Here is a 57,671-nt window from a genome sequence, read left to right on the forward strand (position 1 = left end):
GCCCAGCGCATTGCCATCGAGGATCTTGACGCGATAATCGCGCAGCAACGGCGTGCGGGTGGCCGCGAGCGAGGTGATCACCCGACCCGCCTGCTCGGCGCTATAGCCCACCAGCGCGGCCGAGATCTCCGGCTCCAGTCCATTGAGCTTGTCGTACACCGCTCTGCGCGTGACGGGGATTTCCTCGCGCGCCCCTTGATAGGCCGCATGGATCGACGGTTGCTGGCGGGTGACCACCTGCATCATCAGATCGAACAGCGTCGAGAACAACAGATGACGGGTGTACTGGCTTTGCGCCGTCTGCTCAAACCAGGCGTTGAGCTGGTCCGGATGGAAGCTGCGCTCCAACACCGCGCGCGCCATGGTGGGGATGGGGAAATGCTCGGCAAAGCGCTCAAGCAGTGGATTCAGCAACATCGTCAACAGCCCGCTGGTTACAAAAGGGCGCGATTTTACCGAGGACGCGCGACTCGCGCTGCTCGGGCGATTCAGCTGCGTCGAGGGCGGGCGACCGGCAGGAGTCGTTGCGTTCACTTTTTGTGACCTTCACAGCCCTGGGGTGGGGCACTCCAGTCGCTGCTTCGGGTACGTTCAAGATTGGGTGGAAAAGAAGATTCGGCGCCATTTGATGCGCGCGCGTCAGCGTCAGGGCTTTGGCTGGACGAGGTGGAGTAGCACGTGGCTGTACGAAGCACTCGGACTCTTCAACGGGTATCGGGTGGCACCACGGACACCGAAAGCACTCCCAGCGCAATCGGTCGCATAACCCTTGGTGTGAAGGCAGCAGGAAAGCCCGGTGCCGGAAAACGGCACGCCGGGTTTGACGTGGCGGGGGCTGGAAACGTGATCACGGGAGCCGGACTGAGGGCCAGTGCGAAAGTGCTGGAGGTACCACCGGACCCTACCGTCGGCGCGCCAGTCCCCGACCCTACTGATGAGGGAGGGCTGGTATCCTGTGGCTATGATTCGGCTAGTGAGGCACCGCCAAACGAAAGGGGCGGCAACAGATAGGCCGTGTCTACGGGTGCAGGATGCCTGCTCTCTACTCTACCCTGTCCTTTCTTGAGGGCTCTGCCGGACCGCTTTACCCATCCTACCTTGCTAGTTCCTTGTTTCTCGAGTGTCAGGATTCTTTACAACCTGACGGAGGCAAGCCAAGCCAATATGAGACAAATTATTTTAACTAATTGTTTTTATTTAGCTAAAAATCAATATTCATCATTGGCACAATATCTGCTTAAATGATTATCGAGATCTGGCGCTTCGGACCTACAGATCGACCAAACTGATTCAACTCACGATGATTTACAGGTCAAAACATCATGAACACAAATTTTAAGAAGCTTCTTGTCCCTGCCGCCGTCGCGCTAAGCATCGGCGTCAATGCACCTGTACATGCGGGCGCCATCGCGATGGCCGATCTCGCAATCATTGCTTTTGGGCTTGTCGACGCTGTTAGCGGTGATCCGCTTACTAATGTGGCGACTATCCTTACCGATAGCCGCACAGGTATTGCTTCGTCAAATTATAATGGTATCGAGGGCACAGGAATCGGATTGGGTTCAATAGCGTCATTTACTCCTGGCGCAACTGTTGACGTCAAAAAACGTTGCGCGGGTGCTGACTGCGCGACCATCGACACCATTTATGGTGGAAGTGCGGAAAACAACACGCTCACCCATCTGACCACCCCGCCTGTGGGGAATTTTGCTCTCGGTGACATGTTTATTTCGGGTAACATCCTCGGCGCAAGTGGGGCACAAGGCCTAACAAGAGCAGACGCCTCGGCAGATTACGCGACGAATAGTGGGGGGTCGAGTGCGACGATTATTAACGCGGCCACGGCATCAATCTTGTTGGCAGTGTCGGCGGATGTCCAGGCAAAGCTGGCGGTAAGCTATAATGTGTTCGTCACTGCGTTCTTGGATGCATTTCTTCCCGGTGAGTCGGGCCAAGCTGGAGCCGGTACCACCTTTTCGGTGACAGTGACGAGTAATGGCACAAATGGTGACTCCCTATTTTCAACGCTTGTTTTTAATCCAACGGAGCTGAATACTGGCTATACCGCCACAAACTCTACTGAAAACAGTACGTTTTCTCAAGTTGGCACCTTGCTTTCGGACACCAGAACTCTGAAAGCTGGGAAGCAATACCAACTGACAATTAGCCAGTCGAGCAATGCGTTAGTTCAACTGGTTCCTGAGCCAACATCAATGATGCTGTTAGGAGCAGGCTTGTTGGGCATGGGGGCGACCGTGCGCCGTCGGGTGGCAAAGTCTGCTTAGCCTGCAACGGTTGTTGGGGGGAGTGCGAGCGAACCCCAACACTGCAATGCCCGCAACCCACGAACCGTTCTAAACCCGCGCCCGCCCCGTCCCACTCGGCCGGGGCGGTGTTTTACTCATCCGCTGGTGCCGTTGGGGGTTCGTTCCTCAACGCATCAAACCCACCGTTGAGTCTCGGCAACCAAATTTTCGTCCACCTCGTTGGGACGTTGCCTTTTTCAACCGCATGCGCCCGCTGGGTTTCGCTCCTCGCCTCCACCAACGAAACCGGGCTCATACCGCCCCGGCGCAATAATCCCATCCGGATCCAGCACCGACTTCAGGCGGCTGACGGTCGCCCAGAAGGGATCGTCCGCGTGCGGCGCCAACAGCCCCATGCCACGCAGGGACGCCCGGTAGATGGGATACCCCAGCCGGTACAACTCGGCGACGCCCGCGTCGTAACAGGCCAGCGCCCGGGCGGTCTCGTCCGTGTCCTCGGCGTCGTAGTCGATGGTGTAGACGGCGGCGAGCGCGCGCTCGTTGATCATGTTGACCGTGACGTGACAATCGAAGCCATGGTCGGCGAAGAGCGTGTCCATCCGGCGCGTCAATTCGGCGAGATCCTGGGCGCGAAAGGGTAGGATCGGCGCCATCCAAAGGATTCCAACCTGCTCCCCCGCCAGATCGGTGTCATCGCCCAGATCGGCCGGCCAGCCGCCCTGCTTGCGCCAGAAGGCGCCGCGCAGGAAGAAACCGGTCGGCCGACCACTGTGCATGTTCGACAGGGCCTGGGCCGCGCGGATCTTCTTGCCGAGGCCGGGGAAGAGCCCCAAACGATCGAGGAACGCGGCGGCGCGGCGCGCGAGCGCGAGGGTGGTCGGCGGCAGAAAGATCGCCCTAGCCCCGATGCCGCGCAGCGCGCCGTTCAGCAGGCGTCGGTGCAGGCGGACCTGAGCGCGGGTGCCGTAGAAGGCGCCGGACATGGCCCAGGCGCCGATGCCGGCCGCGCGGCGCAGTTCGGCGCGCAGTTCGGGCGTGAGCCGGGCTGCGCCGGGGAGCCGATCGCGCGGAAAGGGCCGGTCGCTGGAGAGCGCGCGCAGGTCGTTGCCGATATGGGGGACGCTGTGCAGGATGCGATGCAGACGCAACCGCTGGAGCCTGGGCAGCGCGCGCAGCAGGTCGTCATCCTCCTGGAACAGCACCAGATAGGGACAGAAGGCCTCTGGAATCGGCACGAGCCAGAGCCCGATCTGGGTGACGATGCCAAAGTTGGACTGGGTGAAGAGTCCATCCATGAAGGGGCCGACGCCGTAGGGATAGAGATGGGTGGTCTTGGCGCCCTCGTAATGGCCGAAGCCAGTGCGCAGCAACTCGCCGGTGCCGAGCACGACCTCCATGCCGGAGACGGTTTGCAGGCGATTGCCATAGGGGGTATGGCCGAACCCGCGTTCGACGATATTGCCGATGAAACTGGAGTGGGGGCCGGCGCCGGTGCAGTCGCACCAGAAGGGGATCTTGCGCTCCGCCAAGGCGTCCGATAGCTGGCGCTGGGTGACGCCGGGCTCGATCACGGCATAGCCGAGTTCGGCGTCGATCTCGAGGATGCGGTTCATGCGGCGCAGATCCAGGATGACCTGACCCTCGCGCACCGGGCAGGCGTCGCCATAGCCCCAGTTCTGTCCGGTGCTGAGCGGGTAGAGCGGCGTTCGATAACGGCGCGCGATGCGCACAATCTCGACGACCTCATCCTGCGTGGTTGGTTTCAGCACCGCCCGCGCCCGCCGACTGCTGTTGGAGCAAGTGCGGGCGTAATGATCGAGCGACTCCTCGGCCGTTGACACCGAGGCATCGCCAAGCAACTGCCGCCATTCGGCCGCTGCGCTGTTCCAGTCTGGACCACCTGGCATGGGTTGACTCACGGCTTCAATCCCCTCTCTCTCTGCTTTCAGGGAGGCGCTTCCCTGAGTGTTTTCAGTAGTTTTCTGATTTTTAGGGAGGTGGCAGGCCGGGTAGAGGCGATTTCGTTTGGGTTTGCGTCATCTGGCACAAACCAGCGAAAAAAGCTGCTCCTTAATTCTACTTTGTTAGATTAGAATATTTCTGATGTATTTGATCTATAAAGGTTAATCTAGATCGCTCGCCTGTTCATTGGGGTCGTAATGCGTGCAAAAGAGGCGTTTGCGCCACCGGGAGCAGACGGATTGCCTGGTCACACAGAGTGACCTTCGCTAAATCAGGCGCATAAAGGTAACAAAGTAGTATTAAGCGCCTATCCTCCCAGCGGATCTAAGAGGCTGTCTGAAAACCTCAAGGGGCGACTTTAGTCGCCCTTGGCACTGGCGGGAGGGCGAATGAATTCGCCCCTTCAGCTCGGGCGATTGCAATATTCAGACAGCCTCTAAGAACTAGGAAACTTCGGTACACAGTTCACCCGAACTCTCGAGGCCGCGATCTATTCGCCAGAGACGCTCATGAATGAGCGACTTGCGGGCAGCGAGATGGGCAATATCCCTCTCCACAAATATTCCACAAATGTTTGGAAGCCGACGAACGGTACTTTGTTATAGTCCGATCTCCTATTTCGTAGCAGGTGCATCCTGATGACGATAAAATTCATAGTAGCTTGTAATCAAAAGGAAATCGACGACGCACTCTGGCTGCGACACCAGGTCTATGTCAAGGAGGAAGGGCTTTACGGAGGCAGCGCCTTGCCAGCAGAACAGATCGTTGACCGGTTCGACTTCGTCCCAACAGTCGCACACATCCTTGCTTACGAGGGGAGCGAGCCCGTGGCGGGGATCCGGCTGAATCGCGACACGAGCATGGGTCTCCCTCCGGATGAGCACTTCGATTTCAGCCTGTTTCGCTCGCAGTCGAAGGGTCCGTCGGATGATCGGCAGGCACTAGAGCCGCTTGTCGCCTCCGGCGGCATGCTGGCAATCCGCCGGGGCTGGCGACAGCGACGGGGGGTTATTGACTCTATCTATAGGGTTGCAGCCGGAGTTTTTTTTGAGTGGGGCGTCACACACATCACTGCGACGGTGAACCATGCAACGGTGTCCATCTACCGTCGTGCGGGATTCGAAACGCTGGCAAATAAGATCTGGATCAATCAAATCGGCGACCACGTTGTCCCAATGCTGGCGAAGGCCGAGGATTGTTATCGATGGGCGTTTAGCGACCATCGTGTCTCCTGCAAACCTGTTTGGCGGGAAGGCAGAAAGTTGAGCTGTAACGTCTGCCCCCGCCTTACGATCAATCTCTCTGGTCATTTCCGCAGCACTCGATCCACTCATCAAACCATGCCATTCCCCATTCCCCAGCACGCATCATCCCTAAGTCGTTTTCGATCCGCCGAAGCAGCGGCTGGCGTAGCCGATTTTCGACGCACTGGGACGCGAGGAAGTCGCTGAGGAAACGTTCAGGCAGGCAAGTAGTGACGGTGCCGCACACGTAAAGTTTGGTTGATGTGGGCAATGGTATGACCCGTCAGACAGCTAAACGTGGACGCACAAGTCCTCTGCGATAGCATCCAGTAGATCCCGTAACGGTTGGTTCAGATGTTCGAACAGCATGGCGCGCGAAATATAAAAGGGCGCGCGCGCGCCCCGATACTCGACTGGCTCGCCGACTTGCTCGAAGAAGATACCGCCAAAATGCAGATGACGTGCCAGGCTGGGCTCCATCATGGCATAGACGCCGTCCATCCCCTCGGCAAGACCAACCGTTGCAGCTGCCAGATACAGTCCGAGAGCGATATGGGGAAAGCGGCGGCGGTCTTCCTGTGTCCACTGGAATAAATCGGCACTGACGCCGTCTGCAGTGTTCTGCTCGCCCTGCCGACGTCGGAACTCTTTGCGCAGGGCCAGTCGTGAGATCTCGCCAAACCGTCCTTTCTGCATCTTCAGCGGGCTCTGGTCTGAATTGAACAATGCTGGGTCATAGTGGGCGGTCAAGGGCAGGCATGGCTCAGGGCTGTCAGGTCGGGTCTTGACCAGCCGGACGGTGCCCGCATCCAGCTCCAGTTCCGATTGCTTGTGTTTGCGAAGGAGTAGGCAATGGATCGAGTCGCCGTCGAACCCATCATATTCTCGCCTGTCGGGAAACTGCGCGGGATCTTCCCAGCCGAGATCCCGGCAATAGACTTCGTAGCGAAGGGCGAACACCCGATCACGCAGCTCGTCCGTTGTGGCTGCGATGATCTTGAAGAATTCCCTGTAAGGTGTCACAAGGTCGGTCTGAGGCATGGAGGCTGGCCCCTACTCTTTGGATGGTCGCGATTGGTGTAAGTCGATTATATCTCGATCTGTCTTGGTAAATATCTATCTGGCGTTCGCGCATTTGTATCTATTGAGACGTACTGTTTTTGACTAACAAAAACAAGTCCCTTGGGATTTCAGGTAAATGCAGATTGCTTGCGTCAAGGCCAGGAGCGCCCTGAGCAGCGCATATCGTGCAAGGGCGCGGGATTCGGTGGACTTCGCTCTTGGAGTCGGGGTCAGGTCTTGTAAGCACCCATTTGATCGTTCCCGCGCCCGTGGCCGTGAAACCCACCGACCCGCCGCGCCAACGCGCTTCCCCGGCGGATTTAAAAGCTCCTTCCGACATTGAGAGCCTGTTCGGCCGGGTGTTTTTCTGAATTGCCAGCGGCCTGGTTCGGTGGGTTTCGCCGCACTTGACCTACCCGACGTCGGCCTTCGATGGAGACCACCGCGCGTCAGTCGTCTTTCGATCGTCAGTCGCCCCTCGATCCAGGCGTAAAGAATCCTGACGCCTGGGTGGCCCGCTGGGCCGTGCCGCTGATGTTAGAATACGAGCCGTGCTCAAACGCCCGGAAACGCTGAATCGCTCAGGCGGCACGGCGGCGGATATGGATGTCATTCTCGACCAGTTGGCCGCCGTGCTGCGGCGGGTGCCAATCTGGTATCTGTGGCGTCCGCAGTTACGTGACGCCAATGACGACATGGTGCTGGAGGCTGCGGCAAATGCGGCGGCGACGCATCTGGTGACCTTCAATATCCGCGACTTCGGGGAAGCGCCGAGCCGATTTGGGATCCTGCTTTGCCGCCCAGCCGAACTCGCGAGGAATCTGCGTGATGGGCAAGAGTAACTACGCATTGAGTACGCCAGCGAGTATTCTGGCGGCGGCCCGTCGTGCTGCTAAGCGCGACGGCGTGAGCTTGAACCAGTTCATCAACACGGCCTTGGCTGAGAAGGTGGCCGCGTTGGAGACTGAGGAGGTGTTCACGCGCCGGGCCGCGCGGGCCGATCGAGCGCGCTTCCTGGATGTATTGGAACGCCTGGGTAGCGAACCGCCACGGGCAGGAGATGAACTGGACATCGACTCATGCAGATAAAGCAAGAACTAGCACAAGAACTAGTGTCAGGTCTTGAAATCAGGTATTTGCCCGCTTCCCCGCCCGTGCTCGCGAAAGCCAGTTGTCCGCGATCCTAGCGCTTAACCGGTGGATCTGAAAAACTTTCTGACATCGCGAGTCGGTCGGGCCAGGCCTTGGCCCGAGCGCCCGGCGTTGCATCGGTGGGTTTCACTGCGTACCTGACGGGCCGGTGGCTTTTTGAGCCAACTGTAAAGAAGCCTGACACCCTGGCGGTCCCCTGGAGCGCTTGATGACGGCGGACGTCGGCCTTGAACGGCGCCGTGCGGAGGCGACGCAGGCGCGAGCTGTCTTCTCAACTTTCATTATCCGATCATGGGGTTTCTATGGTTTTAGACGCCCTAGCCTATGGCGCATCTGCCATGAAGGTAAGCACACCGAGTCGCGTCAGATCCCGGTCCGGTGTTGGGCGCGGAAACGGCGCATCTTTTCAGGGAGGATACGGAGCGTGGTCTCATAGCCGGCGCGGTGGAGTTCCAGTTTGGTCGCCGTCGTCAACCCGAATTCCAATGGCGTGACGCTCTTGGTGTCGATGATGACGGTGGCGTTCCAGAAGGCGTCCTGGATGAACTCGCGCGAGAGGCTGGTCATGAAGGCCCGCATCAGCATTTGCAGATAGTCCGGGAGCGCGATCCAGCGCCGTTGTGCGGGTTGGCACCCGCTCGCAGTGGCGCGCAGCCGGAAGCAGCAGCTCGGTGTGCCATCCTGCGCCCAGTCACGTCGCAAGGCATCCTCTGACAAGATGCTGCCGTCAACCATCAGGTGGGGGCCATGCTCCTTATAGGCGAACAGGAGCGGAATGCCCATGGAATAGCGGATCGCGCGCGAGACGCGCATCTCCGGGCATTGCTCGCAATCAAAGACCACGGGGGCGCCGTTACGCACATCGGTGGCGACGACATGCAGGTCGAGGGACAGATCCTCGAAACGGGCGCCCTCAAGCTGTTGATCCATCCATCGCTCGAAGCCTTCGCCGGATGAGAGTCCGCCGTGGAAGAGGAGCTGGTAAAGGCTGAAATCGCGGAAGCGTCTGAAATCGACGCCGAGCGCGAGTGCTTTCATGGACGCAGCCGACCAGCCGGCGGCGCGCAGCCCGGCGACGATGCTTCCGCCCGAGACGCCGACGATGTGATCGCCGACCGCGCCGAGTTCATCAAGTGCCTGGATGACCCCGACGTGTGCGGGTAAGCGTGTTCCACCTCCGGCGAGAATGGGGACAATCTTGCCGATGCCTGCGGATTTCGTCGCATGAGGCGACAGGGATGCGTCTGTCGGCAAAACTTGGGCGTCTGACATGGGGCGGTAGTCATGAATTCTGGGTGAGTTAGGAAGTGCCCATCAATTGCTTTGGCGTCGATCATCGTTTCGGCCAGTCGTCTTCCGTAGGGTGGACAAGCGCAGCGCAGTCCACCAACGCCGACGCGGGATTCGGTGGACTTCGCGCTCGCTCGTCCACCCTACCGGCCCAACTGATGACCAAGGCCATTGCTTTTCGATGCGCGCGATGCCGCCCGAAATCCCCCTAGCCCCCCTTTGCGAAAGGGGGGATTCTTGTTGGACGCGTTCTTTATGAGTCGAAGGGAGGTGGTACGTGCTCCATGGCGTTTGGCCGGCCTCCAGGGGCACCCGGCCGCTTCGGGACGGTCGTGTCGCCGATTATCCGCGGGGAGCGATCGGTTCGCTCCCATCGCCGGCCCTGGCCATCACAATAACTTCACCATGGCGGCAATCGCCGCGACCTGAGCGAGCATGATCGGCAATAGCCAGCGCAGCAGGTGGGATTTGATGCGTTCGATCTGGGTCGAAAGATCCGCGCGTACTTGCTCGATCTCTTTCTGTAGCCGTAATTCGGCCTCGCGCACATGACCCTGGGTCGCCAGGTTGGAGAGATTCGGATAACGCTCTTCGAGTTGCTCGAAGGCTTCCGCAATGACTTTGGCTCTGGCCCGCTCATCCGGGGCCGTGGCCAAGGCTTCATAGAGGGCGACAGATGATGACATGAGGGCATCCTTTATGATGCATGGTTGACGTCAGTTTAGCGTGAAACCGAGCCACAGCCAGCGTTGGTTGCGCTCGGGCCCTAGAGCGCGGACTTTGCCCATCCTGCAGATCCGGGTCTACTTGGGTCAGGTCATTTCCGGAAATCGCCTAGCGCCCTTCGATAGCCTGATCCATCACCTGATAAGCCCGTTCCAGCTCCAAGAGACGGGGACTCTGCGGATCCAGCGCCCGTGCCCGCGCGAGATACCTCCTGGTTCGGTCCATGTACCCAGAATCCCATCCTATTTTGTGCACATAGAGCAGCAGGGCCTGAGCCGTTGCGAGACTGAAGAGCAGTGCCCCGATGTTCTGATCCGAGAGATGCTGGAATCCACGAATGGCCTTTTCCAGCTCGCCGCGCTCAAGGGCGTTGAGTGCATCCCTATACGCTGCCCGTTGCGCCGCGTCAGCGATGGCGTCTTCAGAGACGGTGTCGCGGACGGGTTGACCGCGGAAGCGTGCGAGCCACTTCTGGAGGGAGTTCGGCGCTCGATCAACGAGAAGGGGTAGATATTGCAGCTTCTGAACCGGTGTCAGCGGTGGACGAGTCACCGCTAAGTAAGTGGCCGGTATCAAGAACAGCGTAAGAAGCGTTGAAAACGTCAGCCCCCAGACGATCGAGGTGGCTACAGGTCCCCACATCAACGACTCGCCCGCCAAGCCGGTCGCAAGAGAGAACAGACCTGCAATGGTTGTCACGGATGTGATGAGAATCGGAACGACGCGCCGTCGGGCTGCCGATACAATGGAGCGAGAAACGCTGAGCCCATTCTTGTTGTATCTGTTTGCCGTGCTAATTAGGACAATGGCGTCGTTGGCCGATATGCCAGCAAGTGCAACAATACCGTAGAGCGTGTAGAGGCTCAGAGGATTTCCGCTGACGATGAGACCCATGACAACACCGATGAACGCCATGGGTACGGCAGAGAGCACAAGGAAGGGCTGCTGATAGCTCACAAACTGAGTGCCAAGAATCAAATAGATCAATCCTAAGCCGACAACAAAGAGTCCTAGGATCGCACCCAGGCTCTCTTGAATGTCATCATTCTGGCCGGAGAGATCGAGGTCAATCCCTGGGAAGCGCGCCGCGTTCTTCGCCCAGAATGCCTCGATCGCCTTGGTTGCGGTGATCGTATCGGTTGTCGCGCTGTCAATGTCGGCCTCGATCGTGATCGCACGTCGAAAATCGAAATGTCGGATGTTACTAATGGTGTGCCCCGATTCTGAGTCCACGAGATTCCCAAGCGCAATCTCGGTTCCGTCAGGAAGTCCCACGGGATAATCTAAGAACGACTGCGTATCCAGCATTGCACGGGGCTGAGTGCGCACGCGAACCACTAAGCGCTCCCCCTGATTTTGCATGCTGGCAACAACCTCACCATCGGCATAGAGGCGCACAATTCGCACGACGTCAGCGGGACTCAGGCCGGCCCGAACAATGGCGTCAGGATTAAGATGCAGCTTCAACTCCATGCGCCCGAGCGTATCGTCGTCGGCGATATCGATCACCCCGGCTGTTGTGGTCAAGAAGCCTTTCAACGCGCGCGCAGCGGCTCGAATCGCCGTGATGTCATTGCCGCGCACCTTCACGCTGATCGGCTTCTGCGTTGGTGGGCCAAGTTTGCGAGTCAGGAAAACGATTTCGAGCGGTCCGGCAATCCCCTGAAGGGCGTCTCGGAGTTCGTCGATGATCACATTGACATCCCGACGGTCCGGTCCTGCGGGCTTGAGGCTAACAAAGACCTGTCCCTTTTCTTCGCCATAGAGCGGCTCTTGTGCCGTAACGCGCTGGCCTGCATACCGAATAATGGCCTCTGCCTCATCGAGGTGGAGATGGGCGCGCACACGGGCCTCGATCTCGCCAAGCACCTCGAGCGTCTTCTCCGCTTTAGTTCCGGGTGGCATTTCCACGCCGACGTAGAAGAGTCGGTAGAGGTCAGTCGCAAAATAATCCACGCGCACTGCGCCGGAAACCACCACAAGAACAGCACCGGCGAGCAGTGCGACGCCAACCCCGAAGGCCGTTCGCCTCCAGCGAAGCACCTTCACCAAGAGCCGGGCGTAATACCTGCGAAACACGTGGATCCAGCGAGTTCTGACCCCTTGAAGGCGCCCCGGCCCACGCGGATTGACTCGGGCCTTGATCATGTGACTAGGCAGGATCCAAAAGGCCTCAACAAGACTGATCAGAAGCGCGAGTGTGACCACCGCCGGCACGTACTTCATGTAGTCCCCAAGGACACCTGGAATGAGCATCAGCGGTAAGAAAGCGGCAATCGTGGTGAGCACCGCCGCGACGACTGGCACAGCGACTTCTCGCAGTCCAGCCATGGCGGCCTCGACCGCCTCGTATCCCTCAAGCAACTTCTGATAGATGGCCTCGACTACAACGACCGCATCATCGACCAACATTCCCAAGCTGATGACGATCGCAAGTAGCGTTGTTGAGTTGAGCGTCTGACCAAAAAGCGCGAGGGAGAGGAAAACGCCAGCGAGCGCGAATGGGATGCCCAAGCTCGTGAGAATCGCGACCCTGAATCCTAGAAAGACACCAACGGAAATGACGACCAGAATGAGGCCGACGAGTGCGTTGTTCTCCATCACTTCGATGGCGTGTCGTGTCTGTAACGTCTGATCCTCAATCAACGTCAAACGAATGCCCTGAGTCGCTAGAACAGGGTTTTGCTCGGTCATGTAGGCTCGAATGTCACTCAGTAGTTTGAGATTGTTGGTCGAATCGGACTTGAAGATTGACAGCATGACGGCGGGCTGTCCCTCGAAACGCACGATTTCCTCCGCCTCTTGGCGGCTTCTGACAATATCAGTGACAGAGCGGAGGGGCAGCTCGCCAATCGCGGTCACGACCGGAATACCCTCTAAATACTGTGGGTCTTCGCTCGTCCCCTCCAGTCGAACGAACCACTTCTGATTGCCAACTTGAACGCTGCCCGCCGCGAGGTTGCGAAAGTAGGCATTGACAGTCTCAGCCAGCGCGACGGGGGAGAGCCCCAAGCCGACGAGACGCTCGGGAGAGAAGTCGACATGCAGCTCGGGATCGTATTCGCCGATGGTGTCGACCCGGTCGACACCTGAAATACGTTGAATATCCTTGCGAACATTGACAGCAGTTCGGCGCAAGACCTCATCGTCAGCAAGCCCAATGACAGAGAGCGTTGCAGTCGGAAAAAGATTCGCGCTGCTAAACTCGATGATTTCTGGCTCAGTCGCCTCCTGCGGCATTTCTCGTTGCTGAGTCTGCACTTCACGTCGGAGATCATCCATGCGTTTCGCAAAGATCTCCGGCGAGATGTCCATGAAGCGAAGCATGATGATCGAAACACCTTGGCGGCTCGTGCTGTTGACGAACTTGATGTCATCGACCTTTTGGATCCCGTCTTCCAACAGATCCGTAATCCGCTGTTCCACGTCTTCCGCTGACGCGCCGGCCCAGGTGGTCGTGATCGCTACCCAGTTGAAATTGACGCTTGGATCTTGCTCTCGCGGAAGGTTCAGGTATGCGATGGACCCGAGCACGAGCACCAGCCCGAACGTCAGGTTCGTCAAGACATGGTTTCGTATCAGCTTCTTGAACATCGATCGACCTGCCTTCAGGGAAGACGCACGGCATCGCCATCGCGAAGCTGGTAGCGACCATCCACGATGACCTTCGTCTCTGGGGGCAAGTCCACCGCTGCGGGATGCCCCATGCGCGCATCTGGCAGAGCAATAAATTTGGCCTTGTCTTCGTCAACCACAAAGAGGCCCAATGTTGTGCCGCGCTGGACGATCAAATCCGCAGGCACCTCGCCTCGACCGAGAATCCAACGCAGTCGGCCCGTTTCGCCAGCCAAAGCACTCCGGTTCTCTGCAAACGCGAGACGAACCTCGTACGTGCGCAAACGTGTCTCCATGAGCGGTAATACCGTCCTCAACTTCACCGGATAGCGGGCATTGCGGCTCACGAAGTCAATTGACTGCGCACTTTTCAGGCTGTCCAGATCTTGCTCTTGAACTTTGGCGCTGATCTCGATGTTTTGGTCGTCAAGCAAACGCAGGATGGGAGTGCCCGGCACCACGTAGTCACCGACACTCGCGATCCGCTCCACGATCACCGCGTCGATGGGGCTTTGGATCTCGCACTTGCCCGCGTCATAGGCAGCCGCTTGAAGGTCGGCACTCAGTCGATCGACATCGGCCTTCAGCGTACGCGCCTCGGCTTCCCGCCTGTCGTTTTCCTCCTGTGAAATGCTGCGCTTCTGAGATAGCTGCCGCGCGTTTTCGAACTGACGCTGAGCGAAGGCGTAGCTGGACCGTCCAGCTTCCAGGGCTGCCTGCATTCGGGAAACCTTGATTCGATAAGGCTCGCACTCCACGCGTGCGACGACTTGCCCTCGCTTTACGCGGTCTCCAACCCTTGCCTCAATGGCCGCAATGACTCCCGCGATCTCCGCGTCGAGATGCGTGTCGTTAAGCGTCACCGCGACAGCTGGCGCATCGCGCTCTGGGTAGACTTGGATGCTACTCAGCGTGGCCAAACTGATCGGAACTGGTCCGCCACCAGCGTCCTGCGCCAAAACAGGGAGGGCAACGGCGCCCGAAAGCAGGATCGTCACCAAGCGCCATCGTTTGCTCATCATCATCATTGACATCCCCGAAGCGAACCTTCGCTGCTACTGCCACATGCTCGTACTCACCCATGGGTGATCGAGGCAAAACGATTGCCGGCCTTGGTCATCAGCTGGACCGGTAGGGTGGACGAGCGAGAGCGAAGTCCACCGAATCCCGCGCCGTTGTTGGTGGACTGCGCTGCGATTGTCCACCCTACCGAAGACGACTGGCCCGAAGGATGATCGACGCCCGATTGCCAGAATTAACTTTCACGGCCTCCGCCGGCCAGCCAGAAGCGCGCGAGTCGACGATGCTGTCGCCGTAGGTGTACACGATGTGGCGGCTGACTGTGCCCAGCGCATCGAGTGGCTGGACGTCTGTCGGAGTGATCGCTTAGGGACATCGTGCGTCAATTGTGTCGCTCTGCTGCCTAGGGCATCATAGCTGAGGTTGCCTCGTAACGGGTTTCGCCAAGTCAAGGTTGTCGATGTGGCCGATCGTCACGATCGAACGTTCCTGCCATAAGGAGATGTGATCCGATGCAAGCTTCGAACGCGGTTTCTTCTCGCTTTTGCGTGGCCGCAATGCTGATTGCTGCGCTGATCGGCGGCTGCGGTCAGTCACTCACCCCCGAGGAGTATTTGTCACGCGGCGAAGCAGCCTTGGCGCGTGGCGAACTGCGCGCGGCTGTGATCGCGTTCAAGAACGTTTTGCAGGAGCAGCCAGGCAACGCAGAGGCGCGTGCCCTGCTGGGGCAGGCCTCGCTTGGGCTCGGTGATCCAGTGGTCGCCGAGCAGGATCTGGAGCGCGCCCGCGAAATGGGCGCGGATGATGCGCGCATTCAGCCTTGGTTGGCGAGGTCTTGGCTCCAGCAGGGCAAGTACGATCAAGTGGTTGCTCTGAAGGTTTCGGGCGAGGTGTCCGCTGAGCGTCGCGCCGCACTCTTGGCCGTCAAGAGCGAGGCGCGTCTCGCTCAGCGGGACCTGCCGGGCGCTGAACGGGAAGCGGATGCGGCTTTGCGCGCGGATCCGAATGCCGTCCCCGCCTTGCAAGCCATGGCGCGCCTGAAGGCAGTCCGAGGCGAACTCGACGCGGCGATCATGCTCGTTAAGCAGGCGTTGGAGCGCGACGTGTCCAATGCCGAAGCGGAGAATCTGCTCGGCGAGATCGAGCGCTCCGCCGGTCGTCTCGATGAGGCGGAAGCCGCCTATACGCGGGCGATGCAGGATCCGGTGCAGGGACCGAGGAGCCAGTTGAACCGTGCCACATTGCGGATTCAGGCCAATCGACTCGATGAGGCGCAGAGCGACATTGATGCGTTGAAGAAGCGCGTTAAGGACAACCTCTTGGTTGACTATGCCGAGGCGCAGCTCCTCTATGCTCGCAAAGACTACGCCAAGGCGATCGAACGTCTGGACGTCTTGCTTGGGGCCAATCCCAGGTACATCCCTGCCGTGCGCCTGGCTGGCGCAACGCGTCTCGCGCTGAGGGAGCCGGCCGTCGCGCGTATTCATTTGCAGCGCGCGGTCTCGGCCTTGCCGGACGACGTCGAGGCGCGCCGCATGCTGATCATGGCCTTGCTCCAGGTGGGCGAGGCGGCCGAGGCGGAGCGTTTGGCCAGGGAGCGCATCGAATCGGCCCCCGAAGATACGGCAACGACGGATCTGTTGGCGAGCGCACTGATGATGCAGGGCAAGCGCGACGAGGGCGTGTCTTTTCTGCGCCGCGTCAGCGCCGTTCAGTCCGATTCGGCGGCGGCCAACGTGCGTCTTGGGACGGCTCTACTGGGGCAGGGTGACGTTGAGGAAGGATTGAAGACCCTGCGGGAGGCGCTCAAGCAGGATCCGGAGCTGCGAGGCGCGGCCGAGCAATTGGTGTTTGGCTATGTCAGCAGCGGCGATCTTGATCAGGCGTTGAAGGCCGCGCGCGAATATGCCGACCGCGATCCTGGCTCAGCGCGCGCCCAGGCGCTATTGGGCGCAGTCTATCTGCAGCGCGAGCAGGTCGCGGAGGCGTCACAGGCATTCGAAAAGGCGCTGGAGTTGGAGCCCGGCAATCTTGCCGCCAGTACGGGTTTGGCGACATTGGCACTGCGAAAGGATGATTTGACGGCGGCACGTGGCTATTTCGCCAAGAGCCTGGAGGCCCATCCCGAGGATGATCGTCTGCGTCTGCTGCTGGCTAGGCTGGCCATGGCGCAGAAGGATACGGCTGCGGCCAAGGGTTATCTCGACGAAGCCGTTGAGCGCAATCCCGACGCCTTGCTGCCACGGCTCTATCTCGCGGCCTACTATCAACGGATCGGCGATTCCGCTGAGTCTCTGAACCTGCTTTCCGAAACGCGTCGCGATTTCCCGAACAATCCCGCGTTGCTGGGTCTGACAGCCGATGCGCAGTTGACGCTCCGCCAATTCGATGCGGCCAAGTCGACGTTGGAAGACCTACTGATCGATGCCCCGAACGATCCGCGAGTGCGGGTTGCCTTGGCGAGTGCCTATGCGAGCCTGGGTGAGTCCGCCTCGGCCAAAGTCGAACTCAAGAAGGCGCTCGAGCTGGATGCGAACCTGATCCCAGCGGTCAATCTGCAGGCGCGTCTGGCCATCGCCGAGAAGGATCTGGACGGGGCCGAGCAGGCGTTGGGCGAGCTAACCCGCTTGCTGGGACCCAACCATGCGGATGTCTTGCTGATCGAGGGGCAGCTGGCTCAGATCAAAGGGGATCTGTCGGCGGCAAACGGGACATTCCAGCGCTTGCTCGCATCGGGGGGCGATGCACTGGATCTGGACTCGGATCCGGGTCTGCGCAATGCCGCCGAGCAACTGGTTTTGGGCTATGTGCGCAGTGGTGATCCAGAGGGTGCCCTGAAGGCGGCCTTGGAGCTGCGCGAGCGCCAGCCCGAGTCGGCTCGCGTCCATGACCTCGTGGGCGCGCTCTATTTGCGAGCCAAACAACTCGATTCGGCCGCCCAGTCGTTCCAGCGTGCGCTGGAGTTGGAGCCGGGCGATGTCGCGGCGATCGGAGGTTTGGCGGCCATCGCCATCGATGGAAACGAGCTTGATCGGGCTGAACAGTTATATGAGGAGGGTCTCAAGAAGCATCCGAACGATATCGCTTTGTTCACTGGCTTGGCGCGGGTGGCCTTGCTGAGGAACGATGGCGTGGCGGCGGAAAGGTATCTCGTCCGGTCGGAGCAGGCCAACCCGCGTGCCCTTGAGCCTAGGCTCTTCCTCGCCGCGTTCCATCTGCGTCAAGGCAATCCGGCGCGTGCCCTGGATGTGCTCACAGAGGCAAGCCAGCTGTCTCCAGACGCTGTTCAGCTGTTGGCCTTGCGTGCCGAGGCGGAACTGAGCTTGCGCCGCTTCGAGGCGGCGCGCGACACGCTGATCAGGTTGGATCGAGTCAGACCCGACCAGCCGCGTGTCTTGATCGCCCTCGCAAGAGCGGATGCCGCACTTGGACGTCTGGACGACGCCGAGCAGTCGCTGAGGCGAGCGATCAAGATCGACTCAGGGTCGGTCCAGGCCTTGAGCAGTTTGGCGGCATTGGCGATCGCTAGGAAGTCCTACGATGACGCGGCGGCTCGGATCGGGGAGCTAGAGCGGGTCCTCGGCGCCGAGAGCGCGAACGTGCTTGTCTTACGTGGCGCTCTGGCGGAAAGTCAGGGCGATATGGAGGCTGCGCTGGCGAGCTATCAGCGCCTGTTCGACCAGTCGCCGAGTATGCAGAGTGCCCTGTTGCTAGCGCGAGCGCATGCTAAGACCAATGATCTGGACGGGGCGAGTCATCTGCTCAATGATTGGCTCGGACAGCATCCTGATGATGCTCAAGTTCGGTTCGAGCTGGCGCAATTGCAGATGAGAATGCAGCGTCCCGAACAGGCGATCACGGAGTTTCGGGCTGTGCTGGTGAAGAAGCCCGACAACTCGATTGCGCTGAACAATCTGGCGTGGCTGCTTCAGGAGCGCGAGCCGGTGCAAGCGCTTGAGTATGCAAGGCGCGCGCACGAATTGGCTCCGAAATCCGCAGACATCGCCGATACCCTGGCGGTGCTGTTGATGCGCAACGGTGACCTGCGCGAGGCGGGGCGTATGAGCGATCTCGCTTTAGCCGCCGATGCCGAAAACGGCAGCATGCTCTTCCATAAGGCGCAGATCCTCGAGAAGGGTGGAAAGCGCGCTCAGGCGGAACGGGTATTGGAGACGGCCTTGAAGGTCGGCGGGACTTTCGAGGAACGCGCTGAGGCTGAGGCTATGCTGAAGCGGCTGAGCGGCAGCTGATTACAGTTCCTCAGTCTGCTTGCAAGCGTTTGCCCCTGGGATCCTGGAAGAACTCAGAGCTAGGCGCTTTCCGGGAATCCTCATACCTCTATGCCTCGGACAATCGTTGTCGCTGTAGGCATTGGTCATCAGTTGAACCGGTGGGGTGGGCGAGCGCGAGCGAAGCCCACCGAATCCCGCGTCGTTGTTGGTGCACTGTGCTGTGCTTGTCCCTACAGAATAGGCGCGAAAACCGCCGAAAAAATGTTCTCCACGACATCATTCGCGCGCAACCTATTGTTTTCCTGGCCTGTCTAGCGAGCTTCGCAACCCCTGTGCTGAATAAGGCGTTCGAAGTGCCGCTCTCTGTCAAGCAGAGGGTTCTCTCTCTGGTCAACAGTTACATCCGTACTCTGCCGTTGGCTTGTTTTCTCTCTTCATAACAACTGGTTAGCAGGCAGTGGTAGACATTGCTTAGCACCTGTTCTCGAAAAGACGAAGGTGGGCTGATGTTTCTCATTTCCTGCTCGTAGTAATCGATGCGCTGATTGATATCAGTTTCTTGTGCTGGGGAGTGCTCAATGGGTTTCATTGCGAATTCTGGTTTCATTGTGAATTTCTGCTGGCCAATAGGGTGAATTGCCGATCAGATGGATCATTTAAAACCTGCACGCTTGGGCGCTCCGAAGACGTCGACCTCCCGTCCGTAACACGCCGTTCCGCTTAAGCCAGCCAACCAAACGAACGGCTAGCGATCTACTTGAGTCCGACGCTCATTCTGCTTTGTTAGATTCGAGTTTTCTCTATCTATCTGATCTATAAAGCTCACGTTGGATCGCTCGCCTGATCATTGGGGCTATACTGCATGTAAAAGAGGCATTTGCGCCGCTGGGAGCAGCCGGCTTTCCGGGTAACAAAGTAGTACTCATCGCTTTTTTGCAAAGTGGCGCGCGGTATGCCTGTTCAGGTCGCGGTAGACTGAATGGAGGCCCAGATGTCTCACATGGAAACGCACATATGATGCCAGTGCTTCCATGCGTTGTGTCCGTTGGATAATGGCCGCGAGTGGCTTTATGCTGCATTGAGAAACCGGCGGTCTGACTCCGTGCGACCAGCGCTTCGTTCGAAAGTCCGAAAACAGCTGCATCGCTTGACCTTTTGTTGACGGGTTTGCGCACAACGGTCGGGCTGGTCTTTCGATTTGCGAGATCAATCAGTGTCCATTTGTGTCAGTTTTTGGCAGTGCCGATGTCAGAACTGGCAGCCGTTGGATCCTGTCTGAGGATAATGTACGACGACGCCGGCTTTACGCGCGCGGCGCAAATTCACCAGTGGCAGTTGGTCGTCATTCTGTTCAGCTTCCGCAGCTTGTGTGTCATTATGATTTTTGAATCGCCATCTTGGTGAGATATGGAATTCCAATATGTTTGAGGCATTCTACGGATTCAGTGTCGATCCCTTCCGCTTGATTCCCGATAACTCGGCTGTCTTCGAGCATCAAGGATTTTCTAAGGCGCGGTCTTATATCGATTACGCGCTGCTGCGTGGCGAGGGGTTCGTCATGATTACTGGCAGCCCGGGTACGGGTAAGACAACCCTGATCAAGAATGTGCAGTCGAGAATGGCTGATTCTGATATCCGGATGGCGGTGGTTTCCAATCCGCGTTTGGAGCCTGAGGATCTGCTGAGAATGGCGGCCAATGCATTCGGCGTGGACGTGGGCGAGCAATATAGTAAGTCCAATTTGCTATTGAGGCTGACGGAGTTTTTTCTTTCTCAGCGCCGTGCGGGTGGACGCGCATTGCTGATCGTCGATGAGGCGCAAGATCTCTCGGCATCCGCGCTCGAGGAGTTGCGGCTGCTCACGAATCTTGAGCATTTGGACGTGGCACTCCTGCAGATCCTTTTAGTGGGACAGGCGTCGCTGCGTGACCTGGTTCGTAGCGAGGGAATGGAGCAACTGCATCAGCGGATCGTAGCGGCCTGGCAGTTGGCGCCGCTTGAGCCCCGCGAGACGGTTGGCTATGTCCGCGATCGGTTGGAAAGGGCAGGGTGGCGCGGCGATCCGTCCTTTCAGCCGGGTGTGTTGAGGGCGATTCATGAGTTCAGTGTCGGCGTGCCGCGCCTGATCAATCTCGTTTGTGGTCGCCTGTTGCTGCGTGGATTTTGCTTGGAATCGCACGAGCTAGGCATCGCTGACGTCAACTGCGTCATCGGCGAACTGCGCGATGAGGGACTCACCCCGAGAACCCTGAGTGCGAAAGATGCTCGGTCTGACGGTTCCCCCGTTGAAGGTCGTGCCGACGCGGCCGGCGCGAGTACTTCCAGGGTAGAGGGCGGAGTGTCGGCGGACGATGACGTCACCGATTGGTCCTTGCTTGATCAGGGGCTGGCGATGGAGGGTGCGCCCGCTGCGCACCCGGTCCCCGCTTCATGCACGTCCGTTGAGAACGAGTTGGCGGCGCAGATGGAGTCGGTTTCCCTAGCCGGCGCCGAATTGGACGCCGAGGCTTCCGTCGACGAGGCAGGTCACGATCAGGAGCATGGGCACCTGGGGGGGGGCGACGATCCGGGTGGTGCGCCTGAAGCTGCGTCGATGCCCTTGTCCGAACTTCCCGAGTCGAACCCGATTCTAGTCTGTGAGGATTCCTTCCGCGCGGAGTCGGTTCAGGATTGGGGCGATGAGCAGACTGGCTACAAGGCGATTGCGGAGGCCTACGAGCCACACAGAGGCGCTGCTGGTTCGAGGCGGCCGGTGATCTATGCGCTGGTTGCCCTGGCTGTCGTGGGGGCGGCGATGGGTGGAGCCTATTGGCTTTTCCCAGAAAACTGGAATCGGTTGGTGAAGTCCGCCGAGCACTGGGTGGAGACTGGGGCCGCCAGACTCTCGCAGTTGTCTGGTTGGTCTCGCGATGCGGCTAGGGTGAGCCCCGATGGCACCGCAGGGCCGCCGCAGCCGGTGGCGGGAGGGTTAGAAGTCTCGCTCCCTGGCGCGCAGGAGAATATCTCGACAGTCGCCTCGAATAGTCGGCCGGTTGCTGCCACGGATGAGGTGGATCTCATCCGAGATCTTGAGGATCGGCGCCCTGCGGCCCAACTGGACGAATCCTCCGAACCGACTCCGCCCGCCCCTGATGGCGCGCTCGCCCGATCTCCCTCCGTTAAAGGCGCGTTGAATGAGCCAAATGAACAGGTCGACCAGGAAGGAGGATTCACTGAGTCGGCGGACAGACGAGCAGACGGTCGGTTCGCCGAGCCTAAACAGGGCACCCTTGATGTCGATGCGAGTCCTGGGGTCAGCGGAGGCGTTCCCGAGGCGGTTGGCGGTGAGGCCGAGAAGGGGACGACTCGCCGGCGAGCAGCCGTGGGCACGCTGCTCTTGGTCGAGGTGGCGTTCCAGTTCAATCGATCGGTGATCGGTGCGCGATTTGCCAAAGCCCTCGACGAGGTAGCGGCGCTCATGGATGAGTCAAGTCTGACGACCGCCGACATTCAAGGCTTCACCGACGGCATCGGAGACCCGCGCTATAACGACATGCTGGCGCGTCGGCGGGCGCAGGCCGTTGCGGACTATCTGATTAAGCGAGGCATTGACAGTGAGCGCTTGTCCGTTTTTGGCAGCGACGTCAATGCCGCCGGGGGAGATGCCAACGGCGCGGGCGCGGTCACCGAGAAGGGTGCTGCCGGGCGGACGGTGGAGGTCAGGGTCCTCGGGCCGATCGATGGGGCGCGATCTGGCTGATGTCTGCGTCCATGACGGCCGGTGCCCTGAGTTATTTGCTGGCCCTGTTGGCCTATCTGCTCCTGGCTATTCTGCTTGTGACGGCATGGCGCGGGCGTCTAACGGGGTTGCTCGCCGTCGTGGCGGTTGTGGCGAGCTTGCCCTGGGCGGCGGTCGGTGTTGTCGCCGGCATGGGCGTGAGCCTTTCGGATGGCTTGTTCGGGAGCGTTGAACTGGCGCGCAATGGGGGCTGGTTCCTCTTCCTGACCGCGATCCTGGTGGCTGAGTATGATCGCGCGAGTTCGCGGTTCTGGAATGTGGCGGCTTGGTCGGTCATCGCGCTCGGTGGGTTGCTCGCGCTGTTCATCCCGCTCGCTCTCCCTTCAATCGGGTTGGCGGCGAGCGATCGGGTAGATGTCGTCTTGTTCGCTGGAATTCTTGAGGCCGTTTTTGGACTCTTGTTAGTCGAGCAGGTGTTTCGCAATCGGCTACCGGCGCGGCGCTGGGAGATAAAGCATCTCTGCCTCGGGTTGGGTGCGGTGTTTGTTTACGACCTCTTCTTCTATTCGGACGGCCTGCTGATGCAGCACCTCGATGAGCATGCCTGGGAGGCGCGTGGTCTCGTCAATGCTTTGATCGTTCCGCTCATCGCGGTTTCTGCGGCGAGAAACCCCGCTTGGTCACTGGATGTGCATGTGTCGCGGAGCGTCGTGTTCCATTCTGCGACCTTGTCGGGTGCCGGCCTTTATCTGATGGCGATGGCGGCGGCGGGATATTGGATTCGACTCTTCGGTGGTGCTTGGAGCGCCGTGCTCCAGATCGTCTTCCTATTTTCTGCTGGGGTATTGCTGCTGCTGTTGCTTTTCTCGGGTCAATTACGGGCCCGCGCGCGGGTTTGGGTGAGTCGGCATTTCTTTAGTTTCAAGTACGATTATCGTGAGGAGTGGCTAAGGTTCACCGAGGCCCTGTCGCAGGGTGGCATGAACCTGCCGCGGGCCGTCGTGGGCGCGCTCGGGGAGATCGTTGATAGCCCGACAGGCATGCTCTGGGCGCGGCATGAAGGCGGCGACTTTGAACTGCTGGAGCGCAACGGTCTTTCCGAGACGCGGATTTCAACGATGCGCGGAGAAGATTCGCTGGTCCGTTTTCTCGAGCGCTCGGGTTGGATCGTGGAGATCGACGAATGGCGGCGGTCATCCGAGGTCTATGAGAATGTGGAAATGCCCGATTGGCTGCGCGATTCCTCCGCGTTCTGGCTGCTGGTCCCATTAGTCAATCGCGAGGAACTCTGTGGCTTCGTGGTTCTGGGGCGTCCGCGCGTCCCACGCTCGATCAACTGGGAGGATCGTGCCTTGCTGAAGACCGCTGGCCGTCAGGCGGCAAGCCATGTAGCCCGGTATCTGTCCGACCGAGCGCTGATGCGCGCGCGCCAGTTCGAGGCATTCAATCAACTTTCGGCCTACGTGGCGCATGATCTCAAGAATTTGCTGGCCCAACAGTCATTGATTCTGTCCAATGCTGAGCGGCACAAGCAGAATCCTGCGTTTGTCGAGGATGTGCTGCAAACGATCAGGACCTCGGTCGATCGCATGAATCGTCTCATGGCCCAGTTGCGAACTGGAGTTCGGGGCGGGGAACTCTCCCAGACCGATCTGGAGGCGCTGATCCGCGAGACGATCGACAGGCATGCCGATCGCGCTCCGATTCCTCGCGTGGAGATTTTGGCTGGAGATTTGCTTGTAAACACGGACAAGGAACAGCTGCGAACGATTGTTGGGCATATCCTGCAGAATGCACGGGAGGCCACGGGACCCGATGGTTCTGTGGTTGTGCGTGTGATTGAGGAGGCTCATGGCGTCACGATCGAAATCGAGGATGATGGAGTGGGGATGTCGGACGAGTTCATTCGCGATCGCCTGTTTCGTCCCTTTGATTCCACCAAGGGTTTGACCGGGATGGGGATAGGGGCCTTCGAGGCCCGCGAGATGGTGCGCCGGCTGGGCGGTGAATTGGCGGTCGAGAGCAAGCCTGGGCGTGGAACGCTGTTTCGGGTCTATCTGCCCCGCCGTGATATCGTGGGACGCCAAGCGGCGTGCGTTCCCAAGCCGTCGGAGACGGCGGTATGAAGGGCGCTGCAAAGCCGTTGCTTGTGATCGAGGATGATCTGGGACTGCAAAGTCAATTGCGCTGGTGCTTCGATGGTTTCGATGTAGCCGTGGCATCGGATCGCCGGGAGGCGCTGGCGCAGGTGCGCCGGCATCGGCCGAGCGTGGTCACGCTCGATCTTGGTTTGCCGCCTGATCCTGGTGGCGTGAGCGAGGGCATGGCGACCTTGGCTGAGATTATGGAACTCGTGCCTCAGACCAAGGTGATTGTGGTGACAGGTAACGATGATCGCCCGAATGCGGTCAAGGCGATTGCTCTCGGCGCCTATGATTTCTATCCGAAGCCGATCGACTCGGTGACACTGAACCTGGTCGCCGAGCGTGCGCATCGTCTCTTTGAGCTAGAGTCCGAGAATCGAAAGCTTCGACAGCTGAGTGTGGATGAGCCGTTGCGAGGTGTCATTGCCACGAGCCCACAGATGCTCAAGGCCTGTCGTGCCGTCGAAAAGGTGGCGGAGGCGGACGTGACCGTCCTCATCCTTGGCGAGAGCGGAACCGGCAAGGAACTCTTCGCGCGTGCGCTGCATGAGCGCAGTCCCCGAGCCTCTGGCAGGTTGGTTGCGATTAATTGCGCAGCGATTCCGGAGAATCTGCTAGAGAGCGAGCTGTTCGGCTATGAGAAAGGTGCCTTTACCGGCGCGATCAAGCAGACTTTAGGCAAGATCGAGTACGCGAATGGCGGGACGCTGTTCCTGGATGAGATTGGCGATCTGCCGCAGCCGCTCCAGGCGAAGCTTCTGCGTTTCTTGCAGGAGCGGGTTATCGAGCGTCTGGGCGGGAGAAAAGAGATAGCGCTCGATCTGCGCGTTGTTTGCGCGACGCATCAGGATCTGGAATCGCAAGTCGCGTTGGGTCAATTCAGGGAGGATCTTTACTACCGTATCAGCGAGGTGACTATTCGCTTACCCGCGCTCAGAGAGCGGGAGGGGGATGCGCTGGTTCTGGCACGAGCTTTCCTCGACCAATACAATGCCGAATATGGCAGATCGCTCTTCGGCTTCACTAAAGACGCATTGGCCGCAATCGAGCAGTATGGCTGGCCAGGGAATGTTCGTGAAATCGAGAGCCGCATCAAGCGTGCCGTGATCATGGCGGAGGGTCGTCAACTGTCGTCCGAAGATCTCGATTTGGAGGCAGGTGAGAGTCTGGCTCCTCTCTGTCTCCAGGAAGTGCGAGATCAGGCGGAGTTGCTCGCCTTGCGTCAGGCTCTCGGTAGAGCCGATGGTAATATGACCCTGGCCGCCCAAATGTTGGGCATCACTCGCCCCACCTTGTATCGTTTGCTTGAAAAGTTCGATATGAATTCGGCTGACTAGCCTCTACGGGCGATCCGTGTTGCCAATGAGAGTTTGATGCCAGAGAGGCGTGTGTCTATAGACGCATTTGGAAAAGGGGATAATGCAATTGAGAATTAATTTTGGATCCTTGAAGTGCGGTGCTGCGCTGATGACTGCGTGCATCGTGCTTCTAAACCTGGGCTGTGCCTCCTTCAAGGCCAAGTATCCGCCGGTGCCTCTCGATCAACGCGACATAACGGTGCAAGACGGTTATTTCTACGAGATCGCCCCAGGGGATCAGGTCAATATCTTCGTCTGGGGATTCGAGGAGCTTTCTGGTTCCGTGCCCGTGCGGCCTGATGGGATGTTGACGACACCGCTGATCGAAGATGTCCCTGCCAGCGGGAAAACGCCGACGCAACTCGCCCGCGATCTTGAAAAGCAGTTTGCGGTTTATGTGCGCTACCCGATCGTGACCGTCATCGTCAATGGCTTCGTGGGGCTGCCGAGTCAGCAAGTCCGCGTGGTGGGTGAGGCCGGGAAGCCGGCTGCTGTGCCGTTTCGAAAACACATGACGTTGCTGGACCTCATGGTTGAGGTCGGCGGACTGACCGAGTTCGCGGCTGGCAACAAAGCTATCCTTGTGCGCTACGCCAACGGGCAGCAGCGTCAATACTCTGTTCGCTTGGATGATCTGATTCGACGTGGGATCATCAAAGAAAACTTGGGTCTGTTGCCAGGCGATATCTTAATCATTCCAGAATCCTGGTTTTGAGGATTTCGCGAATCGGCTAAATGGTTATCTGCTGGAAAATCTGGCAAGTGAACAGCTATGCATGACTTGTTATTGCAATTGTTCTCCTATGTTCGGGGGATGTGGCGCTATCGTTGGCTAGCACTTACGGTCGCATGGCTGATTGCCATCTCGGGCTGGGTCTACGTATCCAGGTTGCCCGATGAATACAAGGCATCGGCCCGTGTTTTCGTCGATACGAACAGCGTGTTGAGGCCTCTTCTGCAGGGCTTGGCGATACAGCCGGATCTCGTTCAGCGCGTGGCCTTGATGAGCCGTATGCTGCTCAGCCGGCCGAATCTCGAGCGGATCGCACGCATGAGCGATCTGGATCTGGGCGTGCGTACCGAGCGCGACAAGGAGCTAATGCTTGATCAAATGCTCGAAAAAATACAACTCGCCGGCGATCGTTCCAATCCTTCGCTTTATAGAGTCTCTTTCGAACATCGCGATCCGAATCGCGCGAAACAGGTTGTTCAGTCGCTGGTGACTGTTTTTATCGAGCAGGCGCTCGTCGGAAACGATGCCTCGACATCCACGGCACACGACTTTCTCGAGCAAGAGATCGCCGACTACGAGTCGCGACTCAGACAGTCGGAAAAGGAGCTGGCCGATTTCAAGCGTGAGAATGCGGGTGTCTTGCCTGGCGAACAGGTGAACTACTACACGAACCTGGAGCAGGAGAAGGCCGCCCTCAAAGACGCGGAATTGGCGCTGCGCGAGGCGATTTGGCGGCGCGACGAGTTGGGTTATCAGATCGAAAGCGAGGATCAGATCGTTCAGAACAACTTCGATCTCACGCCGCTTCAGCAGGCGGAGGACCCGCGTATCATCGCTATGCAAACGAAACTGGATGAATTGCTGTTGCGCTTCACGGATCGGCATCCGAACGTGATCCAGTTGCGTCGCCAGATCGATGAGCTGCGTGAAAGCAATCGGCAGCAGTTGCGGACGAACGGCGGATCCCAGTTGGCTTCGAATGTGCCGGCCAATACGGTCTATGGAAACCTTCGGGTTGCGCTCAGCGAGGCTGATACCCAGGTTGCAGCCTTAACCGCGCGCGTCGGAGACTATAAGAAACGGGTCAAGCAACTCGGCGACAAGATCGACAGCATTCCGACGATCGAAGCCAGGCTCAAGCAGTTGACCAGGAACTACTCGACGATCGCTGCGCAACACAATGAATTGCTGAAACGTCGTGAATCGGCAAGACTTTCGACCGAAGTCGAGAAGACAGTTGACGGCGCTAAGTTTCGTGTGGTCGATCCGCCGTTCGCACCTTCAAAACCATCGGCTCCGAATCGCTTGGCCCTTTCCGCTGCCGTTTTGTTGATTGCCATCGGTGGCGGACTGGCAAGCGCACTCGGGATGGATCTGCTGCGACCCATCTATGACGAGCGGCATATCCTTTATCAAGAGACAGGAATTCCCGTGCTCGGTAGTGTGGGGCTCGTGATGTCTAGTGCGCAACGCCGTAGGGAACGTTTGATGTTGATACCCTTTGTAGCCGCAAGTGCAAGCCTGGTCGTCGGCTTCATTCTCGTGGCTAAGGGTTTACCGATGCTCCTGGGGCAGGTCTAGCTCCATCAACCGCTCTTGGCAGGATCACTCCCTATTATGATGAGTACCATTCAGCGTAGTCTCGCAAAACGCGAAGATGAGATTCGTGCGTCGATGTCCGGGGATGCCGCCCCGCGAACGACGCCCGGCGCGGCAGAAAGGGAACGTGACGCGAGGTTGGATTCTCAACTCGGTCGGGATTCTGCCACTGCTTGCGCCGTCACCTCTGATGCCGCTCGGCATCCTTGGGATAGCGAACGCCCCTTCCAGCGTTTGGCGCTTGATCAATTGCGTCTGGCCGGTGCCTTGACACCTGATGCGAAACGATCACAGTTGGCCGAGGAATATCGTCTGATCAAGCGTCCGCTGTTGATGAATGTCGATAAGAAGGGAGCGGACATCGTCGAAAACAGCAATTTGATCATGGTGACCAGTGCCTTGCCAGGCGAGGGTAAGACTTTTTCGGCCATAAACCTTGCAATCAGCATCACCATGGAGCGTGATCGGACCGTCCTGCTGGTGGATGGCGATGTAGCCAAGCCGACCGCAGCTAAGCGTTTGGGCATCGATAACGAGTTGGGATTGCTGGATGTGCTGGACGGCTCCGGGGTCACGGTTGAGGAAGCGATGGTCCAAACTGACTTGCCGAATTTGCGGGTCCTGCCCGCGGGCAAGCGCCATGAGCGAGCCACCGAGTTGTTGGCGAGCGAGCGGATGGCGAGACTGATGAAGGAATTCTCCTCGCGTTACAAGGATCGCGTGGTCATCTTCGATTCACCGCCATTGCTGCTTGCGAGCGAAAGTGCCGTTCTCGCCGGGTGGATGGGGCAGATCCTCGTGGTGGTTGCTGCCGAACAGACTCCTCGACATGCCGTGGCCGATGGGCTGAGTCGTTTGGGACAGGATAAGATCATGGGTTTGGTATTGAATAAGTACCGGCCAAGTCTTGGCAACCGATTTGGCGCCGGATACGGATACGGATATGGATACGGGTACGGATCTGGACATGGTTACGGCCAGTTGCCGACTGACGATGGTAACGCCACTACTGCTCCGTCGAGCCAAAGCTAAGGGTCGGTTTAGGGCGTCCATGATGTTAGCCAGCCCAGGTTCGGATCATCGCATGTTGCCTGGTTGGTTGGGGTCGTTCTGTTGTGCGTGCCTCCTGTTACTATCTGCGTCTGCCTTAGGCGCCGATTGGCGTTTGTCCAAGCAGCTGACAGTCAAGGGAACCTATACCGACAACTTGAATCTTGAAGATGTGACGACGCATGACGGAGCGCAGGGTGATTTTTTTATCGAGTTGACGCCCGGATTCGTGCTCCAAGCGAAGGGGCGCCGACTTGATCTCGATGTCGCCTATTCACTCCAGTCGTTGCACTATCTGAGCTATGACTCAGAAGATACGCTAAATAATCGTTTGCAGGCGAATGCCAACTCCGAACTCTATCGGGATCACCTGTTTCTCGATATGAACTTGACGGCACGGCAGGAGCTGATCGATGCGCAGGGTCCAACCAGCTGGGACGCGACCAGCCCTTCAAACAACCTGCAGACGAGTTATACCTATCTGGTCGCGCCTTATTTCAAGAATCGTTTTGGCCGATTGGCTGATCTTACCCTGCGTTTCGAGCAGGATGGCGTCTTTTATAGTGACGAGGGGGAGGACAGTTTGGGTTATCGGACCCAATTTGACCTCTTAAGTGGCCCGATCCTTGGTGATCTGCAGTTGGGTCTGATCGCCGAGAACGAAAATGTCGACTACCAGGATGGGCCTAGTGACCGCTTTAGCAAGGCTGCCGGAGGCGTGGGTTATCGCATCGACGGGCGCTGGCGCTTCGATGTCCTAGGTGGTTATGAAGAAAACAACTATCCCTCCCTCACTAAAACCAGCGGTAGCCTGTGGGAGAGCCTGCTGACTTGGACTCCTAATGGCCGAACCACGGTTAAGGCAGCAGTGGGACAGCGCTATTTTGGCTGGACCCCGAGGTTCGAGCTTAACTACCGTCGCAAGCGCTCCGTCTGGACTGCTTCCTATCAGCGTGACTTGACGAGTGCGCGGGGTGAGCGCGCGAGTTCAAGTGTCTATAGCTTCGAGGATGCCTTTGGCGAGCCTGTTACCCCTGAAACCGGGAGCGCGTTGGACGTTCCGCTCGATACTGCTACGGTTACATCGTCCGTTTATATCAACAACAGATTCGATTTCGCCGTGACGGCCCAGACCCGGCGTAGCTCCTTGGGTGCCTCGCTTGGTTATGGATTGCGGCAATACGAGGACGCTGTACGGGACGAGGAAAACCTCGAGGCCCGCGTCTATTGGTCGCGACGCTTGGCGGCGCGCACGAGTCTGAATCTTGGTCTGGGTTGGCGTCAGACTGATGGCAATAATAGCACTGATGATACGGCTGCGAATGGGCAGGATTCCTATTATTTCGACACTGGCCTTACTCGTCAATTGTCCGAGCGTACCTATTGCGACCTTCAATATCGCTTTCGCGATGATTCTGATAGTGGTTCCGAGAATCGGATCACGCTTGGTTTAAGGATCACTTGGGAATGAATGTCCTTCAAGAACATGCCCTCGACCGCCGGAAGGGCCGGGCCAACGCAATGACTATCGATGTGGAAGACTATTACCAGGTCTCTGCCTTCGAGTCACATGTCTCGCGCGACGCTTGGCCATCCTTTGCAACGCGTATCGAGCGCAATCTGCACCTCGTACTTACGCAGCTTGCAGAGCATGGTGTCTCAGCGACCTTCTTCACGCTTGGCTGCGTCGCGGAGCGTCATCCTGGACTGATCCGCGAATTGGTGGAGCAGGGTCACGAGTTGGCGAGTCACGGTTACTCTCATGTCCGAGTGACTCGGCAGGATCGTTATGCCTTCTTCGAGGACATCTGCAGAACCAAGTCGCTGCTCGAAGACATTGCGGGCGTTGAGGTCAAGGGTTACCGTGCCGCCAGCTATTCGATCGACGGGTCCACGCCCTGGGCGCACGAAGCCCTGCGCAAGGCTGGCTATGGTTACAGTTCCAGCGTCTACCCTATCCGGCACGATCACTATGGGATGCCGGAGGCGCCGCGTTTCAGATTCAATCCGATTCCGGGAGATTCCGCCTTCATCGAGATCCCCATCTCGACCATCGAACTCCTGGGGCGCCGAATCCCGTGCGGTGGCGGAGGTTATTTTCGTCTTTACCCTTACGGCGTTTCTCGTTGGGCCTTCGAACGATTGAATCGCTTGGAAAAGCAAGCTGGTATTTTCTATTTTCACCCCTGGGAGATGGATCCTGAACAGCCTAGGGTACAAGGATTGTCATCCAGGACGCGCTTTAGGCACTACCTCAATCTATCCCGCATGGAGTCTCGCGTGCGTCATTTGCTCCGCGATTTCACCTGGGACCGCATGGACCGGATATTCCTGCCCGCGCATCCAGACAGTTCGGAGTCAGCTTGATGCCGTCACCGGATGGGGTAGGGATTCGCCAACTCGAGCCTGCTGACTCAGACCGCTGGGACGCCTTTGTTGAGCGTATGCCTCAGGCGACTTTTTTTCATCGTGCCGGTTGGAAGAGGGTGCTCGAGGAAGCCTTTGGGCACTCGGCCTATTTTCTTTATGCCGAGTCGGAGGATGGCGAGATCCTGGGCGTTCTGCCGTTGGGCCACATCCGCAGTCGCTTGTTTGGCAACGGGCTCGTCTCGACACCATTTTGCGTCTATGGCGGAAGCGTCGGCGTTTCGGCGGACGTTTGCGAGCGGTTGGACGCGGAGGCCTGTCGTTTGGCTGAGTCATTGAGTGTCGATCATCTTGAATTGCGTTGTCGGTCGCGCTGTCACGACGATTGGCCGCGCAAGGATCTCTATGTCACCTTTCGCAAGTCGATCGATCCGGACCCGGAAAGGAATCTGCTGGCTATTCCACGCAAGCAGCGAGCGATGGTTCGCAAGGGGATGCAGGCTGGTTTGGAAAGCCGTCTCGACTCGGATGTTGACACGCTTCACCGTATCTATTCGGAGAGCGTGCGTAATCTCGGTACGCCTGTGTTTTCGAAGCGCTATTTTCGCGTTCTGAAGGATGTCTTTGGCGATGATTGCGAGATTCTGACCGTGCACCATGGTGGCAAGGTCGTCGCGGGTGTGCTCAGCTTCCTGTTTCGCGATGAGGTACTGCCCTATTACGGAGGGGGATCCGCTGAGGCGCGAGCCTTTAAGGCGAATGACTTCATGTACTGGGAAGTCATGCGTCGCGCCTGCGAGCGAGGCAGCCAGGTGTTCGACTTTGGGCGCAGCAAGATTGGCACCGGCTCCTTTGACTTCAAACGCAATTGGGGGTTTGAGCCGGAGCCCATGAGCTATGAATTTCGTTTGGTTCGCTCGACCGAGGTGCCGGACGTCAACCCGCTCAACCCGAAATACAGTCTCTTCATCGCGGGCTGGAGGCGTTTGCCCTTGCCGCTCAGCCGAATGATGGGTCCCTTCATTTCGAAGTACTTGGGCTAGAACGCGGTCCATCATGGAAGATCTGCTCTTTTTGGTCCATCGCATCCCCTACCCACCGAACAAAGGCGACAAGATTCGCTCTTTTCATCTGTTGCGTTATCTGAGCCGCCACTATCGGATCCATTTGGCCACCTTCATCGACTCCAAGTCGGATGCCAAGTATCGCGAGCGAATGCGTGAATATTGCGAAACCACCTGGTTCGGCACCCTGTCGCCGCCTTTGGCGAAGCTGAGAAGTGTGATCGGGCTACTGAAGGGCGAGCCGCTCACGCTGCCCTATTATCGGAGCACCAGTTTAGACGCTTGGATTCGCGATCTACTGCCCGTCTATCCCATTCAACGCGTGCTCGTGTATTCCTCCGGAATGGCCCAGTTCGTGTTGGGAGATGAATTCGATAGGATGCATCGCCTGATCGATTTCGTCGACGTGGACTCCGACAAGTGGCGTCAGTACAGCCTTTCCAAACCGTTTCCCATGTCCTGGATCTATCGGCGCGAGGCTCAGCGCCTGGCTGATTTCGAGCGCAAGGTCGCGGCGTGCTTCGATGCCAGTCTTTTCGTCTCGGGACAGGAGGCGGCGCTCTTCACCCAAGGGCCTGGTGTTGATCCTGATGCTGTGTTCGTGATGCGCAATGGCGTGGACGCCGATTATTTTTCGGTCGACCCCGCGCGTCCATCGCCGTTCGCCGGAGAGGGACTGCGGCTCGTTTTCACTGGGGCCATGGATTATTGGGCGAACGGGGACGGGGCGATCTGGTTCGTCGAGTCGATCCTGCCCAAGGTGAGAGGGGTTTTCCCACAGGTCGAGTTCCATGTCGTTGGCATGAATCCAACGCCCCAGGTTCGCGCGCTCGGTCAAATCCCTGGTGTCAGGGTTACGGGCAGCGTTCCGGATGTCAGACCCTACCTTCAGCACGCGACCGCCGTGGTCGTTCCGCTGCGCATTGCCAGGGGCATCCAGAATAAGGTGCTTGAGGCGATGTCGATGGGTCGGCCCGTCGTGACTACGCCGCAGGCGCTGGAGGGGATTCCGGCTGAGTCTGGCCGTCACGTGCTGGTCGCCACTGACCCTGATGCCTTCGTGGATCAGTTGGTGCGTCTGCTGTCCGGGGGATACGCCGATATGGGATCGTCGGCGCGCGCGCTCATCGAACGCGATTTCGTTTGGGAGGCTAGTCTGGAGCGACTCCTTCCCTTGCTCGGGGAGGATCAATCAATCGCCATTGGAGGGAAAGCGCCATGTTGATGCCGACGAGGCTGTTGTGGTGGGGCCTCTCGATCCTGATTCTGGGGACGCTTTTCTGGTCGACCTTTGCGGGCATGGTGAGCATCTGGGAGAGGTCCGAGACCTTTGCGCACGGTTTCGTGGTATTGCCGATTGCTCTCTATCTGGTGTGGCGCGAACGTTCGGGGCTTGGCTCGATCCCGTACCGGGCCGACTGGCGGGCCCTGCCATTCGTTGCCATTGATGGCTTCGTTTGGCTGCTGGCGCGGCTGGTCGACGTTCTGGTGATCGAGCAACTGGCCGCCGTGGTCATGATTCCGATCCTGGTTTGGTTGGTATTCGGTCTGGCGGCGTTGCGCTATCTCGCTTTCCCGCTGGGCTTTCTGTTCTTCGCTGTACCTATGGGCGAGGAACTCGTCTATCCACTGATGCAGTTCACCGCCTCCTTCACCGTAGGTATGCTTCGGCTTTCGGGCATTCCGGTCTATTGGGAGGGGACCTTTTTCAGTATTCCGAGCGGCGACTGGTCGGTTGTTACGGCCTGTAGCGGGATTCGCTATCTCATCGCCTCGCTCTTTCTGGGGGTGCTCTTTGCCTATTTGAATTACCGTTCACTCTGGCGCCGTTTGGTCTTCGTTGCCGCCTCGATTGTCGTGCCCATTCTGGCCAATGGTCTGCGGGCCTATCTGATCGTGATGCTTGGCCATCTGAGCGGTATGCGTCTGGCCGTTGGGGTCGATCATCTCATCTATGGGTGGGTGTTTTTTGGCCTGGTAATGTTCCTCCTCTTTGCGGTCGGCAATCTTTGGTCTGAGCGAGGCCGGGATGAGGGCGTGGAAACAACGCCGACCCTTCCTGTTGGAACTGCCCCGCTCTCCTCGAAAGCGACGGTTGGCGAGTGGCCGGTGGTGCTGTTTGGCTTGGCGCTGCTCGCAGTCTGGCCGCTTCTGGGAATGCTCACGGAGTCTCGCGCCGAGGCCCATCCCCAGTTGCAGGCATTCGAGATGCCAGCTGGCCAGGCTGGGTGGCGGACCATGGATGAACGCCTAACGGACTGGTCGCCACGTTATCTGGGCATGTCCGAGGAGTCGCGCCGCGACTTCGCGCGGCTGGACGACCAGGTGGGTGTCTATCTGGCACTCTATCGCCAAGCTGGTGGTGAAATGGTCAACTCGGAAAACCTCTTGGTGGCGGAGAAGGATCCGGTCTGGCGCCAATTCGAACGCTCGACCCGAACACTCCCATTGGCTGGCCGGACGCTGACCGTCACCGAGGCGCGACTTGGGTCGTCGAGCCAGGACCTTCTGGTCTGGTTCTGGTATTGGGTCGATGGGCATGAGGCGAATCGGTCGTACCTGGCCAAGATCCAAGAGGTTTTGACCCTGCTTTCGGGCCGGCCGCGGAATGAGGCGCTCATCGTCTTGTACACGCCGATCGATCTGAAGACGGAGCCGGCGCGTCAGCGCTTGCAAGACTTCGCGAAGGAGATGTTGCCGCTTCTGGACGCCAGCTTGCGCAATCCGTCGGGTCGTGCTCGGAATGATTGAGACTCGTAGCGTTCCGGAAGCCTTGTCTCAGCCTCCATTAGTGGCACACATCATTCATCGCTTGGATGTCGGTGGCCTGGAAAATGGTCTGGTCAATCTGATCAATCGGATCCCGACCGGGCGCTTCCGGCATACCATCATCTGTCTGGAGCGGTACGACGAGCAGTTTAGGCGGCGTATCCAGCCAAATGTCGATGTCTACGCGCTCCACAAGCGCGAGGGCCAGGATCTCTGGCTTTTCGTGCGGCTTTGGCGGCTGCTGCGCCGCCTGCGTCCGGCCATTGTGCACACGCGCAATCTCTCGGCGCTCGAGTGCCAGATGTCCGCCTGGTTGGCGGGTGTTCCTGGGCGGGTGCATGGCGAGCACGGACGCGATGTGCATGATCTCGACAACACCAGCCCAAAATATCGTTGGTTGCGCCAGGTGTTCCGGCCGCTGGTCCATCGCTATATTCCGCTGTCGCGTGACCTGGAGTCCTATCTCGTCGCCGATATTGGGGTCAAGCCCGAGCGAATCGCCACCATACGCAATGGAGTCGATACCCAACGCTTCGATCCCTGCTCCAAGCCTCAAGGGTGTCGCGCTGTCTTGCCGGATGGATTCGCCGGCCCTGAGCATTTGGTGATCGGCACCGTTGGACGTCTGGAACAGGTGAAGGATCAGATGACACTGGTTCGGGCCTTTGTCGCCTTGGTCACATCCGAACCTGGGGGCTTGGAGCGCTTTCGACTGGTCATCGTGGGTGATGGCTCTCAGCGGAAGCCCATCGAGTCCTTGGTGCGCCAGGCCGGCCTGGAATCCAGCGTCTGGCTGGCAGGGAGTCGGGACGACATACCGGATTGTCTGCATGCGCTCGATATCTTCGTACTGCCGTCACTGGGCGAAGGGATCTCCAATACCATTCTGGAAGCCATGGCGAGCGGCTTGCCGGTGATCGCGACCCAGGTTGGGGGGAATGCCGAGCTGGTCGATCCTGGCGTGACCGGCTATCTCGTCCCCAGGGCTAACCCTGCCGCGATCACTGATCGCTTGCGCCATTACGCGCAACAGCCCCAGGTGCTGGCGATGCATGCAGAGCAGGCGCGTGAGCGTGCTGAGCGCGACTTCAGCCTCGATGCCATGGTCGAGCGCTATATGCGGGTCTATGCTGATCTCCTCTGAACCCTGTCCGGGTCGGCTGGCAAATGTCCGCTGAGTTCGGTCTGGCGGCCGCAATCGACGCTCAAGTGGCGGGATTCGGGACGCTTGATAAGCAGCATTCAAACCGCACCGCCAACTCGCCTGGAAGCCAGGCGTGACACGAGGACTATCGGTCCGGCTGCGGTGTGAGACTTGACGAAACAGGATCGAAAGCTATGTGTGGAATTTCAGGTATCTTCGATACCCGCGAGCGGAGACCGGTCGACGAAGCGCTGTTGTCCCGCATGAATCAGTCCCTCCATCACCGGGGTCCGGATGATGGGGGGCTGCACTGCGAGCCTGGGGTAGGGCTTGCCCACCGGCGACTTTCGATCATCGACCTCTCGGGTGGCCATCAGCCGCTCTTCAATGAGGACCACACCGTCGTCGTGGTCTACAACGGCGAGATCTACAATTTCCAAGACCTGGCGCGCGAACTGACCGACAGCGGCCATGTCTTCCGCACCCACAGCGATACAGAAGTGATCGTCCATGCCTGGGAGGAATGGGGAGACCGCTGCGTCGAGCGTTTTCGCGGCATGTTCGCCTTTGCTCTCTGGGATCGCAACCGCGAGACCCTGTTCTTGGCGCGCGACAGGCTCGGTATCAAACCCCTGCATTACGCCTTGCTGCCCGATGGGCGCTTGCTATTCGGTTCCGAGATCAAGGCCCTGCTGGTCGACGGCTCGCTCTCGCGTGAGATGGATCCACTAGCGGTCGAGGACTATTTCGCCTATGGCTACATCCCAGATCCGCGCAGTATCTTCAAGTCTGTAAGGAAGCTGCCCCCTGGTCACATACTGACGGTCAAGAGAGGGCAGCGCTGCTTGCCTGAGCCGCGGGAGTATTGGGATGTGTCCTTTCGCTCGAACGGCGTGCGCGATGCCGACGAGGTGGCTGGTCAGCTCATCGAGCGTTTGCGCGAAGCGGTGCGCATTCGTTTGGTCGCCGAAGTGCCGCTCGGGGCCTTTCTATCGGGCGGCGTCGATTCGAGTGCTGTAGTCGCCATGATGGCGGGGCTCTCGGATCGCCCCGTCAATACCTGTTCGATTTCGTTCGGGGATCCAGCCTTCAACGAAAGCGCCTTCGCCGAGCAGGTCGCTCGACGCTATGCGACCGACCATTATGTCGACGCGGTTGACCCGGACGACTTCGATCTGATCGAGCGTCTGGCCGGGATCTATGACGAGCCCTATGCGGACAGTTCAGCGATGCCCACCTATCGGGTCTGCGAACTGGCGCGCAAGCGCGTAACGGTTTGTCTGTCGGGCGATGGCGGCGACGAGAGTTTCGCCGGTTACCGTCGCTATCGCTGGCATCTGTACGAGGAGCAGTTGCGCGGTCCGATTCCGCAATGGTTCCGCGGGCCGGTCTTCGGTCTGCTGGGTGCGCTCTATCCCAAGGCGGATTGGGCGCCCAAGGTTCTGCGGGCCAAGTCGACCCTTCAGGCCCTAGCCTTGGATTCGCTTGAAGGCTATTGCGAGAGCGTTTCTATCCTGGCGAGTCAGGTACGCAAGGATCTGTTTTCGCCAAGGCTCAAGCGCGAGCTTCAGGGCTATCGCGCGGTCGAGGTGATCAGACACCATGCCGAGCGGGCTCCCGAGCATCCCCTGTCCCGTGTGCAATATCTGGACATGAAGACCTACTTGGCCGGCGACATACTGACCAAGGTGGATCGGGCAAGCATGGCCCATGGCCTGGAGGTCAGGGTGCCGATCCTGGATCACCTGTTCCTGGATTGGGTCTCAGGATTGTCGCCGGACCTCAAGTTGTCTGGCCGGGAAGGGAAGTGGATCTTCAAGAAGGCGTTGGAGCCCCATCTCGGCCGCGAGACGCTCTATCGGCCGAAGATGGGGTTCGCGGTGCCCCTGGCCTCCTGGTTTCGTGGACCGCTGCGTGAAAAGGCCCGGCAACTGCTGCTTGGGTCAAGCTTGATGGAGACGGGATTTTTCGATGAAAGGCGCGTGCGTTGGATTCTTGAGCAGCATCAGTCGGGGATGCGGGACTTTAGCCCCGCGATCTGGAGTCTTATGATGTTCTCCGTATTCAATGCGCGCTGCAACCAGCTTCCGGCAGAGCCTGGGGTCTGAATTCGTGAGCTGCTCGCAGCGACGAGGAGGCGCTCCACCGTATCGGTCCGAGCTGTCTTGATCTTGCCGAAACGGACTATTGCCCTCCGCAGCTAACTCTTGGTGTCTGGCTCTTTAGTCAGTGTAACCGAAGGCGCCAGCCTCAATAAGGACGTTGGAACCTTCGCCTTCCGTTGGATGGTGTACCTTAAGCCGCTTCGATTTCAGGAGGGCGCCAAGCTGACCGCTGCTTCGCCAATTCGCTACATCGAGCCCGTCTACCGACCGCCGAGCGAGGCCAGCTCGCTCATCGTGCCGATCACCGACGGCTGCTCTTGGAATGGCTGCACCTTTTGCGAGATGTACAGCCAGCCGCAGAAGCGCTTTCGCGCACGCGAGCCGGCCGAGGTCTTGGAGGGCATCCGGCATGCGGGTGAACGCTTGGGCACTGAGGTGCGCCGCGTCTTCTTGGCCGATGGCGATGCCTTGGTGCTGCCGACGCGCCGATTGCTCGCCTATCTGGACGCCATCCGGACCCAACTGCCGTCCGTGCATCGGGTCTCCAGCTATTGTCTGCCCCGTAATCTGCGCAAGAAGACGATCGGCGAACTGACTGAGCTTCGCGATGCGGGTCTGACGCTCGCGTACATGGGTGCCGAGTCGGGTGACGACGCCGTGCTCGAGCGCATCAACAAGGGCGAGACCTTCGCCTCCACCTGCGAGGCACTCGACAAGCTGGGTCAGGCCGGTATTCGCCGCTCGGTCATGATCATCAATGGCCTGGGTGGCATGTCGCTGAGCCTGGGGCACGCCGACAACTCGGCGCGCCTCATCAATGCGACGGCGCCCGAGTATCTCTCGACCCTGGTGCTCATGCTGGCCGACGGCGGCGTCCGCTATCGCCAAGCCTGGCCCGACTGGCAACCCCTGTCGCAAGCTGGCCTGTTGCGCGAGATGGAGCGCTTTCTAGCCGGGCTCGATCTGAAACGAACCATTTTCCGTTCCGATCATGCCTCGAACTGGCTGGTGCTGAAGGGGACGCTCGGCGCCGACAAGGCACGGCTCTTGGCGCAAGTCAGGGCGGCGATCGAGCGACCGGATACGGCACCATTGCGGGCGGCATCGACGCGGGGGCTGTAGGCCGGGACTTTGGTCGAGCGAGGGCCGATGGACGCTTCCTGATGCGCGCGCTGCCCAAGCGTGGTCGCATCGGTGCTGCGTCTCGTCCTCGGTGTCCTTCCCGCTACAAGGCTTGAAAGATCGGCGCGTCAGCGTCAGTTGGTTGTCTGCGGTTGTGCCGGCGTTCAGTTCGCGGCGCGACGCGCCGACTTCGCCCTTCGTCCATGGAGGTGGGCCTCGTGGAGACGCATCGAGATCGAACCGCAACGGATCATGGCGCGCAAGAGGGCGCCGGCGGCAAGCATGGCCTGTGCCTGGTCTTGGGCGCGAGTGGCTATATCGGGAGTCACCTCGTCCCGGAACTGGTCGCAGCCGGGTTCCGGGTGCGTGTCTCCTCGCGCGATCCGGCCGTGCTGGAGGCGCGTGGCTGGCCGGGCGTCGAGATCGTCGCGGCGGATGTTCTGGCGCCGGAGACCTTGGGTCCTGTGTTTCAGGATGTCGAGGTCGCCTACTATCTGGTCCACTCGATGGCGGCGGGGCGCAATTTCGGGCGCTTGGATCTCGAGGCCGCGCGCCATGTTGCCGCCGCCGCGAGCGCTGCGGGTGTCAGGCGGATCGTCTATCTCGGTGGCTTGGTGCCGGAGGACGCGGCCAGCGAGCACATCGTCTCCCGTCGTGATACGGGCGATGTGCTGCGTCAGGGGCCGGTCCCCGTGACGGAGTTGCGCGCCGGGATCATCGTGGGGCCGGGCTCGGCGGCCTTCGAGGTGATGCGTGATCTGGTGCTGCATCTGCCCGTGATGATCACGCCACGCTGGGTGCAGGCGAAGTCTCCGCCGGTCGCCCTGGAGAATCTCCTGACCTATCTCGTGCGCGTCCCGTGGATCCAGGAAACCGCCGGCCATTGTTACGATACGGCTGGCCCCGAGACGCTGACCTACCGCGAGATGATGGGGATCCTGGCCGAGGCGGCCGGTCGACGACCGCCCTGGATCATTCCGGTGCCTGTTCTGACCCCGCGCCTCTCATCCTATTGGCTGCGCCTCGTGACCTCGGTGCCGACCAATATCGCTCGGGCCTTGATCGAGGGGCTGAGACACGATTTCTATGCCGACGACGCCCAGCTGCGCCGGCTGGTGCCGCAGCCTTTGTTGGGTTTTCGTGAGGCTGTCGAGGCGGCGTTCGCCATCGAGCGAAGCGGTGGGGTCGTCACGCGTTGGACCGAGGGGGCTTTTGCTGTGCGTGAGCGCCAGATCGACTATTCCTATTATGCGAAGCGTGCCTCCGGCAGCGCTGAGACCCGGGTCGAACCGGCTGAGGTGTGGCGCGTCGTGTCGGCGATCGGTGGCGACACTCGCTACTACTACCTGAACACCCTCTGGTCGATCCGGGAATGGATGGATTGGCTGGTGGGTGGGCCGGGGCTGCGGCGAGGACGCCGCCATCCCCAGGAGGTGCGCGTTGGGGACCAGATCGACTATTGGAGGGTCATCGGCGCGGAGCCCGGCAGGCGTCTGACGCTTGCCTTCGGGATGCGAGCACCTGGTGCCGGCGTGCTCGAATTCGAGCTGACTCCGCGACCGGCGGGCGGCACGCGCCTGACGGCGACGGCCTACTGGCACCCGGCTGGCGTTTGGGGGCTGCTCTATTGGCTTGCCTTCGAGCCGATGCATCAGGTGCTCTTCTCGGGACTCACCCGCGAGATCTGCCGGCGCGCCGAGTCCGGCGCCACACTCAAGGCCGGGTCAGCCGCTCGTTGATCTCCGGGAAACCAGCTCCAACCGCCGCGCGCTGGTTGTTCGCGCGGGGGTCTTGCAGGATGTGAGCTACGTCTGGAATTTGCCCGAGCGTGCAAACGCTTGCGCGGTCAGTCTTTCGCCGCCAAGAGGGCGTTCAGTCGTTTCAGCTCTTTTTCCGCCCGCACTTTCTCGGTGACGTCGTACTGGATGCCAAGGTAATAGATGAGATGACCTTGCTGGTCGTACAGCGGACGGATCGTGAACTGGTTGTAGAAGAGGCTTCCGTCCTTGCGGTAGTTCTTCAGTGTGACCGTCACTGAGCTGCGTGTCTCAAGGCATTCACGAATACGGGCCAGCTCGGGCTGGTCGTCGTCCTCGCCCTGGAGGAAGCGGCAGTTGCGACCGAGGATCTCGTCCCTGTCGTAGCCTGTGATCAGCTCGAAGGCCTCGTTGGCATAGACGATGGGGTTATCGTCCTGGTCCGGGTCCGATAGGGTCACGCCATTGACGCAGGTATCGAGGATCTGGGATAGGACGAATGGGATGGTGCCGATGTCTTTTTCGACGATGAAATCCATGTGACTCTCCGAATGGTGTCAGCCTTGGCTGTTCGACGACAGCGCTTGTTCGCTCTCGATCAAACCTTTGATGTTGCGCACCACCCGCTCGGCGCCGTCTTGGATCGCGACTCGAATCAGCTTTTCGAACGGCCGCATGTAGAGTTCGATTCGCGTCAAGTCGAAGCGGAAATGCAGTCGTGAGCACTCGCCAGAGGGCTCGATATGGTACTGCGTTCGAAACTGGCCGGTCTGCTCGGCGAAGCCGACGTGTGTCGGCGGCTCCAAGGTGACGACGCGGAAGGTTGTGTCGCTCTTGCGGCCCTGGTCGATGCGGATCTGCCGTGCTCGGCTGCCTATGCGCAAGGGGCCAGGCGTCAGGATGTCGATCTGCTGAACCTCGGGCGACCAGCGTTTGTAATTGGTTCCGAATTCGGTCGCCACGAAGTCAAACACGCGCGCCGACTCGACGTTGATCAGAATGCTTGCTTCACCTCGAACCACGGTGGATCTGCCTCCGTTTGTTCTGGCTGGCGCTTAGGGTGCGCCCTTCATCCCGAGCGAGACTCATCGACTCAGGGTCAAGCGCACATCAGCGTGGGCGCCTATTCTGTCTCAAATCACGCGAACCTGTCCTCTCGAAGGCAGGTGGGATGCATGGGCGCGAGGGCGCCAGGCTGAGCAGCTACCTCGTCTCGATTAGATGGGGTGTCTCTGCCCGCCGTCCAAGCCGATCGATAAAGCCGGCTCGGGTTCGACAGCCCTCCTATCGACGCATCCGTCTCGGTTCGCTTCATCCGCGCGCCTCAGTTGTCGCGCCAAGGGTCAGTGCGGCAGACATCTGAACATTTGAAAGCAGGCGCCAACGCGGTCGCCGGCGCTCAGTGCTTGCGCTGGGTAAATCGCTTCAAGCGCTGTTTCTTCGCGATCTGGCGGGCCGTGAGCTGGTTGTGTTTGCCTTCGAAGGGGTTGCTCCCGCTCTTGAATTCGAGACGCAGAGGGGTGCCGGCCAGGTCGAGTGACTTACGGAATCGGTTGATGAGGTAACGCCGGTAGGTCTCTGGGACCGAGTCGGTCTGGTTGCCGTGGATGACGATGATTGGCGGGTTGCGCCCGCCTTGGTGGGCATAGCGCAGCTTGATGCGGCGGCCCTTGACCAAGGGCGGCTGGTGCTCCATCACCGCGGCTTCGAGCAGGCGGGTCAGCTCCGGGGTGGCAAGATTCCGTGTCGCGTTGGTATAGGCGCTGTCGACCTCGTCGAGCAGCAGACCGACGCCGCTGCCGTGCAGTGCGGAGACCAGGTGCAGCTTGGCGAAGTCGAGGAAGGCGAGCTTGCGCGAGAACTGGTCCTTGACCTGATCACGCTGCTCCGAGGCCAATCCGTCCCACTTGTTGATCGCGACGACCAGGGCGCGTCCGCTTTCGATGATGTGTCCTGCCAGGGTCGCGTCCTGCTCGCCGATGCCAGCGTGGGCGTCGATCACCAGGATGACCACGTTCGCCGCCTCGATCGCCTGCAGCGTCTTGATGACACTGAACTTTTCGATGACGTCCTGCACCCGCGCGCGGCGCCGCAGCCCGGCGGTGTCGATCAGGGTGTAGTGGCGCCCGAGGCGCTCGAAGGGGATGAAGATGCTGTCGCGCGTGGTGCCCGGGCTGTCGAAGGTGACCAGGCGTTCCTCGCCGAGCAGACGGTTGATCAGGGTCGACTTGCCGGCATTGGGACGGCCGACCACGGCAACCTTGACACCTTGCTCCTCCGCGCCGTCCCCGTCGCCAGACTCCTGCTCGGGCATGAGCGCGAAGACATGATCGATGAGCGTGCGCACACCGAGTCCCTGGGTGGCCGAGACCGCCCAGGGCTCACCGAGGCCGAGTTGATGGAAGTCCGCGACCGCTAAGGTCGGGTCCATGGTGTCGCTCTTGTTGACGATGAGGGTGATCGGCTTGCCGAGCCGTCGCAGGCGCTGGGCGATCTCGAGATCTTCCGGCGTGCAGCCGTCCTTGGTGTCGACCAGGAAGAGCAGATGATCGGCCTCTTCGATGGCCAGCTGCACCTGGCGCTCCATCAGTGCCTCGACGCCCTCGGCCGCGGAGCCGATGCCGCCGGTGTCGACGATGATGTAGGGGCCGGGGCCGATGCGTCCGACGCCGTATTGACGGTCGCGCGTCAAGCCAGGGAAGTCCGCGACAAGGGCGTCACGAGTCCGCGTCAATCGGTTGAATAGGGTGGATTTGCCGACGTTGGGCCGGCCGATCAGGGTGATGACGGGTAGCATGCGGTTCAGCGCGGCGCGGCCGTGCTGGCCGGTATGTCGAGGGACTGCTCCTGAGGAGGTTTTTGCATGGTCTCTTTTTTCGCCTTGAAATCCAGCAGGGACTTCGTGGGGGAGGGCGCGCCGAGGGTCAGTGCGGTCAGGGTGCCGTCTTCCGCATAGACGTACAGGCGGCTGCCCTCGACCAGCGGACGTGAGGTGATGCCTGTCTTCTTGGCGATGCGCACGCGCCCGACCAGGCGGCCATCCGATTTGTTGAGGAGGTGAAGGTAGCCGTCGAAGTCGCCGAGGGCGATGTAGTTACCGATGAGTGCTGGCGCGGTGAGTTGGCGGTAGCGCAGATCCTCTTGCTTCCAGCGGCCGGCGCCGTCATTGACGTTGGCGCCCCAGACTTGGTCTTTCGAGTCGGTCACATAGAGTCCGCTCGCATCGGCCGCGAGTCCGGCATGCGCCGAGAGCTCCCGCCGCCAGTCGACGTTTCCGGTGGTGGCGTCCACCGCCGCGAGATCCCCGTTGTAGGTGCCGACGTAGAGGGTGTTGTCGATCAAGATCGGATCGGCGTCGACATCGGCGATGCGGGCGAGTTCGGAGCGGCCGCGGGGGCGCGTGACCACGATCTCCCACAGCGGGACGCCTTCGTTGGTGTCGATCTTCACGAGCTTTCCGCCCGAGAGGCCCACGATGGTCGCGCCAGGAAGGATCAGGGGTGTACTGCTGCCCCGCAGCGTCAGGACGGGGGCGGGGTAGGCGACGCGCCAGAGTTCCTTGCCCGTGCTGGCCTCCATGCCATAGACGGTGTCGTCCAGGGTGTGCACGATGACTTTGCCGTCGCCGGTGAGTCGCGGCACCGAGAGGACTTCGCTCCCCAGTTTGCTGTGCCAAAGCTCATGGCCATCCTTGACCGAAAGGGCCACTAAGTCGCCCTGGCTCGTGCCCAGGACGAGCGTCTCGCCGGAGATGGCGGGGCCGCCGCTGAAGGCGTACTGGGTGTCGCGACGCCAAATTTCGCGGCCGGAGTCGGCGGCGAGCGCGACCACACGTCCACGGGCATCCGCCACATAGAGCTGCCCGCCCGCGAGGATCGGCACCAGGTAGAGTCGCCGGCCATCGGTGCCATGTGTCGGGCGCTCCGACCAGAGCTCGGTGATGCCGACCTGCTGCGCGATGTCGGTCAACTCCGTCGGTGGTGTTGGATCCTTCTCTTTCGTGAACCAGGGAATGCTGCCGCAGCCGGCGAGCAGCGTGGTCGCGATCAGGAAGCCAAGGGTTGCGGGCAGTGCGCTGAGTCGGGATGCCATGAGAGGGCTCCGTGGCGCCTAACCGGCGGCGGGTAGGTTGTCGATCTTGAGGCGGATCAGTTGCGACAGGCTGCTGCCCTTTTCGATCGCCTGCTCGTAGGCGGTCCGCGCGGCGGCCGCATCGCCGCGGGCGGCGGCGATGTCACCGCGTACCGCGGCGAATTCACCGGCGAACGCGGCACTCTTGTCATGGGCCTCGATGGTCTTCTCGGCCGCATCCAGCTGCTTTTCCGCAACTTGGATGCGTGCGAGGCGCAGCGCGGCGATGCGGGCCAAGGCCGGATCTGGTGCGTCGTCGATGACGCTTTGCAGGGCGGCGATCGCCTCTGGCGTCTTACCGGCGTCGTAGAGCGACTTGGCGGCGACCAAGGCGCCGAGCGCGGGGTAGGGTGTCGAGCCGAAGTCCTCTTCCAGCATTCCGAGTTGTTTGGCAACGGCGTCCGGCTGACTGCCGGAGGCGTTGGTCATCAATTGCTCGAAGGCGGTCGATGCCTGGCCGGCGACGGAGTCCTGGTGACCGATCCACAGCCGCCAGCCGTAGATGGAGGCAAGACCGATGGCGGCGCCCGCGACGACGGACACGCCGTTCTCCCTCCACCATTTTTTGATGGCTTCGACTTTTTCCTCGTCGGTTTCGTAATTCACTGCGGTCTCCGTCGGATGTCCATGGCGCGTGGCGAGTCGATCTGGCGTCGATCGCGCTCGCGGCCTGGCAGAGGCTGGCCGCGATGTCGCGCACTCTATAGAGGGTTTGTTGGAAACGCCAATGGAATCAGCGTATCCCGTACTTTTGTCGGCGTTCTGTGCCTTGGGTTAGCGCGCTTGGGACGCGCCAGCGGTGGCGTCAGATATTCGCCGCGAGAAAGGCGACCAGCTCGTCCAGTCTCAGCGCTCGTTGCTCGACGTCTTGGCGCAGGTCTTTCACGCCAACGACCTCGCGTGCGACCTCCTCGTCTCCCACGATGAGCGCGAAGCGGGCACCGCTCTTGTCGGCCTTCTTGAACTGGCTCTTGAAGCTGCCGCCGCCGCAGTGGGTGATGAGGCGCAGCGCCGGGACAGCATCGCGCAGTCGCTCGCTCATGCCTGGCGCCGCTCGCTGGGCATGCTCGCCCACGGCGACGAAATAGGCATCGACCGTCGGCTCGATCGCCTGGCCAGGCTGCTGCATCAGCTCGACCAGACGCTCGATGCCCATGGCGAAGCCCACCGCGGGCGTAGGGCGACCGCCGAGCTGCTCGACCAGGCCGTCGTACCGGCCCCCGGCACACACCGTCCCTTGGGCGCCCAGTTCATCGGTGATCCACTCGAAGACGGTGCGGTTGTAGTAGTCCAGCCCGCGCACCAGCCGCGGGTTGATCTGGTAGGCGACGCCCGCCTCCGCGAGGCTGCTGCAGATCTGCTCGAAGTGGCGGCGTGTCTCGTCGCCAAGGCAGTCCGCGAGGGAGGGCGCATCCGCCACGATCTGCTGCGTCTGCGGGTTCTTGGAGTCCAGGATGCGCAGCGGATTGGTTTGCAGGCGTCGCTGGCTATCGGCGTCCAGCGCATCCAGGTGGCCTTGCAGATAGTCCACCAACCGCTCGCGATAGGCCTGGCGCTCGCCCTGATCGCCCAGGGTGTTGATCTCCAGCCGGAACCGTTCGAAGCCCAGTTGGCGCCAGAGCCGAGCGGTGAGCAGGATGACCTCCAGATCGATGTCCGGCCCCGGGAGGCCGAAGACCTCGACGCCGATCTGGTGGAACTGCCGGTATCGCCCGCGCTGCGGACGCTCATAGCGGAACATGGGGCCGCGGTACCAGAGGCGCTGGGGTTGCGCCAGCAGGCCATGCTCGACGGCGGCGCGCACACAGCTCGCCGTCCCCTCGGGCCGCAGGCTGAGGCCGTCGCCGTTGCGATCCTCGAAGCTGTACATCTCCTTTTCGACGATGTCGGTGACCTCGCCGATGGAGCGTTTGAACAGCTCGGTGACCTCGACCAGTGGCGTGCGGATCTCGCTATAGCCGTAGCTGGAGAGCACCTGCCTTGCGGCATCTTCCAGACGGTGCCAAAAGGCGATTCGGTCCGGGAGGATGTCGTGCATCCCCCGGATGGCTTGGATGTTCTTGCTCATGAGTGGCGGACAGGGATGGCGGCCATGGCCGCGTGGACCCGGGTGATCATTCGTGGAACCAGGTGATCATGTGTTGACCCAGGTGATCATTAGTTGACCCAAGTCATCATTCAGTCTCTGCCTTGGGGTCTAGGGAGAACCGGGCTACGTTTCCCTGGGCGCGGCTGCCGAGATCCAAGGGTTTGTCTCCCACCAGCAGCTGGGTGGCGGCGGCATTGCCGATCACCAGTTTATAGGGCGGTTCTCCGGTCAGGACGCGGCGGTCTCCCGCGCGCATCTCGCCATTCAGGACCACCTCGCCGGCGGCGTCGCGCACGTCGACCCAGGAGGTCCCGCTGAACTGGAGTACCACCTCTTGCGACACGGGCGCTTGCGCGGGCGCGGGCTCAGCCGCGGGCGGCGTTCCCGTGGGGAGGCTCTCGGCGGGGATGATCCCGCTGGCGCTGGTGGCCGCTGCTGTGTCGGTCGTCTCGGTCGTCACGCCCGTGGTCGCGGGCGTCGAGGGTATCGGGCGCCGCAAGGGAATGGCGTCGGGAGGCACGGCGACCGTCGAGCCGAAGGAGTCGACTGGCGCCGCTGTCTCGGCCTCGCCGGATTCGGCCAGTGGCGCGTTCGCGGAGGTTGCGGTCTCATCCGACGCGCCTGTCGCGCTCTGATCCGCGTCCAGCAGGAGGCTGTCGGAGGCGCTCGGCTGCAGCGCGCTCATGTCGGCGTCCACGGCGCCGCGCCCCTGCCACCAGAGGGCGGCCGCCCCGACCGCCGCGCCCGCCAGCAGGATGCTGAGGCCCCAGATCCAGATGCCGCCGCTGCGCGCGGGCTTCTTGGGGGGCTGGCGCTGTACGGTTCGTGCGATGGGTGCGTCCTGCTCCGGGCTCAGGGAGCGGTAGGCGTCGATGATGGGATTGGGGTCTGCTCCGAGCAGACGCGCATAGTTTCTCAGGTAGCCGGCAACGAAGACGGGGCTCGGCAGCTCGTCGAGCTGATCGCTCTCCAGGGCTTCGACGACACTGCGTTCGAGATGGAGCTGCGCGGCGACCCGCTCGATCTCCATGCCGCGCGACTGGCGCAGCGCCCGCAGTCGTCCGCCTGGGCTCGCGGCGAATGCGCCTGGATTCTGATCATCGGACTGCATGTTCGTCGGTTGGCTCATGGCAGCTCAGTTTCCTGCGGGTCGCGAGGTTTTCGGGGTTTGCGGATAGTTCGCTGCCAACACCTTTTCATAATAGGCAGCGCGCTTGCGGTTGCCGAGCTTGCGCTCGGCCTGGGCGCCGACCTCGAGTGCGGTGTAGGACACGCTGGCCGTGCGCGCGGTCTCGGGCTTGAAGTAGCGGTCGATGTAGTCTTTCGCGGTCTTTGCATCGCCGCGCTTCATCGCCAACTCCGCCAATTTGACCAGGGGCGCGCCGAAGGCCGCGTTCGCTTGCATGGCAGACCTGTAGTAGGTCTCGGCCTTGGTGGTGTTGCCGGCATCCACGGCGCAATTGCCCGCATTGGTCATGGCGATCCAGGGTGTCGTATAGACGGGGTTCTCGGTGGCCTTGGCGAAGTAGGTGTCGGCCTCCGCGTACTTGCGCTGCTTGCACAGAAAAGAGGCGTAGGCGTTCAGGATGTCCGAGTTGTTCGGGGCGAGCTTGACGGCGCGCTCATAGTGTTTCGATGCCTCGTCGGGCTGGCGCAGCTCCTCCAGCAGGAAGGCGAGCCAGATCTGCGCCCGCGGATACTTGTCATCGGCCTCGATCGCCTGCTGGGCGCGTCGGAAGGCGACCTCGGTTTGGCCGCGCTTGTAGTACTCCTCCGCCATCTTGACGTAGAGCTCGGCCGGACTGGCCTCGGGTTCGAGCCCGAGCGCCTCGTCGGACTTCTGATACGCCTTCTCCCCGCCGCAGGCTGCAAGCGCCAGGCAGAGACCAAAGACGATCGGCAGGCGTTGATCGAAGCATTTGCTCATGGAGCCACCATTCTACCGTGCTCGACCAGGATGCGTCCGAGTCGGCGTGTGCGATCCTCGACGCGACCGACCAATTGTCCGCAGGCGGCCGAGATTTCGTCGCCGCGGGTCTTGCGTGTCATCGCGAAGATACCAGAACGCACGAGCCGCTGGCGAAAGGTCTCGATGCGATCCGCCGGCGAGGTGCCGAAGTCGCTCCCGGTGAAGGGGTTGAAGGGGATGAGGTTGACCTTGGACGGCACCCCTTCGAGCAAACGGATCAACTGCTTGGCATGCATCAGGCTGTCGTTGACGCCATCCAGCATGATGTATTCCCAGGTGACCTTGCGGCGTTTGTCGTTGGCGACATAGGCCTTGCAGGCCGGCATCAGCTCGGCGAGCGGGTACTTGAGGTTGATCGGCACCAGCGTATCACGCAGCGCGTCGTTCGGTGCGTGCAGGGAAACGGCGAGCGAGACGTCGCTGACCTCGCGCAGCCGGTAGATGTTCGGGACGATCCCCGAGGTGCTCAGGGTGACGCGGTGCTTGGCCAGCATGTAGGCCAAGTCGTCCTGCATGATGTCCATGGCCTTGACCACGGCATCGAAGTTCGCGAGTGGTTCGCCCATGCCCATCATGACGACGTTCGTCGGCGGGACGTCGAGCTGGCGGGCGGCGTGCCAGACCTGGCCGATGATCTCCGCGACGCTCAGGTTGCGGTTGAAGCCCTGCTGGGCCGTCGCGCAGAAGGCGCAGTTGAGCGCGCAACCCACCTGGGAGGAGACGCAGATGGTGCTGCGCTTGCCCTCTGGAATGTAGACGGTCTCGATGCGCTGACCGTCATCCAGCTCCATCACCCATTTGGTGGTTCCGTCCGCCGAGGGGTGGTCCTGGATGATTCGCGGGAGTCGGATCTGCGTGCGCTCGCGCAGCGCGGCGCGCAGCGTCTTGGGGACATCGGTCATGGCGTCGAAATCGACGACACCATGTTTGTGCATCCACTTGAAGAGGTTGCGCCCATGAAAGGTCTTGAAACCAAGCTCCGCCACCAGTGCCTCGCAGTCGGCGAGGTCCAGGTCGATGAGGTTGGGCTTGGTCTCGGTCGTTGTCATGGGCGTCTCTCTGGCGTTTAGCGGGTGCGCTCGCAAACGCCTTCCGGGAAGAAGAAGTGGATCTCGACCGCGGCATTCTCGGGCGCGTCGGAGCCGTGCGCGGCGTTCTCGGTGAAGGAGTCCGCGAAGTCGGCGCGAATGGTGCCGGGCGCGGCCTGGGCGGGATTGGTGGCGCCCATGATCTCGCGGTTCTTGGCGATGGCGTCTTCGCCTTCCAGGACCTGGACCATGACTGGACCCGAGATCATGAAATCGACCAGTTCATCGAAGAAGGGCTTGCCCTGGTGCACGCCGTAGAAGGCGGATGCCTGCTCTTTGCTCATGTGCAGCATGCGAGCGGCGACGATGCGCAGGCCGGCGGCCTCGAAACGGCTCAGGATGGCGCCGATGGCATCCTTGGCGACGGCGTTGGGTTTGATGATGGAGAGGGTGCGCTCAATGGCCATGCTGGCTCCTGAATAGGGCGTTGATAGGGGTAAGGGCGTTGAAAGCGATCGGGTGGTTGAAAGAGATCGAGTCGTCGAAACGGGTGTCGGCAGGAGAACCCTTCGGCGCGGGCTCGATGCGCGCCGGCGGGATCGTCGACTTCGACAATAGGCTAACCCACAAGTGTATAGGCAGCGACTTGGGCGAGCAATGGCGCGCGTGTCATTCGCGCTCGGGCGCTCGCGGCCTGTCCGGTCGCTCCGGTTGTCTGCTCGTCCTCAAGAGCTTGGCCATGGCGCCAGCTCCGCCCGCGTTGGCCCTGGGTGTCGATCCAGAGATGCGGCAGACCGAGCGCGCGCAGCCATTCGGCGCCGCGTGCGCCTTGCTCGGGGCCGATGGATCAATTGCAGCTCAGGATCGGCAGCCTGGGTCTCGATGGCATCTGCTGGCCCTCAAGGTTGCGAGAGCAGCGTCTCGACTTGAGCGCGGACCTTGGTCGCGTCTCCCGACTCGAAGCCCTCGTGGATGTCGTGGATCCGGCCCGAGCGATCGATGAGATAGGATGTCGGCATGCCCTTGACCTTGTAGAGGCGCGGGCACTTGCCCTCGGGGTCTGCGCCGATGGTGAAGGTCACCGGGTGCTTGGCGAGGAAGCCTTCGGCATCCCGAGTCTCTTCGTCCAGGTTGATGGCGACGACCTCGAGTCCACGGCTCTTCAGATCGCGGTGCATCTGCTCGATGAAGGGAAACGACTTCGCGCAGGGGACGCACCAGGAGGCCCAGAAGTCCAGATAGACGACCTTGCCGGGCAGCGCGGCGGGGTCGACATGGGCATCTCCGGAGAGGGTCGGCACGGCGCAGCCAGGGGCGGCTGATCCGACATCCGCCGCCTGAACGCCGGTCCAGCCCAGCGCGAGCAAGAATGGGAGCGAATGCGTGAGTGTCATGGGACGTCCCTCGGCGTGAGAATGGGGCTGAACGGGTGCGACGGCGCGCGGGTGGACCCCCCGACGTCTTCCATGAGCGCGCAACGGCCGACTGGCTTGGGCCCTCATTCTAACGAAGAATCACAGTCACGCGAGACTGGCGGCGGCTTGGCCTGATCGCCACCTTTCATTCAATGGTCAAATCATTCAATGGTCGATTCGGGAGATGCGATGAGCCACTACGACGTTTTTAATGGTGACGCGGACGGGATCTGCGCCCTGCAGCAGCTACGCCTTGCGCAGCCGCTCGATGCGGTCCTGGTGACGGGCGTCAAGCGTGAGATCGACCTGCTGCGCCGCGTTCCAGACGAGGCGGGCGCCGCCATCACCGTGCTCGACGTCTCTCTGGACAAGAACCGCAATGACCTGGAGCGGTTACTTGCCGCGGGTGCCAGCGTCCGCTACTTCGACCATCACTTTCCGGGTGACATCCCCACGGCTACGGCCTTGGACGTGCATATCGAGACGCTCCCGGACAAGGGAACCAGCCTGCTCGTCGACGACTACCTGAACGGCAGTCAACGGGCCTGGGCCGTGGTCGGCACCTTCGGCGACAACTTCGACCGGTCCGCGCGGCGCGCGGCCGAGCCCTTGGGCTTGCCCGAGTCGGATATCGCCAAGCTGCGCGACCTTGGCATCTACATCAACTACAACGGCTACGGTCCCACGGTCGAGGATCTGCACTTTCCGCCGGACGACCTCTACCGGCGGTTGCAACCCTATGCCGACCCGCTCGCCTTCATCGCGGATGACCCCGCCTTTGCAGCGCTGCGCGACGGCTACACCGAGGACATGGAGAGATCGCGGGCGATCGCCCCAGCGTTGAATGATGCCGGCCATCGTCTCTTCATCCTCCCGGCGGAGCCCTGGGCGCGCCGTGCCAGCGGTGTGCTCGCGAACGAGCTGGCGCAGGCCGAGCCCGAGAAGGCGCACGCCATCCTCACGCGCCTTCCGGCCGGTGGATTCCTGGTCAGCGTGCGCGCGCCCATCGCCCGGCCCGACGGCGCCGACCTCTTGTGCCGCCAGTTCCCAACCGGCGGCGGACGCAAGGCGGCGGCGGGCATCAATGATCTGCCGGAGGACAGCTACGCTGGCTTCGTGGACGCCTTTCGGCGCGCGTTCTGAGCCGCTAGACGTACAGAGCGCGGCGGCCTCGAACCGCTTCATCGTTTCGTCGCGCTCATGGCCTGTTCAGTGTCACTTGCTCAAGGCTGCAGGCTGGAGGCATCCCCGTGTAGCCCCCATCGATCTACTTCGCCACGATCACCGGATCGCCGATCTTCATGGTCTCGAAGAGGAAGCGCGCGTCCTTCTCCCCGAGCCTGATGCAGCCATGGGAGTCCGGATAGCCGGGCAGCCAGCCTTCGTGGAGGAAGTAGTTGCCGTGGAACTGCAGGGAATAGGGCATCCAGGCCTGCATGCCGAGCTGGTTGGTGTAGCGGCTCGAGACTTTGTCCTTGTCCTTGCTGAGGACGGCGAACTGACCGGTCGGGGTCGGGTACCCCTGAGCGCCGGAGGAGATGGGGCCGACCCTGACGACCTGGTCGTCTTCGGCATAGGTGAATGCCTGCTGGTTGAGGGAGATGGTCAGCTTGCGGGTCTTGGCGGCGTCCGCCGATTCGGTCGCGGCGTCGGATTCGGGACTCGATGATGCGCCATCGGCTGTCTCGGCGGTCTGCTCATCCGTCTGCGTCGGTTGCGTCTCCCCACTTGGCGCGTCGGTGGTCTTGGGTTCGGGGGCAGGTCGGTCGCCGATGGACTCTGTTGGTGTGTGGGCACAGGCGGTGAGCAGGATGCTGATGCAGCCTAGCGTGGTGACTCTCGCAAGAATGCCTGGCATCTGGATGGTGTTCCTCGATGGGTCGCCTCAGGGCGTGGTGACCAGGATCCGACCCATGCCGGGGCCAAGCTCGAACTCGAAGGGTGTCGGCAGAAAGTCCATCGGCCATTCCGGGGAGGCGTCGATGAGCGGTCCCGGTGTCCGGATGTGGCGGTAGAGATCCTCGACGTAGAGGTGCTGGCGGTTCCAGGGGTCCTTGTTGAGGGCAAGCAGGGCTTCGCCTTTGCCGGCCGGATGCTTCTTGTGGAGCAGCAGGACGGCGGGGTTCGACGCGTCCAGCCGCTCGATAGGCCCCTCGCTCTGGAAGACGGGATAGGTGTCTTTGATCCTATTGATCTGGGCGATGTAGTGGGTGAGGTCGATATTGATCCCCTCCCATTGATCGGGCTGCGTGTTGACCACGTCGAGCCGGCTGCGAAAGCCATACTCGAAACCGATGGGGATCATGACGCCCGCGGAGAAGAGCGCGGAGAAGAGATAGCGCTGGCGCATGGCGTTGGCATTGTCGCCCGTCTCGCAGTAGAGCCGCTCGGTGTCGTGGCTTTCCGGGAAGCTGATGGAGGGGACGACCTCCCGGGTCAGGTCGTATTGCTTGAGGAGCCAGTCACCGTTGAAATCCCACCATTTGGAGCTGTTGAAGATGGCGTCGAAGCCGGCGCCCGCGGTGGCGAGGGTCTGCTCCGGCGAGCAGCCGAGGGTCTCGGCGACGAAGACCGTGTCTGGATGGCGCTTGCGCACGCCCTCGATCAGGCGACGCCAGATGTCTTGCGGGATCTGGTAAGCGGCGTCGCAGCGGAAGCCGCGGAAGCCCAGGCCGACCAAGTACTCGATCAGCTCGAGGCAGTATTGCACCAATCCCTCGCGATCTGGTGAGTCCTCGTAGTCGAACTGGGCCAGGTCGTACCAGATGACCTTGTTCCCATCCGCCTCGACGCAGAAGGGATTGGCGACCTTGCCGCCGTGGCGGACGAACCATTCCGGGTGCTGTTTGACGAGATTGGAATCGATGGCGCAGTGGTTGATGACGAGGTCAATCATCATGGACAGGCCGTGCGCCTGTGCCTCCTTGACCATGGCGCGAACCTGATTCTCGGAGGATAGGCGCGCGCGCGGCTTCAGGAGGTCCTTGTTGATCGAGAAGTAGTCGGCGATGGAGTAGAGGCTGGCGGAGCGACCCGGTTGCTGGATGGGGTTGACGAATACCCAGTCGAAACCCATCAGGGCGGCCCGTTGGAGGTGCGGCCCCCAATCCGCGAAGGGGCCGGCGAGACGCGGAAAGAGGTTATAGATCTTCATTGGAACGCTGTTGTCCTTGCCGCGGTGATCGCGGCCCCTACCAGGTGGGAAGGTCGGAAGCTGTGCGTCGCCCGGTCGGGTCGGACCGCGGCGCGCAGCCATGATTGAAGGTTAGAGTTCGCGAGCGCGGCGATCGTTCAACTGTCCCGGATGTAGTCGTAGATGTTCAGGTAATCCTGACCCGGCCGGTTCCAGGAATAGTCCGTCCGCATGGCGTTGCCGATCAACTCGCGGAAATGCTCGGGGAAATCGTTGTAGCAGGCAATGGCCCTTCCAAGCGCCGATTCCAAACCACGGTTGTCGTAGTTGTCGAAGACATAGCCGTTGCGCTCGTTCATGGGCCGCGACGAGTGGTCTTTATCGAAAACCGTATCCGCGAGTCCGCCGACGGCTCGAACCACCGGGATGGTGCCATAGCGTAGCGAGATTAGCTGAGTCAGGCCGCAGGGCTCGAACTGGCTCGGCACTAGCATCATATCCGCGCCCGCATAGATGAGGTGGGACAGATCTTCGTCGAAACCGATCTCCAGGTGACAGTCCGGGCTGTCGTTGAGCATCTGCTTCAGGCCCCAGAAGTCGGCATTGATCCGCTCGTCCGGGCTCGATCCCAACAGCACGAACTGAGCGCCGCGTTCCAAGGTGTAGAAGATGGCATGGCGCACCAGGTCCAGGCCCTTCTGCGGATCCAGTCGGCCGATGAAGGCGACCATGGCCTTTTCATTGTCCGCGAGCATCAGCCGATGGCGCAGCGCGCGCTTGTTGTCGTATTTGCGATCGATGGAATCCAGGCCGTAGTGGACCGGGATGTGCCGGTCGAGCTCGGGGTTCCAGGCTTCGTAGTCGACGCCATTCACGACGCCGCCGTACTTGATCTGGTGGGTGTGAAGCGTCGGCTCCAGACCGAAGCCCTGCCCCTGATCCTTGGTCTCGAAGGCGTAGCGCGGTGACACCGTGGTGACGAAATTGGAGTAGACGATGCCGCCCTTGAGCAGGTTGATCGCTTGCGGATAGCGGGCGTCGCCCAGGCGGGTGTGGTCGAGGTAGCGCTCGGGGGGATGCAGGCCGGCTGCCCGCAGTGCCTCGGCTCCGGTAACACCCTGGTGGGCGAAGTTGTGAATCGTCAGGCAGACCCGCGGATGCATCATGCCGAGACGCTGGTACATCTCGAAGAGGAACACGGGCACCAGGGCGGTCTGCCAGTCGTGGCAATGGATGATGTCCGGGTGCTTGCCGGCCTTCCAGAGGAACTCGATCGCGGCGCGCGAGAAGAAGGCGTATCTCAGGACATCGTCGCGGAAGCCATAGATGCCGCCTCGATTGAAGAAGTTGTCCTGCGAATGCGGCTCGATGAAGAAGCATTTGCGTCCGTGCACGAAGCCGAAAAACACCGTGCAGTGCACGGCGCCGTCATACCAGGGTACCCAGAGATCCTGATAGACCTCGTGCAGATCGTAGATCTGGTCGTAGCGCATCGAGGCGTACTTGGGCAGCACGATCTCGACATGATTGCCGCGAATCGCCAGCTCCCGCGAGAGACCAAAGACGACGTCCGCGAGTCCGCCGACCTTGGCGACGCCCGCCAGCTCGGGCGTGATGTGCACGATGAAGAGGCTGGGTCGCGACGGAGCCGGTGGCGGCTCGGGCGGCGGCTCATGCACGACCTCCGGCTCCGGCTCCGGCTCGGGTGCGCTGGGCGGCGCTGTTGTCTCGGCTGGCTCTTCGGGTTGCTCGGGCTCCGCTGTCGCGGCGATTGGCTGCTCGGGCTTGGCCTCGGGCTCGATTGTCACGAGTGGCTGCTGCGCGGTGGTTTCGGCCACCTCGGGCGGGGCCTCGGTTGGTGCGATGGCTGGCGCGTCCGAGGCGCGCGCGGGTGTCTCCTGGCGCGGCATCGACTGCGGCTGTGTCATCGCGACGTCCGCTGGCCGCTCCGGCTCGGGCGCCTGCTTCGGTGCCTGCCGCGCGTTGGCGGTTCCCGCGCGAGCGCGCGCTGGGGGTGCCTCCGGCGCCTTGTGCGGCTTGGTCTTCTTGATGACCGGAGTCGATTGGACGCCGCCGGTCGCCAGGTCCGCCTTGGTCACGGGTTGCGCCTTGGCCTCCGCGGCGGTCGAGACCTTCGCTTTCCTGGGCGCGGAGGTTGTCTTGGCCTCGCTGTCGACCTTCTTCGTCGTGCGCACGGGCGCCGCTGGCGCCTCTTTCGGTCCAGTTGGCTTTTTCGCCATTCGCAGATGTCCTAAAAGGCTTCGGTGTCAGGGAGCCAGGTGACTCATCGGCTCCAATTCTGCCACGAAGCGCGCTGGGGGTCTCCGGCTATCTCTGTCGCTTCGGGCGATTGGGCGGGTCGCGCAAGAGGTCGATCCTGGCGTCGGGAGGCCCGGCGACACTAGG

At 60.8% G+C, this 57,671-nt stretch carries 42 protein-coding genes and 1 pseudogene (1 of these 43 running past the window's edge); 21 read left to right on the top strand and 22 right to left on the bottom strand.

Features of this window, described 5'->3' with window-relative positions; genetic code table 11:
• Positions 1–417 (bottom strand): annotated as a pseudogene (locus tag CKO23_RS08605) (IS4 family transposase); the annotation flags it as partial.
• Between the two features lie 905 nt (positions 418–1,322).
• Between CKO23_RS08605 and CKO23_RS08610 the strand changes: the two are divergent.
• Positions 1,323–2,285, top strand: coding sequence for an EDSAP-1 family PEP-CTERM protein (locus CKO23_RS08610; protein WP_200330056.1), 963 nt, complete (start codon positions 1,323–1,325; stop codon positions 2,283–2,285).
• A gap of 218 nt (positions 2,286–2,503) precedes the next feature.
• Here CKO23_RS08610 and CKO23_RS08615 read toward each other — a convergent pair whose 3' ends face one another.
• Complete coding sequence (locus CKO23_RS08615) at positions 2,504–4,186, bottom strand: FAD-binding protein (protein WP_207168484.1); 1,683 nt, start codon at positions 4,184–4,186, stop codon at positions 2,504–2,506.
• 681 nt (positions 4,187–4,867) lie between these two features.
• On the opposite strand from CKO23_RS08615, the gene CKO23_RS08620 reads away from it, so the two are divergent.
• Entirely contained in the window at positions 4,868–5,680 is an 813-nt protein-coding gene (locus CKO23_RS08620; protein ID WP_200330060.1) for an N-acyl amino acid synthase FeeM domain-containing protein, read from the top strand.
• 84 nt (positions 5,681–5,764) lie between these two features.
• Here CKO23_RS08620 and CKO23_RS08625 read toward each other — a convergent pair whose 3' ends face one another.
• The gene (locus CKO23_RS08625; protein ID WP_200330062.1) at positions 5,765–6,514 is read right to left on the bottom strand and encodes a PEP-CTERM/exosortase system-associated acyltransferase; all 750 of its coding nucleotides are present in this window, start codon (positions 6,512–6,514) and stop codon (positions 5,765–5,767) included.
• 623 nt (positions 6,515–7,137) lie between these two features.
• Here CKO23_RS08625 and CKO23_RS08630 point away from each other — a divergent pair.
• Entirely contained in the window at positions 7,138–7,377 is a 240-nt protein-coding gene (locus CKO23_RS08630; protein WP_242482307.1) for a PIN domain-containing protein, read from the top strand.
• Complete coding sequence (locus CKO23_RS08635) at positions 7,364–7,624, top strand: hypothetical protein (RefSeq protein ID WP_200330064.1); 261 nt, start codon at positions 7,364–7,366, stop codon at positions 7,622–7,624. The genes CKO23_RS08630 and CKO23_RS08635 overlap by 14 nt, the downstream gene beginning before the upstream one ends.
• A gap of 426 nt (positions 7,625–8,050) precedes the next feature.
• Here the strand turns inward: CKO23_RS08635 and CKO23_RS08640 are convergent, their stop codons facing one another.
• The 4 genes from CKO23_RS08640 to CKO23_RS08655 form a co-directional block, all read right to left on the bottom strand.
• On the bottom strand, positions 8,051–8,959 hold the full coding sequence (locus CKO23_RS08640) for a patatin-like phospholipase family protein (RefSeq protein ID WP_200330066.1): 909 nt from the start codon (positions 8,957–8,959) through the stop codon (positions 8,051–8,053).
• 407 nt (positions 8,960–9,366) lie between these two features.
• The gene (locus CKO23_RS08645; protein WP_200330068.1) at positions 9,367–9,663 is read right to left on the bottom strand and encodes a DUF1640 domain-containing protein; all 297 of its coding nucleotides are present in this window, start codon (positions 9,661–9,663) and stop codon (positions 9,367–9,369) included.
• A 148-nt stretch (positions 9,664–9,811) separates the two neighbouring features.
• Complete coding sequence (locus CKO23_RS08650) at positions 9,812–13,297, bottom strand: efflux RND transporter permease subunit (RefSeq protein ID WP_200330070.1); 3,486 nt, start codon at positions 13,295–13,297, stop codon at positions 9,812–9,814.
• A gap of 14 nt (positions 13,298–13,311) precedes the next feature.
• Entirely contained in the window at positions 13,312–14,343 is a 1,032-nt protein-coding gene (locus tag CKO23_RS08655) for an efflux RND transporter periplasmic adaptor subunit (RefSeq protein WP_200330072.1), read from the bottom strand.
• Positions 14,344–14,850: 507 nt separating this feature from the next.
• On the opposite strand from CKO23_RS08655, the gene prsT reads away from it, so the two are divergent.
• The 16 genes from prsT to CKO23_RS08735 all read left to right on the top strand — a co-directional run bounded on the left by prsT (position 14,851) and on the right by CKO23_RS08735 (position 41,482).
• Positions 14,851–18,588 (top strand): XrtA/PEP-CTERM system TPR-repeat protein PrsT, encoded by a 3,738-nt coding sequence (gene prsT, locus CKO23_RS08660; protein ID WP_200330074.1) that lies wholly within the window; start codon positions 14,851–14,853, stop codon positions 18,586–18,588.
• Between the two features lie 1,402 nt (positions 18,589–19,990).
• Positions 19,991–22,309 (top strand): AAA family ATPase, encoded by a 2,319-nt coding sequence (locus tag CKO23_RS08665; protein WP_200330075.1) that lies wholly within the window; start codon positions 19,991–19,993, stop codon positions 22,307–22,309.
• A gap of 11 nt (positions 22,310–22,320) precedes the next feature.
• Complete coding sequence (gene prsK, locus CKO23_RS08670) at positions 22,321–24,414, top strand: XrtA/PEP-CTERM system histidine kinase PrsK (protein ID WP_200330077.1); 2,094 nt, start codon at positions 22,321–22,323, stop codon at positions 24,412–24,414.
• Entirely contained in the window at positions 24,411–25,769 is a 1,359-nt protein-coding gene (gene prsR / locus CKO23_RS08675; protein ID WP_200330079.1) for a PEP-CTERM-box response regulator transcription factor, read from the top strand. Before prsK ends, prsR begins: the two co-directional genes overlap by 4 nt.
• Positions 25,770–25,851: 82 nt before the next feature.
• Positions 25,852–26,505 carry an XrtA/PEP-CTERM system exopolysaccharide export protein gene (locus tag CKO23_RS08680; protein WP_440870564.1) on the top strand — a complete coding sequence of 218 codons (654 nt, stop codon included), beginning with the start codon at positions 25,852–25,854 and terminating at the stop codon, positions 26,503–26,505.
• A gap of 57 nt (positions 26,506–26,562) precedes the next feature.
• Positions 26,563–28,104, top strand: coding sequence for an XrtA system polysaccharide chain length determinant (locus CKO23_RS08685; RefSeq protein WP_200330081.1), 1,542 nt, complete (start codon positions 26,563–26,565; stop codon positions 28,102–28,104).
• Between the two features lie 36 nt (positions 28,105–28,140).
• Complete coding sequence (locus tag CKO23_RS08690; protein WP_242482308.1) at positions 28,141–29,154, top strand: XrtA-associated tyrosine autokinase; 1,014 nt, start codon at positions 28,141–28,143, stop codon at positions 29,152–29,154.
• A 133-nt stretch (positions 29,155–29,287) separates the two neighbouring features.
• Positions 29,288–30,643 carry a TIGR03016 family PEP-CTERM system-associated outer membrane protein gene (locus CKO23_RS08695; RefSeq protein WP_242482309.1) on the top strand — a complete coding sequence of 452 codons (1,356 nt, stop codon included), beginning with the start codon at positions 29,288–29,290 and terminating at the stop codon, positions 30,641–30,643.
• Positions 30,640–31,539 carry an XrtA system polysaccharide deacetylase gene (locus tag CKO23_RS08700; protein ID WP_242482310.1) on the top strand — a complete coding sequence of 300 codons (900 nt, stop codon included), beginning with the start codon at positions 30,640–30,642 and terminating at the stop codon, positions 31,537–31,539. Before CKO23_RS08695 ends, CKO23_RS08700 begins: the two co-directional genes overlap by 4 nt.
• Positions 31,539–32,582: a FemAB family XrtA/PEP-CTERM system-associated protein gene (locus CKO23_RS08705; protein ID WP_200330085.1), complete on the top strand. Its 1,044-nt coding sequence runs from the start codon at positions 31,539–31,541 to the stop codon at positions 32,580–32,582. The genes CKO23_RS08700 and CKO23_RS08705 overlap by 1 nt, the downstream gene beginning before the upstream one ends.
• A gap of 13 nt (positions 32,583–32,595) precedes the next feature.
• A complete protein-coding gene (locus tag CKO23_RS08710) occupies positions 32,596–33,828 on the top strand; it encodes a TIGR03087 family PEP-CTERM/XrtA system glycosyltransferase (RefSeq protein WP_200330087.1) in 1,233 nt (410 codons plus the stop codon).
• A complete protein-coding gene (xrtA, locus tag CKO23_RS08715; protein ID WP_200330089.1) occupies positions 33,822–35,354 on the top strand; it encodes an exosortase A in 1,533 nt (510 codons plus the stop codon). The genes CKO23_RS08710 and xrtA overlap by 7 nt, the downstream gene beginning before the upstream one ends.
• The gene (locus CKO23_RS08720; RefSeq protein WP_200330091.1) at positions 35,347–36,516 is read left to right on the top strand and encodes a TIGR03088 family PEP-CTERM/XrtA system glycosyltransferase; all 1,170 of its coding nucleotides are present in this window, start codon (positions 35,347–35,349) and stop codon (positions 36,514–36,516) included. Before xrtA ends, CKO23_RS08720 begins: the two co-directional genes overlap by 8 nt.
• Before the next feature lie 194 nt (positions 36,517–36,710).
• Positions 36,711–38,624 (top strand): XrtA/PEP-CTERM system amidotransferase, encoded by a 1,914-nt coding sequence (locus tag CKO23_RS08725; protein ID WP_200330093.1) that lies wholly within the window; start codon positions 36,711–36,713, stop codon positions 38,622–38,624.
• A gap of 102 nt (positions 38,625–38,726) precedes the next feature.
• A complete protein-coding gene (locus CKO23_RS08730) occupies positions 38,727–39,743 on the top strand; it encodes a radical SAM protein (RefSeq protein WP_346014589.1) in 1,017 nt (338 codons plus the stop codon).
• A gap of 203 nt (positions 39,744–39,946) precedes the next feature.
• Positions 39,947–41,482, top strand: a complete 1,536-nt coding sequence (locus CKO23_RS08735; protein WP_200330095.1) for a DUF2867 domain-containing protein — start codon at positions 39,947–39,949, stop codon at positions 41,480–41,482.
• 107 nt (positions 41,483–41,589) lie between these two features.
• Here the strand turns inward: CKO23_RS08735 and CKO23_RS08740 are convergent, their stop codons facing one another.
• The 11 genes from CKO23_RS08740 to CKO23_RS08790 all read right to left on the bottom strand — a co-directional run bounded on the left by CKO23_RS08740 (position 41,590) and on the right by CKO23_RS08790 (position 52,111).
• Positions 41,590–42,039: a PAS domain-containing protein gene (locus CKO23_RS08740; RefSeq protein WP_200330097.1), complete on the bottom strand. Its 450-nt coding sequence runs from the start codon at positions 42,037–42,039 to the stop codon at positions 41,590–41,592.
• Between the two features lie 18 nt (positions 42,040–42,057).
• The gene (locus CKO23_RS08745) at positions 42,058–42,522 is read right to left on the bottom strand and encodes an SRPBCC family protein (protein ID WP_200330099.1); all 465 of its coding nucleotides are present in this window, start codon (positions 42,520–42,522) and stop codon (positions 42,058–42,060) included.
• 377 nt (positions 42,523–42,899) lie between these two features.
• Complete coding sequence (gene der / locus CKO23_RS08750) at positions 42,900–44,297, bottom strand: ribosome biogenesis GTPase Der (protein ID WP_200330101.1); 1,398 nt, start codon at positions 44,295–44,297, stop codon at positions 42,900–42,902.
• 5 nt (positions 44,298–44,302) lie between these two features.
• Complete coding sequence (bamB, locus tag CKO23_RS08755) at positions 44,303–45,592, bottom strand: outer membrane protein assembly factor BamB (RefSeq protein WP_200330103.1); 1,290 nt, start codon at positions 45,590–45,592, stop codon at positions 44,303–44,305.
• Positions 45,593–45,610: 18 nt separating this feature from the next.
• Positions 45,611–46,237: a tetratricopeptide repeat protein gene (locus CKO23_RS08760; protein WP_200330105.1), complete on the bottom strand. Its 627-nt coding sequence runs from the start codon at positions 46,235–46,237 to the stop codon at positions 45,611–45,613.
• 199 nt (positions 46,238–46,436) lie between these two features.
• Positions 46,437–47,699, bottom strand: coding sequence for a histidine--tRNA ligase (hisS, locus tag CKO23_RS08765; protein ID WP_200330107.1), 1,263 nt, complete (start codon positions 47,697–47,699; stop codon positions 46,437–46,439).
• Positions 47,700–47,805: 106 nt separating this feature from the next.
• Positions 47,806–48,849, bottom strand: coding sequence for a RodZ domain-containing protein (locus CKO23_RS08770; protein ID WP_200330109.1), 1,044 nt, complete (start codon positions 48,847–48,849; stop codon positions 47,806–47,808).
• Positions 48,850–48,855: 6 nt separating this feature from the next.
• Positions 48,856–49,647: a type IV pilus biogenesis/stability protein PilW gene (gene pilW, locus CKO23_RS08775; RefSeq protein ID WP_200330111.1), complete on the bottom strand. Its 792-nt coding sequence runs from the start codon at positions 49,645–49,647 to the stop codon at positions 48,856–48,858.
• Positions 49,644–50,738, bottom strand: a complete 1,095-nt coding sequence (gene rlmN, locus CKO23_RS08780) for a 23S rRNA (adenine(2503)-C(2))-methyltransferase RlmN (RefSeq protein ID WP_200330113.1) — start codon at positions 50,736–50,738, stop codon at positions 49,644–49,646. The genes pilW and rlmN overlap by 4 nt, the downstream gene beginning before the upstream one ends.
• 17 nt (positions 50,739–50,755) lie before the next feature.
• Positions 50,756–51,184, bottom strand: coding sequence for a nucleoside-diphosphate kinase (gene ndk / locus CKO23_RS08785; protein WP_200330115.1), 429 nt, complete (start codon positions 51,182–51,184; stop codon positions 50,756–50,758).
• 432 nt (positions 51,185–51,616) lie between these two features.
• Positions 51,617–52,111: a TlpA family protein disulfide reductase gene (locus CKO23_RS08790; protein ID WP_200330116.1), complete on the bottom strand. Its 495-nt coding sequence runs from the start codon at positions 52,109–52,111 to the stop codon at positions 51,617–51,619.
• 210 nt (positions 52,112–52,321) lie between these two features.
• On the opposite strand from CKO23_RS08790, the gene CKO23_RS08795 reads away from it, so the two are divergent.
• Complete coding sequence (locus tag CKO23_RS08795) at positions 52,322–53,275, top strand: acetyltransferase (RefSeq protein WP_200330118.1); 954 nt, start codon at positions 52,322–52,324, stop codon at positions 53,273–53,275.
• 124 nt (positions 53,276–53,399) lie between these two features.
• On the opposite strand, the gene CKO23_RS08800 is transcribed toward CKO23_RS08795, so the two are convergent.
• The 4 genes from CKO23_RS08800 to CKO23_RS08815 form a co-directional block, all read right to left on the bottom strand.
• Entirely contained in the window at positions 53,400–53,990 is a 591-nt protein-coding gene (locus tag CKO23_RS08800) for a L,D-transpeptidase (protein WP_200330120.1), read from the bottom strand.
• Between the two features lie 27 nt (positions 53,991–54,017).
• Positions 54,018–55,286 (bottom strand): alpha-amylase family glycosyl hydrolase, encoded by a 1,269-nt coding sequence (locus CKO23_RS08805; RefSeq protein ID WP_200330122.1) that lies wholly within the window; start codon positions 55,284–55,286, stop codon positions 54,018–54,020.
• A 137-nt stretch (positions 55,287–55,423) separates the two neighbouring features.
• Positions 55,424–57,505 carry a glycogen synthase GlgA gene (gene glgA, locus CKO23_RS08810; protein ID WP_200330124.1) on the bottom strand — a complete coding sequence of 694 codons (2,082 nt, stop codon included), beginning with the start codon at positions 57,503–57,505 and terminating at the stop codon, positions 55,424–55,426.
• Positions 57,506–57,666: 161 nt separating this feature from the next.
• A protein-coding gene (locus CKO23_RS08815) for an Hsp70 family protein (protein ID WP_200330126.1) crosses the window boundary here: on the bottom strand, positions 57,667–57,671 show its end. The gene runs 1,840 nt beyond the window's last position; the window shows 5 of its 1,845 coding nt (coding positions 1,841–1,845); the start codon falls outside the window, past its right edge; it ends in the stop codon at positions 57,667–57,669.

The sequence above is a fragment of the Thiocystis violacea genome (assembly GCF_016583565.1).
Classification (GTDB): Bacteria; Pseudomonadota; Gammaproteobacteria; order Chromatiales; family Chromatiaceae; genus Thiorhodococcus; species Thiorhodococcus violaceus_A.

Excerpts from the sequence above, each read along its gene's own strand:
- CKO23_RS08610 (WP_200330056.1), top strand. The coding sequence starts at position 1,323 with ATGAACACAAATTTTAAGAAGCTTCTTGTCCCTGCCGCCGTCGCGCTA.
- CKO23_RS08620 (WP_200330060.1), top strand. The coding sequence starts at position 4,868 with ATGACGATAAAATTCATAGTAGCTTGTAATCAAAAGGAAATCGACGAC.
- CKO23_RS08625 (WP_200330062.1), bottom strand. The coding sequence starts at position 6,514 with ATGCCTCAGACCGACCTTGTGACACCTTACAGGGAATTCTTCAAGATC.
- CKO23_RS08630 (WP_242482307.1), top strand. The coding sequence starts at position 7,138 with ATGGATGTCATTCTCGACCAGTTGGCCGCCGTGCTGCGGCGGGTGCCA.
- CKO23_RS08635 (WP_200330064.1), top strand. The coding sequence starts at position 7,364 with ATGGGCAAGAGTAACTACGCATTGAGTACGCCAGCGAGTATTCTGGCG.
- CKO23_RS08640 (WP_200330066.1), bottom strand. The coding sequence starts at position 8,959 with ATGTCAGACGCCCAAGTTTTGCCGACAGACGCATCCCTGTCGCCTCAT.
- CKO23_RS08645 (WP_200330068.1), bottom strand. The coding sequence starts at position 9,663 with ATGTCATCATCTGTCGCCCTCTATGAAGCCTTGGCCACGGCCCCGGAT.
- CKO23_RS08650 (WP_200330070.1), bottom strand. The coding sequence starts at position 13,297 with ATGTTCAAGAAGCTGATACGAAACCATGTCTTGACGAACCTGACGTTC.
- CKO23_RS08655 (WP_200330072.1), bottom strand. The coding sequence starts at position 14,343 with ATGATGATGAGCAAACGATGGCGCTTGGTGACGATCCTGCTTTCGGGC.
- prsT (WP_200330074.1), top strand. The coding sequence starts at position 14,851 with ATGCAAGCTTCGAACGCGGTTTCTTCTCGCTTTTGCGTGGCCGCAATG.
- CKO23_RS08665 (WP_200330075.1), top strand. The coding sequence starts at position 19,991 with ATGTTTGAGGCATTCTACGGATTCAGTGTCGATCCCTTCCGCTTGATT.
- prsK (WP_200330077.1), top strand. The coding sequence starts at position 22,321 with ATGACGGCCGGTGCCCTGAGTTATTTGCTGGCCCTGTTGGCCTATCTG.
- prsR (WP_200330079.1), top strand. The coding sequence starts at position 24,411 with ATGAAGGGCGCTGCAAAGCCGTTGCTTGTGATCGAGGATGATCTGGGA.
- CKO23_RS08680 (WP_440870564.1), top strand. The coding sequence starts at position 25,852 with ATGCAATTGAGAATTAATTTTGGATCCTTGAAGTGCGGTGCTGCGCTG.
- CKO23_RS08685 (WP_200330081.1), top strand. The coding sequence starts at position 26,563 with ATGCATGACTTGTTATTGCAATTGTTCTCCTATGTTCGGGGGATGTGG.
- CKO23_RS08690 (WP_242482308.1), top strand. The coding sequence starts at position 28,141 with ATGATGAGTACCATTCAGCGTAGTCTCGCAAAACGCGAAGATGAGATT.
- CKO23_RS08700 (WP_242482310.1), top strand. The coding sequence starts at position 30,640 with ATGAATGTCCTTCAAGAACATGCCCTCGACCGCCGGAAGGGCCGGGCC.
- CKO23_RS08705 (WP_200330085.1), top strand. The coding sequence starts at position 31,539 with ATGCCGTCACCGGATGGGGTAGGGATTCGCCAACTCGAGCCTGCTGAC.
- CKO23_RS08710 (WP_200330087.1), top strand. The coding sequence starts at position 32,596 with ATGGAAGATCTGCTCTTTTTGGTCCATCGCATCCCCTACCCACCGAAC.
- xrtA (WP_200330089.1), top strand. The coding sequence starts at position 33,822 with ATGTTGATGCCGACGAGGCTGTTGTGGTGGGGCCTCTCGATCCTGATT.
- CKO23_RS08720 (WP_200330091.1), top strand. The coding sequence starts at position 35,347 with ATGATTGAGACTCGTAGCGTTCCGGAAGCCTTGTCTCAGCCTCCATTA.
- CKO23_RS08725 (WP_200330093.1), top strand. The coding sequence starts at position 36,711 with ATGTGTGGAATTTCAGGTATCTTCGATACCCGCGAGCGGAGACCGGTC.
- CKO23_RS08735 (WP_200330095.1), top strand. The coding sequence starts at position 39,947 with ATGGAGGTGGGCCTCGTGGAGACGCATCGAGATCGAACCGCAACGGAT.
- CKO23_RS08740 (WP_200330097.1), bottom strand. The coding sequence starts at position 42,039 with ATGGATTTCATCGTCGAAAAAGACATCGGCACCATCCCATTCGTCCTA.
- der (WP_200330101.1), bottom strand. The coding sequence starts at position 44,297 with ATGCTACCCGTCATCACCCTGATCGGCCGGCCCAACGTCGGCAAATCC.
- bamB (WP_200330103.1), bottom strand. The coding sequence starts at position 45,592 with ATGGCATCCCGACTCAGCGCACTGCCCGCAACCCTTGGCTTCCTGATC.
- hisS (WP_200330107.1), bottom strand. The coding sequence starts at position 47,699 with ATGAGCAAGAACATCCAAGCCATCCGGGGGATGCACGACATCCTCCCG.
- CKO23_RS08770 (WP_200330109.1), bottom strand. The coding sequence starts at position 48,849 with ATGAGCCAACCGACGAACATGCAGTCCGATGATCAGAATCCAGGCGCA.
- pilW (WP_200330111.1), bottom strand. The coding sequence starts at position 49,647 with ATGAGCAAATGCTTCGATCAACGCCTGCCGATCGTCTTTGGTCTCTGC.
- rlmN (WP_200330113.1), bottom strand. The coding sequence starts at position 50,738 with ATGACAACGACCGAGACCAAGCCCAACCTCATCGACCTGGACCTCGCC.
- ndk (WP_200330115.1), bottom strand. The coding sequence starts at position 51,184 with ATGGCCATTGAGCGCACCCTCTCCATCATCAAACCCAACGCCGTCGCC.
- CKO23_RS08790 (WP_200330116.1), bottom strand. The coding sequence starts at position 52,111 with ATGACACTCACGCATTCGCTCCCATTCTTGCTCGCGCTGGGCTGGACC.
- CKO23_RS08795 (WP_200330118.1), top strand. The coding sequence starts at position 52,322 with ATGAGCCACTACGACGTTTTTAATGGTGACGCGGACGGGATCTGCGCC.
- CKO23_RS08800 (WP_200330120.1), bottom strand. The coding sequence starts at position 53,990 with ATGCCAGGCATTCTTGCGAGAGTCACCACGCTAGGCTGCATCAGCATC.
- CKO23_RS08805 (WP_200330122.1), bottom strand. The coding sequence starts at position 55,286 with ATGAAGATCTATAACCTCTTTCCGCGTCTCGCCGGCCCCTTCGCGGAT.
- glgA (WP_200330124.1), bottom strand. The coding sequence starts at position 57,505 with ATGGCGAAAAAGCCAACTGGACCGAAAGAGGCGCCAGCGGCGCCCGTG.